Origin of the sequence: Halobacillus trueperi (assembly GCF_003386945.1) — a bacterium.
Taxonomy (GTDB): Bacteria; Bacillota; Bacilli; order Bacillales; family Halobacillaceae; genus Halobacillus; species Halobacillus aidingensis.
The window spans coordinates 1-56,420 of the sequence record NZ_QUAE01000018.1; the positions used below are offsets into that span (position 1 = coordinate 1).

Below are 56,420 nucleotides of genomic sequence, written 5' to 3' on the forward strand. Positions count from 1 at the left end.
CATTATATCTTGATAATTTATTAAAATTTTATATGATTATAAGTGGGAAACTCTTTGAAACTAAAAGCCTTTTGCAGATAGAATAGTTTTAAAAAATACCTTAAGAGGGTGAGGTAAATGAAGGATAAAATTTCAAAAAGAGAAGCCATATTCTATAGTCATAAAATGGCTCAACTCTCCAAAGCGCTTTGGAAAGCCATTGAAAAGGACTGGCAGGAATGGATCAAGCCATTCCAATTGAACATCAACGAACATCACATTTTGTGGATTGCTTACCATTTGAAAGGGGCAAGCATTTCTGAGATTTCCAAGTACGGTGTCATGCATGTTTCAACCGCCTTCAATTTCTCAAAGAAAATGGAAGAGCGCGGCCTCCTTCAGTTTTCTAAACGTGAAAACGACAAAAGAAACACCTATGTAGAATTAACAGATGCAGGGATTGAACTTCTAGAAGAAACGCTGAATGAGTATAACCCGGAAGATAACTCTGTACTTAGAGGCGCTATGCCAATGACAGAAATGTATGGTAAGCTTCCTGAGTTCTTAGATTTATCTGCTTTGATCAAGGAGATTTATGGAGACGAATATATAGAAATCCTCGAACGTTCACTAGAAAACATTGAAGAGGAGCCATTGGTCCAACAACCGACGGATATTGAGGACTATAAGAAAAAATCAAGGTCCTCATAACAAATAGGAGAATAAATAAATAGAACCCTTTCCAGTAAACATTTATTGGAAAGGGTTCTATTTATGGTGAAGACGAATAAGTTGGTTCGTCAATTTCGGGTAAAGCCCCTGCTGATCAAGTGCTTCCAACGCGTCTGCTATAGGTAGCTTGTAACAAAGCATGCCAGCAAAGTGAATCACCAAATTAGAATGATTCATCAAACCGTTAGCCACGTCCTCTTCGTAACGCTCATTCAAAATTTCTAATAACTGTAACGTTTCCTTATATTCTTTTCTTGTTAAGCTTTTTTCAATGACTAATTTCGTAAAAGGATATTTCTTCATCTCTTCGACTTCTAGTAACAAATTCAAGTGGAATGCAAAGGTTTCGCATTGATTTCCCTTCTCCAAAATACTCCCTCCACAACCTGCAGTCACCCTTGTCATACCAAGGTTTATAAGATCTTACAACAAAAGAGTATAAAGCAAATATTTTTTTTACAAAAAACCTATTGCTTTTTCTCCTCAAACATACTATTATTCGTCTTGTGCCAAACAAACGAAACATAAAACGTACTACTATCATATCGATTTTCATAATAAATTCACAGTATTTTTTGTTGTAAGGGAGGGATTCTTATGATGAACTGCTGGAAAACAGTAAACATCAATAAAGAATTCGGTCTGAACCGTGTTTACCTGATGTCTTTTCTTACAGGACTACTTTCATTCCTAATCTTATACCTGCCGTATTCAATGATTCACGGTACGCATGAGATGAATGATCACGGTTTTCTACCGTTGTTGGTTATTTTGTTTTTCTTACCGTCGATGCACCGCCTTATGCACATGCTACCTTTGATGCTCAGCTATAAGCGGTTGCGAGTGAAGTTCAAATTCAGGAAACGATTTGTTCCGACCTTCACCTATCAGTGCAAAACTCGGTTATCAAAGAAGACATCCATCATGATGGCTCTTGCACCGACTTTCTTAATTACAGTTCCTGCACTCATCATGGGATATGTCTTCCCTAACTACTTTGCATATCTCGTACTCTTTGCATCTGTGAACATCGGATTATCTTTCTCTGATTTTCTCTATTTAAATTATTTCGCAAAAGCACCGAAAAAGTGCTTGATCGAGAATGCGAAAGAAGGCTATGATATCTTGATCCATCAGCCAAAAGCATAAAAAAACAACGTTCACTCTTTTGAACGTTGTTTTTTTACGTTTTCTTACAGTATATGGCAGGATTGTGTAAGACTTGAATTCGAGATATTCTGGGGTTCGTTCGCCGTATTGGGAGTCAGGGGTGGCTGGGAAATCCATTCCCGCGGGAGTCTCGCAGCTTCCCAGCCACCCCATTCAATGGATATGAGAAACGAACCCAATACACGAATGGAGCGTCTTCCATAACCACTACATTCTAGTTGAAAAGCCCTTTATAGCAAGCGTTAGGATACAAATGGCTGCTTATTCTGGAAGTAGTTTCGAGATACTTATATGATCAAGGGGCGGAGGGGAATGGGGAGACTCCTGCGGGAAAAAAGTGCATGGTGAGACCCCACAGGACGCAGTCCGAGGAGGATCACCGCGCTCCCGCGGAAAGCGAGCTATTCCCCGCAGCTCCCATCCACTCAACAAAAGTCTCGAAACTGAGTCTTCAAGAAAAGGGAGCTTTAGTTGAAGTCGGAATTTGTCTTTTTATTTCTGAATCAGACTTTTTTGTTCTAACCGGGAAATCCGACCTGCTTTTTTCTGTTCAATCCACCCAAACTTTGATAGAGTAGTTTCATAGGGAATAAAGGAGGTACCAACATGGCATTCGGATTCAGCTTGTACGCGCTCGTCATTTTATTCGTGTTTAACTCACTCACACATTCCTTATGCACAAAGACGAAAATGTCGAACGAAAAACAAACGCGTGTTTTCCGCACGATCAACGTACTCATTACAATATTACTGATCTCTTCTTATGTGGAAGTGCTTAATACACTTTAAGAACAGGCCGTAGATGGCCTGTTTTTTCTATGTCTTGTTTGAATTGCTATATTTTCACAATACAGTATAGAACATTGACTATATAATGTGTTATATTTACTGATAGGCTGTGAGCAAATCTCTACGTCACGAAATTCACAATAAGTTTTAGGAGTGTCAGGATTATGAAAAAAATAGCCATCACGGCTGCATTGGCAGCGAGCGTATTCACCTTGTCAGCTTGTTCATCAAATGCAGATGAATCAGAAGCTGTTGTTGAAACCAATGGTGGAGAAGTAACGAAAGAAGAGTTCTATCAGGAATTGAAGTCTCAGTATGGTGAGCAAGTGCTTCAGACTCTTGTAATGAAAGAAGTTCTTGCAAATAATTATGAGGTTTCCGATGAAGAAGTAAACAAGGAACTAGAAACAATTAAAGAACAATACGGCGATAATTTCGAAAACATTCTTCAGCAAAATGGCTTTGCCGACGAAGAAGCTTTCAAAGAAACCATCCGTATGAGCCTATTGCAAGAAAAAGCCGCTTCTGAAGGAATCGAAATTTCAGAAGAAGAAATGAAAAATTACTATGACCGTATGAAAACAGAGGTTCAAGCGAGCCATATTCTAGTCTCTGATGAAGAAACAGCGAAGGAAGTTAAAGAAAAAATCGATAATGGAGAAGATTTCGGAGAGCTAGCCGCGGAATATTCTTCTGATGGTTCTGCTCAGCAAGGCGGTAAGCTTGGCTGGTTCGGACCTGGAGAAATGGTTGCTGAATTTGAAGATAAAGCCTACGAATTAGAGCCAGGTGAAGTAAGTGAACCTGTGCAATCTCAATTTGGCTACCATGTCATCAAAGTGACAGACAAGCGCGATAAAGAAGATATCAAGCCTTATGAAGAAATGAAGGAAGAAATCAAACGTACATTGACGAGTCAGAAAGTCGATCAGGCTGAGCTTCAGAAGAAGATGGATGAGCTTATGCAAAACTCTGAAATTGATGTGAAGCTTGATGAGTTTGAAGGTCTCTTCGATAAAGAAGAAGCACCAGTAGAAGAAGGTACAAATCCTGAGGGAAATAACTCAGAAGAAAATTCTTCTGAAGCAGAAAATACAGAAGAATAATAAAGATCAAAAGCCAGGTGAATGTTTCACCTGGCTTTTATTCTGACATCATGGCATCTCTTTTTCCTCGGCGCTCTTTCTCCTTTTCAATCCGCTTTAAATACACTTGACCTTCCCGTTCGATATACTCTTGTTCGAGGTTGTGTTCCGCTCTCATGGCGCGGATGGCCATATACCCGCTTATGAATATAAAGACAATGCACAAAAACACCCAAATCGGAAGACCGAATATCATAAATTCATCCTCCCCGCTCCTTTTGTCTCTAGTCTATGAGCAATCGCGAGCAAATATGATACAAGCTCCCTGTTCTTAGTAAAGAGCTACGAAAAAATCCGATGCGCACAGCCAACAAGCTGTTCACATCGGATTCTTTACTTTTTATCTTTTTGATCAATTTTCGGTACGTATTGAAAGATCTCTCCGGATTCTACCACATGAATAAACCTCATGAGCCAGCGATAGTAATTTTGAGCATATTCCAGCCGATCGATATCTTCTGTTATTTTTGCATGAAGATCTTCGTCCGTCGTCTTCTCTTGCAGCTCTAGAAGCTCCTGGATGGCTTCATCCGCTTCTTCAATATTCGTCTCTGTATGATGTCTCCAACGGCTTCCGAACAAGGAAGTGAAAGATTTATACCAATCTTCTTCTGACTTGTATAAATCTTTACGGACTCCTTTTTTAAAGGAAGGTTCGACCATCTTCATATCTGATAAAGCACGGACGCCTGTTGACATACTGGTCTTACTCATCTCCAAAGCTTCCCGCATGTCATCCAATGTCATGGGTTCCTGTGAAAAGTACAGCACCCCATACAAGCGGCCGATGGACGGGGTTACCCCATAAAGGCTCATATTCTTAGCTATGACTTGGATAAATTGTTCAATCGTTTCTTCGTATTTGTTCCAATCTTTATTGTTCATTTCTGGCAATGGAAACCCTCCATTTGCTTATTCCTCAGTAATCTTAAAACATTTTATCATTAATGTTCTTACATTGCGACCTTTTATCGATTTTAACTCAATCGCAGGACTTGAGGAGATTGAAACGCTTCTTCCAAATCTTCTCGCCATGTAAAAAGAACGACTTGGTGCTTTTTAGATAATTGCTCGAAAAGTTCCACCATCAGGCTTAATCTCCTCTGGTCAAAATGAACAAAGGCATCATCAACGAGAAACGGAAGGGACAAATCATCCGCCATCGTCTCCCCAAGGGCCAGACGGAAAGAAACATACAGTTGATCCCTTGTTCCCCGTGAGAGTTCCATTGGAAAATAAGTGAATCCCTGCTTACTAATGACCTTAATGCGATCATCATCGGGTGAAATTTTCACATCAACATAATTTCCGTTCGTCAGTTTATAAAAATAGGTCGTAGCTTTCCCTAAGATCCGTGGTAAATATTTTTCTTTATACGCATGCTTCGTCTTCTCCAAAGCCTTCCAAGCCAGTTGATAAGCCGCCCATTCTTCCGAAAGTTTTTGAAGTTCTACTTTTTCTTTGTGAAGTTTGTGGGTAATGCTAGACCGTTCATCTGAATGCTCCAGCTGTCGAATGGCGCTCTCGTTATGTGCACTGGCTTGCTGGTTCTTTTTTTGTTCCTCTTCAATCTTTTGCTTATCGCTTTTCAGGCGTTCCAGACGGGCCGAAAGTGCAGCTTCTTCAGGCACTTCTGTCCACACATGATAATTCTGCTGCTCTCTTTTTGACAGCATACGCTGCAGTTGACGTTCTAAATCCTGGAGCTGACTTTGTTGCTCCCTTTGTTTTTTCTTCTGTTTCGCCTTTGTGTAAAAGTCCTCTTCCTTCTCCACGCCGGCTTCTTGGAAAAGCTCTTGTTGTTGGACCAAATAAGTAGAAAGCTTCACATTATTTTCTTTCGCACGCTTATCCAGGGATTCCAACTGCTGTTCTGCTTGAGTGATCTTCTGCCTTCTATGATGCTGCTCTTGGACCCATTCTTTTAAATGCTGCCACTGCTGTTCCATATTCTCTTCGTAGAATTCCCACTTTTTCATCTCGTAAAACGCTTCCAGATTTTTTTTGATATGGTTTATTGTGGAGCGTTGCTTTTCTTTTTCCTGAAGCAGCCGTTTCTGTGTACGTTTCTTTTCTTTCAATTGTGTCAAAAGATGATAGAGCTTTTCCCAATGCTCCACGTGTAAGTATGCTAGGAAAGGATAGAGATTACGCTGTTCATCAAGGGTATTTTCCAATCTTCTTTTTCGTTGTTGGAGATGGTGGGTCTTCTCCTGCAGCCGAATCTCTTCCTGGTTCAACTGCTTCCATTGCTCACGCAGATGATGGTACTCATTCTTTTGTGCATCATATTTTTGCAGCTGTTTCCTCGCTTGTTCCATTTCTTCCACAGGAATGGATGTCGTCACACTTTGCTCAGATAATTCCACTATTTTTTTGTGACAGCTATAACTGTACAATGCAAGAGCAGCGGCTATGACCAAACACAAGAAGAATAGCACCATTCCTTCGAGGAACCCCCCAAAAGCCAGTGAGAGGCCGGCCAACACGCCCCCTAACAAACGTCCATTCCTTAATCTCGTTGTATCTTGGTCAGACGTTGCTGCCATTTGATAATTTCTCTGCAACTTTTCTTCATACTCTTTGGCTGTTTCCTCACTGATCCTCTCGTCCTCTATCGAATGTTTATGTTCTTCTATTTTTTGAAGCTCCCGGGCGATGTCGTCTGCTTGTTCCTTAATAAACGCTTCCTCACGTTCCACTTCTTCTTTTTCTTTTTTCAATGCTCGCCATGTTTCTTCAATATAAAATGGCAATGAATATTCCTCTATTTCATCTATATCCAAAGGAACATCAATATGACTTTTATCTTCTTCAAGCTGTTCATCAAGTCGGGTAATCTGTTGTAAAAGGCGTTCGACCTCATAGACAGCTTGTTCATACTTTGGATATCCTGTTTCTACGAGCTTTCCTGCTTCTTCCTCTTGAAGTGGGTCGTATCCATCCTTCCAACGTTGAATAGAAGACTCAACTTCCTCAATATTAGTTTTTAATAGCTTTTGTTCCGATTGAAGAGGCAAAAGGACTTCCTTCACTTGCTGGTAACGCTCCACACCCGCTTCCGGAAAAGAAAGGTTACATTGATGCTCTACTTCAGCCTTTATTAAGTGGTAATCAACGATAACAGCTCTTACTTTCAGAACTTGTTCCGTTATGTAAATTTGATTGATGGTCTCCTGCCATTCCCCTTCCAATGTGCGTAGGCGTCCGTTCAATGTTTCTTTTGTCTTTTGAAGCCGTAAATAGTCTTCTTCTTCATCATCCAATGTTTTCTTCTTCTGCTGCAACTCCTCAACCACTTGAAGCTGTTCATTAATGAGTGGTTTTTTTCCTTTCGGCTTGAAACGTTCATCCATTTGTTTTTGCAGCCATTTTTCTGTCTGATAAATTTGATCAGATCCCGTTAATCCGATATTCAATAGGGCTTCACCAAGCTCATACCCTGATAAATTCTTTAGTTCCATCAAGTCATCCGCATTAAAACTATAGGTAGATTCAAAAACTCTACGTTCCATTCCATCCAGTAAGTTCCGGAGCCAGGCTTCGTCCTTTTCCTCTCCTGTCTCTAAACGGCAAACCGCTTTTCCGTTCTCATGTTCGTGCGTTCTCTCAATCGTCACCCTTCCGGACTCTTCCGTTAAAAGGACAAGACGTCCGCCCATGCTTCCTCCGGTTTTAGGTATAAAAGACACCCTTTGCTTTGGGGGTAGTCCAAATAACATAAACAAGATAAATTCGTAGAGCGTCGATTTTCCTGCTTCATTTTCGCCTATAATGACATGAGGAGATGGAACGGTTAAATCCAAAGAATAATCCTTCCATTTGCCGAATCCGTAAATGAATAAATGGGTGATCTTCACATCGTCCCCCTCCTCTCATGGTTGATCATCCGTTCCAATAGCAGTGATTTGGCTTGTTCTATCATATCCGTCGTTTCTTCATTTTTAATCGGATGAATATACTTGGACACTTTTCGGTGAGAAAACAAAGGAGAGAGCCATTGTTCTACTTCTTCTTCATTTAAATTAGAAATGGTCCGCAATAGTTCACCTGTAAAATGAGAACCTTTCATTACATCCTCTTCATTCCAGGTTGTGCGGCCTTCAACCTTGATTTCCTCAATCCAAATCCAATCATCGGAATCAAAATCTTCATTCTCATTAATGACTTCCACCCATTCTTGAATATCCTCTGTGGATCCTGCATATCCCATCATCGTGATCGTCAACATCACAGGAGAACCGGCAGCTACTTTTTCTTTCGCCTTCTTCAAAACTTTTTCCAATTCTTCAAACGATGTGGTTTCAAGATCATCCACAGTGGTAAAGTCGTATGTAATGCTTTGCAACGGGACAAACTGAAAATTCCATTCTCCGGAGTTGTGCTCGACAAGATAACATCCTTTTTCTCCCGCTTCCTTTCGTGATCTCCCCTGGATATTCCCTGGGTACAGGATAGGTGGATCTGTTGATAGAACTGAACGTTTGTGAATGTGACCTAAAGCCCAATAGTCCATATCTTGACCTTTTAACTCTTGTAGTGAAAAAGGTGCGTAAACATCATGGTCTGTATTTGTTTCAAGACTGCCATGAAGCATTCCGATGTGATAGTCCGGCCCCTCTTCTTTAGTGAAAAACGAAGCTTTGCGATCTCGTACTTCTCTTGTCTCATAGCTGAACCCGTAAATATGCGCCACTACGTCCCCGTCCTTTTCAAAAGGGAAGAATTCAACGTTTTGACTTTGAAATATATGTACATTGGCAGGCATTTCAATGGGTAAGGTTTGCCCCTCTATATAATCGTGGTTACCATAACTGATATATACTTGAATATCCTTCTCATGAAGACGTTCAAACCCACGCCTAAGATGGACTTGAGCTTTAATACTCCGAATTTCCTCATTGTATAAGTCACCAGTAATCAAAAGGAAATCCACCTTATTGTCTATGCAGGCGTCGATTAGCCGGTCGAACGCTTCGAATGTGCTTTTTCGCAACCTATCTAACAGTTTTTCCGGGAAGTGTCCCTTTGTTTTAAAAAGGCTGTCGATATGTAAATCTGCGCTGTGTATGAATCGAATCGATGATTCCACCATGATCAGCCTCCTTTTCTATTATTTCTTTCATTTTAACAGAGCCAAAAACCGAATGCACGTTCTCATATCACAAGGGAGCAACAGCAAAGTCGCAATCTTCTCCGAACGGCCCACCCATAGCTGGGATTTTATCATTTAACCAGCCAAACAAAAAACCCCTTAACCAAGGGGTTTTTCTTTACTTCTCTTTTTTAGAGAGTTGCAAAGCCGTTTTTAAATCTTTTAAGGAAGTGGACTTCCCATACATCAGTACACCGCCACGATAGACCCGTGCTCCAATCAAAGCAAGCAAAAGAATGGAACCGATGAGGATACCAATAGATAAGGCGACTTCCCAAATCGGGATTTCCAGCATTCCTACACGTAAAAACATGATCAGTGGTGTAAAGAACGGGAAATAAGAACTGACCGTGATAAATGTAGAATCAGGAATACCAAGGCCAAACATCGCAATAAGGAAACCAGCTACAATCAGCATAATCATAGGTGCCAATAATTGCTGCGCATCCTCCAAGCGACTGACGAGCGACCCCAAAGTCGCCGCTAAGGTAGCATAGAGCAAATAGCCAAGAATGAAGAAAACGACGGCATAGACGATTGTGCCGGGATTAATGTCATTGAAACCGAAAAACTCCAGCATCGAACCATCGCCAAGGGTCTTGCTTTGTTGGATACCTAAGTATCCAGCCAAAATAAGGATTGCGAATTGAGTCAAGCCTAACAAAGCAATCCCGAAAATTTTGGCAAACATTTGGGATACTGGGGATACGCTCGAAACTAAAATTTCCATGACGCGACTTGATTTTTCTGTTGCTACTTCCGTAGAGATCATCTGCCCATACATGATGACAGAGAAATACAAGAAAAAGAGCATCACATAAACAAGTCCTCGAGTCTGGTTCAGTTCTTCTGCCGTTTTTGCACTCTCTTCAAGAGCTACTAGCTCAAAGTCCACAGGGGCATTCATTTGTTGAATGATTGCAGGGTCGACATTGGCCTGCTCGGTCACATACTGAACTTTCACTTGTTGAAGCGCCTGTCTGACAGGGTCACTTTCCCCAGTGTTAGCGATTTTATTCGCATAATAAGTCGCTTCAGGCATCCCCTCTTCGCCTTGTTCCACATCTACAACAGATTGAAAGTCTCCTTCTTCTACCGCTGCTTGAGCTTCCTCAAGACTTCCATTGTATTTCTCAAGGCTAAGGTTGTCATTCATAGACACGACCTGATTTAATGACTGAAACCAGTCCTCATTGTCTGTCACGACAGCCACTTTCTTTTCTTCATCCACATCGCTGAAAGTCTCAATTAGGGATTGCAAATTCGATAAAGCGAAAATGAGTGCAACAGTGACAATCGTGGTAATTAGGAAAGACTTGGATTTTACACGGTTTTTATAAGTCTGGGCAACCATGATAAAGAACTTATTCATAAGAAGCACCCACCTTCTCAATAAAGATATCATTCAAAGTCGGCTCTTCCAGATCAAATTTGCGTACAAACCCTTTCCCTTGCAGCTCCTCAAAAATACGCTGAGCAATTTCCTCACTCTCAATCTGAATTTCGCAGCCATCTCCCAATGGCTTATATTTCGTTACTCCAGGAATACTCTCCAAAAACGCAAGGTCAAAATCTGCAATGACTCTCACATTCTTTTTCCCGAATGACTTTTTAATCTCCTTCAACTTTCCATGCACCACAGGTGAACCGTGATGAAGAATACACAGACTTTCACACAATTCCTCTACATGCTCCATCCGGTGAGAGGAAAATACAATCGATGTTCCGGCTTCTTTCAAATCAATGACAGCTTTTTTCAGCATTTCAACGTTAACTGGATCAAGACCTGAAAAAGGCTCATCCAATATCAACAATTTCGGTTTATGTAATACAGCTGAGATGAACTGAATTTTTTGTTGATTTCCTTTCGATAATTCTTCAACTTTCTTATTTTTGTATTCGGGTACTTTAAATCTTTCAAGCCAACTTTCAATCTGTTGAACGGCTTCAGATTTCTTCATCCCTCTTAATTTGGCCAAATAAACCAACTGCTCCTGGACCTTCAGCTTGGGATAAAGTCCTCTTTCCTCCGGTAAATACCCGATTAAATGACTCTGGTCGTAGCCAATGTCCCCACCGTTCCATGATATTTCCCCTTTTGTTTGATCCAACAAACCGAGAACCATACGGAAGGTAGTGGTTTTACCCGCTCCGTTCGCACCGAGAAAACCAAAGATCTGCTTTTCTGGAATTTCTAATGACAAGTCATCAACGGCTGTAAACGATCCAAACTTTTTCGTCACTTTCTCCAATCGTAACGTCATCATTTCCCCCCCTTTTCACCTTATGTACGTAATTTCTAACCCAATGGTTTCAATAATCCTTCTCCCTTCACAAAAAATATTGCTATTAAAGAATATGGCAGGATTGTGAAAGACTCAGTTTCGAGACTTTTGTTGAGTGGATGGGGGCTGCGGGGAATGAGTCGCTTTCCGTGGGAGCGCGGTGAGCCTCCTCGGACTGCGTCCTGCGGGGTCTCACCATGCACTTTTTTCCTCTTCAGTATCCGGTTCCGGCGCCTAGCGGCTAGTGAGACTTCCCTCGCTTCTGTACGATAAGTCAACATCGAATCACTCCGTTCTTCGTGTTTCCTTTATCTCCGCCAGCTCAGTCCAGTCCATACGCCGCTGATTGAGGCGCCTGCACACTTAAGGTAGGAGTCTCCCCATTCCCCTCCGCCCCTTTACCATGTAAGTGTCTCGAAACCACTTCTCGTATAAGCAGCCATTTAGCTTGATGGAATTGTAAGAATAAACTCCCATGCTCAGGTGTTAGAATCCTGAAAGCTTGATACAGAGTGATTTATGCTTCTAACAGTGGGATCGTGGAAGGTATATACGACTTGGTAAAGGGGTTCGTTACTCACCTATATCGAATGGGGTGGTTGGGAAGCTGCGAGACTCCCGTGGGAGAAAGGAGATAGGCGAGATCCCGCAGGACGTAGTCCGAGGAAGCTCGCCACTCCCCCACAGGAAAGCGAGTAGCTTCCCAACCACCCCTGACGCTCAACCCAGCAACGAAACCCGAAAGAGTCTCGAAACTGAGTCTTCCACAAACGGGAGCTATTGTGGAAGAATGTGATGGGAATTTTTTTGATGGAAATTTGCTGGTCAAGCAGGAATATCGACGTTGTATGACAAAAGTAAATAATGAATACCTATTCATTCAAGGAGGCACAACAATGAAGACATACTACTTAACTGTATTCGAGAAAGATGGTACCAATGTCCTCGATGAAACCTTTCAAGCAGAAAATGATGACCAGGCAAAAAAATTAGGGTCAGAGAAGCTGGAAGAGAAAGGGTACAGCAATCACACCCATCGCTGCGCTGCACCTGAAGGACATTTGGTTTTGTTCCACAGATAACACCACAAACAATTTAAAACTATAAAAAGTCGCGCTCTTCGGCGCGACTTTTTATTATTTACCATGAAACTCCGGGTTTCGTTTATTCAAGAAGGCTTCAACCCCTTCTTTATGATCATCAGTTTGAAGTAACATCCATTGGGTTTCACGTTCTTTCTCCAAATAGTGGGATAACCGTTCCATCCCATGTTGATGATAAATTTCTTTTGTAGCAATCATGGATTTTAATGGACGGCCGCTCCACTCTTCCGCCAGACGCGCGGCCTTTTCTTGGACAGGTCCATTGACGACAATATCCACAAGTTTATGATCATAAGCTTCTTTTGCTCTCATTTGTTGGCCTTCCCAAGCGAAATGTTTAGCCTGGTGTGTTCCTAAACGCTCCTGCAGCCAAAAATGACCTCCACCATCTGGAGCCAATCCAATACCTATGAAGTTCATTGATAAACTGGCATCGGGTTCCGCTATGACATAATCAGCCGATAATGCGATACTTAACCCAAGACCTACGACAGGCCCATGCAAAGCGGATATAACAATTTTCTGCATAGAATAGAAGGTTGTTACAATCGTTTCGATGTTGTTCATGACTTCATCATAGGTATCTCTGTCAGACACCTCTTTCATCATACTCAAATCTCCACCTGCACAGAATCCATCTCCCTCTCCGTAAAGAAGAACGACCTGTGCCTCCGACCGCCTCGCTTCACGAGCTGCTTCAGCGAATTCTGCCAGTAGTTCCGCATTCAATGCATTGTATTTTTCTCCTCGGGCAATTTTCAAATGAACCACATTTCCCTTTTCCTCTACAATGAAATGCTTCATGATTTTCCTCCTATATATGGAAAAATTCTTCTCGGTTTAGCTTTTCGTCATAAAGCCCCCACTTTCCTGCAAGAGACGACAAAAAATCCAGTTTTGAAAAAGCCCTAGTAGACACGAAACATAGCAGGCTTATGGTCTGCTTCCTGATTCCAGACATCCTCCCCTGCAAAATAATCCACAAATTGCAGACAACAAAAAAGGAGCTGGTTCACCAGCTCCTTTTTCATTTCTTTATTATTGTTGTGGTTCTTCAGGGTTGCCGTAAAGCTCTTCAAGAGGCTTCGTAATGATACGGCTGATGTCGTTGATGACTGTATTCAAGCGTTGCTCTTCTTCCATTAGCTTGGAGATTTGAGGGTGTTGTTGTACAAGCTCAACGACTTTACGAGCCTGTTCTACTTCTTCCTCAGAAATTTCTTCTCCCTGCATCTGCTTTTGTTGAAGCGTGATTTGTGTTTGACGGAAATCGTCGAACATTTTTTTAGCAGCTTCGTCGTTCATAACTGCTTCATATGCTTCTTTCAATCCGTTGAATTCCTCACTGTTACGGATTGCTTTTTCTAGATCATACGCGTAATCATATAGATTTGCCATAAAAATAAGTACCTCCTAAGTTTTCGTTCTGACACTCCTTCCCCACTATAACAAACTCCTATACGTCTGTATAGGAATACACTATTATCCGAAAAATAGCACAATAGTGGCTTGCAGCAAGCCGATAATTCCTCCTAGTAACGCACCCAGGTAGGTAATCATTTTAAATTCCCTCCTGGAAATGCCGAGGACCATTTCTTCAAGACGGTCAACTTGGAAAGCTTCGACTTCCTCCTGAACAATTTCAGATAAACGTAACTGTGTCATCATGCTCTCCACTTTGGATGATAACAGTTCACTGATTTGATCAACGGCTGCCGGAACGAAAGTATCTAGAATCTTTTCTTCATAAGGACTTGTCCATTCCTCCACCGTTTTCGCCATCCATTGATCTACTGGCAAGGTATGGGCAATGGCTTCTCCAAGCTTTGAGCCTATGGTTTCACGCCCGAAATAGTCTTCAAACCAAGCCACTCGCTTGGTTAAAAGTTTATCCTTCTCTGCATGCAACATCGTTTCCAACCAATCCTTCATCTCTCTATCGGATACATATTTAAGAATCAGTGGGTAAATACGTTCCGTGAGCCCATCGGGACCCATAAAAGATGAAATCATATTACCGAGAAACCCTTGATTATCCAGATAGTTATCGATCAGTGCTGCCACCTTCTCTTTTCCTTCCGAACTCCGGAAATAAGCTTCTATACTTGCCTGGATATGAGCAGCGGCTTGATCCACCCCATGGTCTGCCCTTTCTCGCAACGCGGGTGTTAACAACTCCTCGATCGTTTTTTCACGATATTCGTTCATAACCGAATCATAACGATGTTCCACCCAATGGGAAACATGGTTTTGAATGGATGTGGACGTTACTTCAATATGAAATTTTTCGAGTACTTCTTTTAACGTGTCTTCTTTTTTGAGCATCGCGTGAACTTCATCTTTCGCCCACGTGGTCATCTGAGCCTTAAAAGTTGAATGGGTGAGTTTTCGTCGGATGCCTTCTGGAGTTAATAGATGGTTCACAACCATTTTCCCTAATTGCTGGGCTAATTCCTTTTGTCGTTTAGGAATCAGTCCCGGGGTGAAAGGAAGACGGTAGTTACCGATATGAATGGCTCGGTATGGACGGAATAGCATTTTTATGGCTAATGAATTCGTAAGCCCTCCGATCAGGGCCCCGATTCCGATCATCATTAAAATTAATAAAACAGGATTCATGTTCCAACCTCTTTCTACACATGGTGTACCAAGTATAATCCATATAAAAGCCAAGTGCCAACGGTAAAACACCAAACAAAAAAGGCCTTGTGTAGACATGGCCTTCAAACTGGAATTATTTTAATCTCCCATAAATGGTACCGAACCGAGTCGCATGCTCCATCTCATCAGTCATAGCTGTAAATAACGCTTGATAAGCGACGGGCGTAGGAATCATAAACAGCATCTCCCTGTACATCTCGGCCGCTTTAAATTCATCTTGTTGAGCCCTGATCACACCATTCTCGAAAGACCGGTAGCTGATCATTTCGGGTTCAAAATCATGATACTTTCCTGTCAACTGAAAGTGAAGGTGTTGAAACATTTGATAATGTTTCAATTCATCATCTTCCGCATGCTTAATATAGTCCCTGAATAAACGGTTACTTGTATCCCCTTTTAGTCGGCTGTAAAAATCATGATCCTTCCACTCTTCTTCAATTGACCTTTGCAGCCTTTGGATAAAGGACTCACGATAGCCCTGCATTTGATCTCCTCCCTTACTACAAGAATATGAAGGGGAAGGACACGTTTATGCTCCGTGTTGGTTCATTGAATTTCGGAATCCGGGCAAAATGAAAGGAGGAGGTGAACATATGGATAAGCATAAAAAACATGTAGCACCTGAAGGAAAGGATAAATTCGAGCTTGACGTCGATCGGATGATCAATGAGGGTATGGCAGGTGGCACGATTAAACCTGTCTACGGGCATGAGCAAATCGGAGAAGCTCACGAAATTCCTGAGCAAAAAGAGGAAAAATGAAAAGAAAAAGCTGTCTCCTGTTTGCCTTTCATCAGACGCAACAGGAGACAGCTTTCTTCATTACCGGCTTTTAACAATCATCTGTACAGCTTCGTTAATTAATTCTTCCGCTGATTCGCCTTCCTCATGAGCATCACGAATACAGCCTTCTAAATTTTTTGCTACGATATATCCAATCGCACGGTCCATCGCAGAACGTGCGGCTGACAACTGGGTAATGACATCTTTACAATCCTTGTCTTCATCCATCATCTTGAGGACACCACGAACTTGACCTTCAATCCTTTTTAAACGGTTTTTCGTTTCAGGACCGTAAATACTTTTATCCTTCACTTGATCCAATTCCTTCTCCTCCTCTCTTCAGGTACAAAGTTTTATACCTTCAACGCTTTGCGGATTTTGTCCATTGTATTACTATAATAGTAAATATCCAACCAAAAAGGAAGAGATTCATGTCAGTTGTAGACCAACTTAAACGATTATACCCTTCAATCACGATAAATAAACTCGGGTTTGACAATCATACGGAATACAAATGGTTCCAAACCGAAAATGCAGAAATCGTAGGAATTAAAAAAGATGAACTTGATCAGCAATCTTCAGAATTGCTGTCTATATTCCTCAAACCTTTAAGCTCAGAAGAATCCACCATGACAGAAAGGGAGAAGCATTGGTCATCATTTCTTTATAAAAATGATAATCCTCAAGATATGGTGTGGCCGGTATCCTTTCGATTTGTTCTCTTTTCCATCGAAGATGCTGAAGCAGAGAAGGATATTGTAAAGGAAGCACTTCAATCCCTATTCCCTCAAGAAATGCCTCTCTTATGGACATCGGATCGTGAGGGGTTCATCATAGAGGAAATATCATCTAAAGATCAGGAAATCATGGAATTTAAAGGCATGACAGACGTATTAAGCAGTGATTTTTATACAGATATCCATTTCTTTATTAGTGAATTCACTTCGACACAGGAGGATGCCTCAAAAATATTGAAATGGGCACAACACGGAGCAGGAATAGCCAAAGAACATAAACTAGGTTCAATTATTACCTATAAGGATATTATCCCCTATTTATATATAGAGGCACTTCCAGAAGAAGAATGGGAACATATCCGTAGATCCATCTTTAAGGACATCGAAAAGGACAAGGAATTATTGCAAACCATACGGATCTTCCTGGAATCGGGTTCTAATACATCTCTAGCTGCTAAAAAACTATATATGCATAGAAACAGTCTGCAATACCGAGTGGACAAATTTGTGGAAAAAACGGGTCTTGATATTAAACAATTTCAGGGAGCGGTCATTACTTATCTCGCATTATTACACATGGAATACTGACAATCGACAAAGTGCACAAACATCCCCTCCTGAGCTTTGTGCACTTTGTCCATTTACCGTTTTCAGAAACTTCGGTACACTGTAATCAATCAAGAAAGCGATTTCAAATTACTAGGGGGATATAAAATGGCTGAAATAAAACTGAACAATATTGATAAAGTATATGATAAAAGTGTAAAAGCGGTGGATGATTTCAACTTACACATCAAGGATAAAGAGTTTATCGTATTCGTCGGTCCATCCGGTTGCGGTAAATCTACGACACTTCGTATGATTGCAGGACTTGAAGAGATTACAAACGGCGATTTCATGATTGATGAAAAACGCATGAATGATGTAGCACCAAAAGACCGAGACATCGCGATGGTTTTCCAAAACTACGCTTTGTATCCACACATGAACGTATATGATAATATGGCGTTCGGCCTCAAACTTCGTAAAATGGATAAAAGCGAAATTGAGAAACGTGTAAATAATGCGGCGCAAATCCTTGGCCTTGAGGCTTTACTTGACCGTAAACCGAAAGCGCTGTCAGGTGGTCAAAGACAGCGTGTTGCTCTTGGTCGTGCGATTGTCCGAGATGCGAAAGTATTCTTGATGGACGAGCCACTTTCCAACCTTGATGCAAAGCTTCGTGTTCAGATGCGTGCAGAAATTCAGAAATTGCACCAACGTCTTCAAACGACGACCATCTACGTCACGCACGACCAGACAGAGGCGATGACGATGGCAACACGACTTGTTGTCATGAAAGACGGCGTTATTCAACAAGTGGGTGCACCAAAAGATGTTTATGACAAACCTGAAAATGTTTTTGTCGGCGGCTTTATCGGTTCTCCGGCGATGAACTTCCTGAATGGAAAACTTGCCGACGGCCACATCGAGCTGGGCGAGGTCAAAATCGCTGTTCCTGAAGGGAAAATGAAACCTCTTCGTGAACAAAACTATATCGGTAAAGAAGTGATTCTTGGTGTAAGACCGGAAGATATGCATGATGAGCCTGTATTTATTGATGCAAACCAGGACAAGAAGATCACTGCAGACATTGAAGTAGCAGAATTGATGGGATCTGAGTCCTACTTATATTCCAAACTGAATGATCAGGACTTTATCGCTCGTGTAGACTCTCGTTCAGATATTAATGGTGGAGATCAGATTACGTTGGCAATCGATATGAACAAAGTTCACTTCTTTGATAAAGACTCTGAATTACGTATCCGCTAATAGATGAAAAACGCAGCCTTGTAGGCTGCGTTTTTTTATGTGGCTTGAATATCATTCAAACCACAATCTTCACAAACAAATAAATGGACGCATTCCTCAGTAATGGATGAATTCAAATCACCATCAACGAGATCTGTATATTTCTGATCAAGATAAGGACTGTAATCATCCAAGAAATCCGTGACACGCCCTTGATCTCGCATTGTTCCTTCGCATTTGGGGCAGGTTCTTTCAGAGGGTGCCCACCCATTGCATACACCACATTCTTGCATCGCTCGCCACTTCTTTCAAAACGATCTAAAGACTTCAATCTTCGTGCAACGTATGAATGCTTCAAGACATCCAAAAAATAAAGAGGAAGGGCGCACCCTTCCTCCTTCGTCACAAGTATTTATTTGTATTGTTGTCCACCGAACTGTTGCTCAGCCATTTGGACAAGACGCTTAGTGATCTCACCACCTACAGAACCGTTAGCACGGGATGTAGAGTCAGCACCAAGTTGTACGCCAAATTCTTGTGCGATTTCGTATTTCATTTGGTCTAGAGCTTGTTGTACACCAGGTACAACCAACTCGTTTGAACTGTTGTTGTTAGCCATGTGTCTCACCTCCTGTCTTGTGTAATCGTAGTATGGGTCGGTCTGGTTGTTTTTATGTCAAAAAAACAGGTGGTAATTACTGGAGAAATTTATACCAGGCTAATAAACATGGCTAACAACAAAAAATCATTTCGCGTTTGGCTTCGTCATCGCTTTAGGGTCAACATATTCTTCAAATTGATCTTCGGTAAGAATACCTAGCTCAACCGCTGTTTCTTTCAATGTCTGATCTTTTTCAAAAGCTGTTTTTGCGATTTTCGCTGCATTTTCATATCCAATATGAGGGTTAAGAGCTGTCACAAGCATTAAGGAATCACGTAAGTATTTTTCAATTTGTTCATGATTCGGCTCCAATCCGCTCACACAACGTTCATCGAAAGAAACGATGCTGTCCGCAAGAAGTTGTGCAGACTGCAAGAAATTATAAGCGATTACTGGTTTGAATACGTTCAGCTCAAAGTTCCCCTGACTAGCTGCAAAACCGATCGTAGCGTCGTTCCCCATGACCTGAGCCGCAACCATCGTTACCGCTTCGCTTTGTGTGGGGTTCACTTTACCAGGCATAATGGAACTTCCCGGTTCATTTGCTGGAATCGTTATTTCTCCAATGCCACAACGCGGACCACTTGCAAGCCACCTTACATCATTGGCTATTTTCATCACATCGGCAGCTAAGGCTTTCAAAGCACCATGCGTGTGAACAAGTTCGTCATGCGAGGTAAGCGCATGGAACTTATTCGGAGCGGAAATAAAGCCTTTTCCTGTCGCCTCGTTAATTTGAGCCACAACCTGTTCAGAAAAATCTTCATGGGCATTCAATCCCGTACCTACAGCTGTTCCACCAATCGCAAGCTCTTTTACATATTCCGTGCTTTCTATCAGCATTTTTTCTGTTTTTTCAAGCATGCGATGCCAACCGCTGATTTCCTGACCGAGTGTCAATGGAGTGGCATCCTGTAAGTGAGTACGGCCAATTTTAACAATATCGTTAAACGCTTCCATTTTTTCTTGTAATGTATGTTTAAATTGGATCAAAGCTGGAAGAACGACATCCTCAATCTTTCTGACAGATGCAATATGCATGGCTGTCGGATAAGTATCATTCGAACTTTGAGATTTATTTACATCATCATTTGGGTGGAGGCGCGTTTCACTTCCTTTATCTTCAAGCCATTGCGAACCGACGTAAGCGATGACTTCATTCACGTTCATATTGGATTGCGTCCCGCTTCCCGTCTGCCAAACGACAAGAGGGAAATGCTCGTCAAGTTCTCCGGCAATAATGAGATCCGCCGCATAAGCTATAGCGTCTGCTTTTTCCTCTTCAAGCAAACCAAGTGCTGCATTTGCTTTTGCCGCGCTTTTTTTAAGGATAGCAAAGCCCTCAACAACTTCTTTCGGCATTTTTTCATCACCGATCGGGAAATTTTGTTTACTTCTCTGTGTTTGAGCTCCCCAAAACTTTTCGCTCGGTACTTTGATTTCTCCTATGGTATCTTTCTCAATGCGATAATCCATGAATATCCTCCCTTTGCTCAAATCATTGCATGCCCTTTCATTGTATCAAGAATCTTTTGAACAATCACCAGAAGCCCGCTCTTTTTGACAATTTTCTTCAAGTTACAAGTCAGATTATTTACATTTTTCAGATATTTATGTATAATGAATCCATCAAGCAAAGGTACATATCTTCCATCCTTGCTTGATCTCTCAAGTGGGTAAAAAGTGGTGAAAAAGAGCCTTTTCAGAAAGGCTCTTTTTTTTGAATCCACACATCCATTAAAGCTACCGATTGTGGAAGACACAGTTTCGAGATAACCGGGTTCGTTTGCCGAATAAAGAGTCAGGGCTGGTTGGGAAGCAGCTCGCTTTCCTGCGGGGATGACGGCAAGCCTCCTCGTGCTTCGCACTGCGGGGTCTCGCCAGCCAATCCATTCCCGCGGGAGTCTCACAGCTTCCCAACCACCCCATTTTCTATGAGAGTAAAAACGAACCCCTCTACCCAGAATGAGTGTCTCCCCATCCCTGTCGTTATAGTAATAAAGCGCTCTGTACTAAATTTTCTATGTAGAATACAAAATCTTTAGTATTAAAACGCTATATTGTAATCCTCGCTATTTGTTAGAGTGGTTTCGAGATGCATATTTGGCAAGTGGCGGAGGGGAATGGCGAGACTCCTGCGGGAAAAGAGTGCTAGGTGAGACCCCACAGGACGCAGTCCGAGGAGGCTCAACGCGCTCCCGCGGAAAGCGAGTCATTCCCCGCAGCCCCATCCACTCAACAAAAGTCTCGAAATCGAGTCTTCACGAATACTGCCATTTAGTGGAACAACACTTTATAAAGAATGGAGAATGATGATGCCTAATATATGGACACATATACTGTTTGTGGATCATTTATGCGAGGAGCTTGATAGGAAAGACCTTTTAGAAACTTCCTCGGCACCTTTACATATGGGAGCCCAGGGTCCGGACCCGTTCTTTTATCATAATTTCCTGCCTTTTCTACCGGATAAAGAGGTAGCAGAAATCGGAATGCTGATGCATACAGAAAAATGCGGGCCCTTTTTGATGGATATGATTGAACGAGGAAAGTCAGAGAAAAACTTACTTCAAGCTTTTATCCTGGGCTTTGCGAGCCATCATATCCTTGACCGCCATACCCATCCCTACGTTCACTACCATGCAGGTTATGAAGATAATAAACACCAGGAACTAGAGGTACTTATAGATACAGTCATGCTTCATCGTGAGAGGAATTTGGAGACATGGAAAAACCCTGTCCATAAGAAAATAAAAATTGGAAAACAAATCCGTCCGATTTCTTCCTTTATGCATTCACTGCTTTCCCATCACTATCCTGAAATCACGACGAAACATAAGAAGAAAGTTATTCAAGAATCTTTTTTCCATATTCAAGCGGCTCAAAGGGTGTTGTATGATCCTTGGAAATGGAAGAATCAATGGTTCGGATCACTCGTCTCTTCTTTCTCCCATCAGCCAATCACTGAAAAAAGAGATTTTTTGAATGAGAGCCGTATGGAGTGGTATCATCCGGCAACGAATGAAAAGCGCGCCGAATCTTTTTTGGATTTATATGAACAGGCTAAGAATGAAGGTACCCTTCTTTTTCAGTATATCTTCGAGTATTGGAAAACAGGTTCCCCGGACGTATTGGATCACATTCAAGAAATCGTCGGAAACATTTCGTATGATACGGGGGAACCACTTGAAAAAATGCTGAACAACCAGTATAGTCATCCGATTGTGTAAACTACGAACGAATGATGGGCTCTTCATCAGATCGGGTGTAGGCCTGCGCCTGCTCCACCCCTTTATCTACATCAAGCACGTATAAAAGAATCATGCCAACGATAAAGAAGAACACGAGGGACAGAATTCCAAAACGGCTGGACCCTGTCAATTGTCCCACGATTGCAAAGGCAAACGGTCCAAAAATAGCAGCGAATTTTGAAGAGATGCCGTAAAAACCGAAAAACTCCGCATGACGGTCCCCCGGAACCATTCGTCCAAAAATAGAGCGGCTTAAGGCCTGAGCTCCCCCTTGTACGAAACCTACACACACAGCCAGGATGTAAAAATGAAGGGCCGAGGTCATAAAATACCCAAGAGCTACTATGACCAGGTAGATAGATAATGAAATCATGAGCGCACGTTTAGGAGTTATTTTGCCTGCCAGCCAACCAAAGAAAAATGTACACGGAATACCAACGAATTGAGTGATGAGTAAAGCCGTAATCAGTGAAGTGCTATCAATACCAATATCCCTTCCATAAATAGTGGCCATTTTTATAATCGTCGATATCCCGTCGTTATAAAGCCAAAATGCTAATAAGAAGATGAGGAGCTGCTTAAACTGTCTCAGTTCTTTCCATGTCCGACCAAGACGTTGAAAGCCGATGGCTACATAAGAGCGCTCCCTTTTTTGCTGCCTCTTCTTTTCCTCTACAACGTTTTTTATAAGAGGGATGGAAAAAACAAACCACCAAATACCGACAGATACGAAAGCAAGCTTCGTACCCATCAAGGTACTCGGCAGCCCGAACCATTCATACTTCATAATCATCAGCAAGTTGATGGCCAAGAGAACCCCGCCACCGACATACCCTAATGTGAAGCCGGCTGCAGAAACCCGGTCTATATCTTCCTCTTTGGCCACTTCAGGTAAAAAGGCATCATAAAATACATTCGCACCTGAAAAGCCAATGGTCCCCACAATCAATAGTATAGAAGCAAAGATGTAATCCCCTTCTCCTACAAAGGCAAGCAAGACGCTGGCAATCATGCCCATATAGGCAAAAAACATCAAAAATCTTTTCTTCGCTGCCGAATAATCACTGATTGCACCAAGAATGGGAGCAAGGATCGCAACGATTAAGACGGCAATGGATTGGGAATATCCCCAATAGCTTGCAGCTAAAGATTCTTGAACACCTTTAGCTGCTACATCATAATAGAATACAGGTAAAACAGCAGCCATGATGGTCGTCGCAAAAGCTGAATTGGCAAAATCATAGAGCATCCAGCTCCGAACGGGTTTCTTTTTCATGGTCATATCTCCCATCTACATTCTTTTGAGACAAGCATAGCAAAGGATTTTCACATTTTTACGTAACCATAAGTAAACTTTACAAATCTTTGAGGTGATTTAATGAAACTTGCATTATTCGGTGGAACAGGAAGAGTAGGATCTGAAATAGTACGATTAGCTCTAGATGATGAGGTGGAAGTAAAAACACTCGTTCGTGATGAAAAACGGGCGATGGAAGTTATTCCTGGAGCGGAGTTCGTTATTGGCGATGCGAAAAATGAAGAAGACGTAAAAAAGACGATTGCCAACTGTGATGCGGTCATAAGTGCCTTGAACACAGATAAGACGGATACTCTATCTAAGAGTGTACCCTTGATAATAAAAGCGATGGAAGAAGAAGGAATCACGAGAATCGTCACGATCGGGACTGCAGGCATTTTGAACAGCAGAAATGAAGATGGAAAATACCGTTATCAGACTAATGAATCTAAACGAAAAAAGACGTTCGCAGCTGAAGAACATGTCAAAGTATATGAAGCTTTAAAGGAAAGTAATCTGAATTGGACCATCATCTGTCCGACTTACCTGCCTGATGGAGAAAGATATGGCAATATCCGGTCCGAGCGTGATTTGCTTCCGGAAGAAGGCAAAAAAATCACCGTGGAAGACACAGCATTCTTCGCCTATCAGGAATTACACAAGAATGCATTTTTATATCACCGCGTTGGAATCTGTTATTAATAAAGCCATTTCTCTCTTGTTGGAGAAATGGCTTTTTTTCATTCATCTGAAGGGTAAAGGCCGAAAAACTCTTCTAACGTTACGGCCTGTTCATGAACATCTGTAGAGATGTCTTTTCCTACATACCTCAAATGCCAAGGTTCATACATGTAACCGGTAATCTCTTTAGCCCCTTCCCTATAACGAATGATAAACCCGTATTCATGCGCATGATCCGCAAGCCATTCTCCCTCATTGGTTTCACCAAAGGATTGCTCCAGTTTGAATGCCACCTGAGCAGAAGTGACATCCATGGCTAATCCTGTCTGGTGCTCACTTGTACCAGGTTGTGCTGAGAATGTATCTGTTTCTTCCTTGCCATAAACTTCTACATTTCTTTCGTAAATCCTTTTTTGGCGGTCATAGGAACGATAGCCGGAAGCAGCTACTAAATCAATTCCATCTTGTTCAGCCGCGACAAAAAGCTCTTCTAAAGCACGAGCTGCTTCTTGTCGCATCTGTTTTTTCGGGTGGTCTTCTGTAAAAGAAAAAGGCACATTTGGAACCGTCAAATCTTCAGGCACATAGTCACCCGGTAATTTCCTGTTTTTGTTGACGACCACCTGCAAACTCTCGGGTTCTCCTACTTGGATCGTTCCATCTTCCAAGACTTTATCTTTTTCTGTTTTCTCAGAAGCTGTATCTTTTCCTTCTTCAGCCGTTGTTTGCGCTGTGTCTTCAGAAGAAGAGGATTGATCCTCCTCAGCAGGGGTTTGGTCCTGTTCTTTTTGGGAAGAAGCAGGAACATCTTCTTCTTTTGACTCTTGATTGTCCCCTGATGACGCGAGGGAACAAGCGGTCAAGCCGATACTTAAAGCTGTAAGAATCCATAATTTTTTCAATTGTATTACCTTCCTAGTCTATGATGGTACCCTTACTATAACATTCACAGGAAGATGTTGTATATCTGATCCCTTTCATAAAGCTGTTTTCCTAAAACTTCGTTCATTTACTTCATTCATAACCTAAAACTTCACAAAAAAAACCGCTGCATCAGCAACGGTTCTATCTTATTCCCATGTAAAGGGTTGATATTGAAAACTTAAACGTTCAAATTCATCGCGGTCATCGTTATCAATGGCCTGGTTGATTTCCTTATCCAGACGTTCTTTATTAAACTGATAACTTAGTTGATCTAAAAGCAGACGTGAGGCTAACTGTATTCCAAAGGACAACTCTCTCTTTGCCGTAATCTCTTTCCCTTTGTACTCGGGGTGGCGACGGATAACATAATCAATCTTTTGCTTTCTCATGAGACTACCCCCTTCATGCTTTTTTTCATTATGCAGGATATAATAGAATTTCGCAACAAGTTTTCTGAATATTTAGTATTATGATTCCCAAATTTAAAAAATTTAAACCTTTCAGACCTATTGCTAGAGGGATTCATCATGATTTACTGTCACAAAATAGTTACTAAATCCCTAAGAGATTTCTGCGAACATCTCTATTTTCTCGAAAAAAATAGGATTCGCTCACCCCTCCTTGTCACATTTAGAAGAAAGAAAAGCAATGATCAACATTTTTCCATAAAACTCACAAAACGCCCCTCATTCTCCAAACTTCCAAAATAAAGTAAAAAAAGAGTATGAAACTCAAAAAGTTTCATACTCTTCCCTCTATAATTAATTGATGAATTTACTTGCTACATCTATTGTACGTTTCACTTGATGACGTACGCCACCTTCGACTTCTTCTTTCATATTTCCTTCTCCATCTACACTCACACTCGTACCATAAGGGTTTCCTCCTGAAGCAAATACCGCATCATCTGTGTATCCTGGCGCTGCAATGATGGCGCCCCAGTGGAACATCGTAGTGTAAAAGTTCAACAGTGTTGCTTCTTGGCCACCGTGCACGTTTTGAGCAGATGTCATCGCACTGACAACCTTGTTCACAAGTTTCCCTTGGAACCATAGTCCGCCTGCCTGATCCATAAATTGTTTCACTTGGCCCGGAACGTTACCAAAACGGGTAGGCACACTGAAAATAACAGCGTCAGCCCAATCAAGATCGTCGATTGTTGCTTCTGGAACCACGTCTTTGGTTGCTAAGTAATGCTCTTTCCATGCAGGGTTCTGTTCGATTGCTTCCATAGGAGCTAACTCTGGGACACGTACTAATTTCACATCTGCCCCTTCTTGTTTAGCTGCATCTTCCGCCCATTGCGCCATTTGATAGTTCGTACCTGTAGAACTGTAATAAATGACCGCTAATTTTACGTTTGCCACTATAATCTCTCCTTTTACATACTATTGGAATCCAAGAATGCCTGTTTATTGTTTCCTAAGATATGATCAGGATTCACAAATAGTATATACCCGCAAGAATTAAAACTCAAACTCGAGACTCTTAAATTCGAGATACTTTATAAAACCTTTACAAATTCTATATAATAGTTCAAATAGAGCTATTTTGCGCGAAGGCAATTAACATGAACATGGAAAGCTTTTTTTCTCTAGACCCACTGAACTTCTATTTGGTAAGCTATATCAAGCCTTGAATTGACCGATCTGGAGGTAAAAATCCATGAATGAATATGCAAAATTAAAAAAAGGGGAACGAGGGGCCTGGGTTAGTATTATTGCATACCTTGTTCTTGCTACTACAAAATTAATCATTGCCTCCGCAGGAAACTCTGAAGCGCTCCGTGCGGATGGGTTAAACAATACGACCGATGTCATTGCATCTGTGGCTGTCTTGATCGGGCTTAAGATTTCAAGGAAACCACCGGATGAAGATCATCACTATGGACATTTCCGCGCTGAAACGATCGCTTCTCTCATTGCGGCCTTCATTATGATGACTGTCGGCATTGAAGTGATTATCGGTACGGTTCAGGATATTATCCAGCAAAAAGCAAGTGAACCTTCCATGCTTACGGCTTGGACAGCTTTAGCAGCTGCCTTAATCATGTATGGTGTGTATCGCTACAATTTGAATTTATCAAAAAAAGTGGATAGTAATGCCTTATATGCCGCTGCTCAAGATAATCGATCAGATGCTTTAGTAAGTGTCGGTGCAAGCATCGGTATCTTTGGTTCCCAGTTCGGGGTGTTCTGGTTGGATCCTCTTGCTGGGTTGATTGTTGGCCTCATCATTTGTAAAACGGCTTGGGACATTTTTGTCGATGCTACCCACAGCCTTACGGATGGTTATGATGAAGAAGGAATTGAACACATCCGTGAGAGCATATCCGATCACCCTGATGTTTGGGCTGTGAAAGATGTCAAGGCACGGATGCAGGGAAATAAAACGCTTGTCGAAGCCACCATTCATGTCAACCCTGACATTACCGTGCAAGAAGGTCATGACATCACCGATGAGGTGGAAGAGCGATTAGAAAAAGAGAAAAATATTGGTTATGCCCACATCCATATCGAACCATATGAAGAAGAAAAGACGTAAAAAAACCTGCCGAAAATGGCAGGTTTTTTAAGAATATCTTTATAGTTTATGCTAAACGATCGGTTAACCTTTTTAACTCACTCCAACCATAAGCCGTTTCCTCATAGGTTCCTTGACCGATTGTGACTCTTTCCGCCTCTACTGGATCTGCTCCATATTTTATGTAAAATTGGCTGGAAGGATTATTGGTCAGCACCCATACAAGAAGGGATTGGTACCCCGCTTCAAGCATCCCATTTGAGAATACCCGGAGCATTTCTTTCCCATATCCTTTTCCCTGATACTCATCCAGCAAGTATATGGCATAAATTTCTCCGTCAAATCCATAATTCTTCGTCCTCTCTTTTCCACCAGAAACAAAGCCGACAACTTCACCATGATCATTTTCAATAACATAGGCAATCTGACCATTCACAGGAGTTCTAAGCACCGTTTCCCAAAGCGCAATACGGTGCTCAACCGTCGTATTGCTTAAATCCCTTTCATCAATCAAGTCTTTATATGTTGATTTCCAACTCTTCACATGAATTTCCGCAATCGTTTCAGCATCCTCAAAGCGGGCAGCTCTTACTTCAGGCATATGGAGATCGTCCCTTCTTCCTCTAATTAATTCTTATTGTAACAAAAAGATGATGCCAAGAGTGACATCACCTTTTATTTGAGGTTTATCTACATTGGAAACTAGAAATTTGTCGTGTATCAAAGCCTGTATAAACCCACTGACGACGGCGACGCTGCCAACGGTAACCAGCTACAGAAGTGCGGCCGATGAATGTCGGATAAAACCAGAACGAGCGGCCGTTAACAAGCGTGATCCATGTGTATCGATAGAGGCAGCCATATAATGACCCTGGATCAACAGCAAATAGAGAAGCCCCTTGTGAACTAGGCGGTTGATCCGGTGGTGGTGGAAGCTGAATGCCAGGTCCACCTGGTCCACCCGGTCCACCTGGTCCACCACCAAATGGCGGCTGCCCCTGCCCTCCTCCAAAAGGCGGCCCACCTGGAGGCGGTCCAGGGGGTGGTTGACCCGGGCCGAATTGCCCTCCCTGTCCGGGCGTCGGAAATCCGAAGACCTGCCCGAAAGGAAACCCAAATTGTCGGTGCATAACGATCAATTCCTTTCTCGGAAGTATCCCTATACGATATGCACCTTCTGGGCAGGTGTGATTATAATGTCATCAAGAATACAGATAAAATGGCTCCAAGTACCACGAAGATAATGTGGATATTCAACCATGCAAGGAAAATCCCCACCAATCCTGCGATCACACCGATTTGCGGTGCGTCGGGTTTGACTGACATGATCCCTGGAAAAATCAATGCTCCGAGAGCAGCATAAGGAATGGCATTGAGCCATCGGTCCACCCATTTGGGGAAAGTGACAAAACCTACGATGAACGCGGGTAAGAACCTCGGAACAGCTGTAACGACCGCCATACCGATAATCATCCAAATCATCATTCCGCTACCTCCTCATCTTCAAGAATCCAAATCCCACTGAAGCCTGCAAGAACGGTACCTGCAACGATGGCCCAGCCTTGACTCATTCCCCAGAATTGACAAATAAAATTGATCAACATCGCGAGCACAGCAATACCTGCGATTTTGAAATCCTTTTTCACAGAAGGGATCAAGAGTCCAATGAACATCGCATATAAGGCAACGCCCATACTGTCATTTAACCTCGCTGGCATGACATCCCCTAATACACCACCTAGATAGGAGCCTCCCACCCATGATAAATAAGCGGTTAGGATTAAAGAAGCATAAAACAGGCTGCCATATTTCTCTTTTGCTTCGTCCTTATACAGAGCGGACATCGTGAATGTCTCATCCGTCAAACCTAAAGTAAGAGGGAGTTTTGCTCTTAGGGCCATCCCTTTTAAACGATTAACGAAAGATAGACTCATGACAAAATGCCTGAAATTCAGAACAAATGTAGCGATAATAATTTCAATTATTCCTGTCCCCGTCGCCACCATGCCTACCGCTAGAAATTGAGCAGCTCCAGCAAATACAAGAACGCTCATTAATGTAAGCTCGAGATTCGTCATGCCTGTCCGGCTCGCTAATACACCATAAGTTAAAGCGATTGGTAAATATCCCAGCATGATCGGAAAACCCGCGATCATTCCTCTTTTGATCATATGTAAGCGAGTAGAAGAAGCCGTTGTGGAAATGGCTTGTGACTCCATCCTTCCTCCCCCTGTCCATCCAAATTTCCACTATTATACACAACAGAAGAAACAATTTGAAGCATCGTTTTGTAAAAAAATTCGTTGACAACCCATGGAAAGTATTCTATGATGAACACACATTACTTCACTGCTTAAAAGCGTTTAAGTGAAAAAGAATAGATCGTATCATGAATTCCGAAGTAGATGGTTCGAGAGCAGCAGACAGAGACCAAGTGGTTGGTGTAAACTTGGGCATCCTCCCATCGAATTACAGAATTTCAGACCAAGTGATACACCAACAGAGTGGGTAAAGAAATTTACCAACAAGGGTGGTACCGCGGAGTGAAAGCTTCGTCCCTGTTTTTAAGGGGCGGGGCTTTTATTTTTATAAACACGCCCTAGGGAGTAAAGAATAATAAAACTTGAGGGGGAATTCATATGCTTCACCTGCAGCCAAAAAAGCTACCAGGCATCATTGAATCAACATTACTACTACTCGTAACCATTGGAATCATCAGTTATTTTATAATTGAAGTTCAAACCGTTCCACACATCCCGATTCTGATCGGAATCCTCATTATGATTGCCTATGGGTCTTTGAAAAAAATGAGCTTCAAAGATCTGCAGTACGGGATGACTCAAGGAGCACAGACAGGAATGGGAGCTGTCCTTCTATTTTTTGTCATTGGGGTCCTAATTGCGAGCTGGATGGCCAGCGGAACCATTCCTGTCTTAATGAATGCAGGCTTTCTTCTAGCTGGAGGCCCGTGGTTTTTAGCGATTGTTTTTGCAGTAACAGCCATTGTGGGTGTTGCCTTAGGCAGCTCATTCACAACAGCAGCGACGGTTGGGGTAGCGCTCATCGGGGTTGCTCAATCGATGGATATATCCTTAGCCATGACTGCAGGGGCCATCGTATCCGGGGCATTCTTTGGTGACAAAATGTCCCCCCTATCCGATACGACCAACCTGGCTTCAACGGTTGTTAAAGTCGATTTGTTTGACCACATTAAAAATATGGCATGGACAACGATTCCTGCTTTTGTGATTACCTTTATCCTGTTCATGATTCTTTCTCCAGACGGAAGACCGGATGTGGAGCAATTGAACACGTTCCAAACCGGTCTTAGGGAAACAGGCTTGATGCACTGGAGCTCCTGGATTCCATTAGCTTTACTTGTAATCATGACTGTGACCAAACGCCCGGCTTTCCTATCTCTTGCCATCAGCAGTATTGCCGCCACATTGATCGCCGGTTTACGCGGTGTCATGGAATGGGGCACCCTTTTCGGGACATGGTTTGACGGCTTCCAAGGAAATTCCGGGAATGATATCGTCAACGACCTGTTGACCCGCGGTGGAATGAACGGCATGCTCTTCACCGTATCCCTAGTTATTCTCGCCCTTGCTCTTGGAGGACTGTTCTTTGTTACTGGGATCATTCCTTCTATTTTGACCCGCGTACAGGAATCACTAAAATCAGCTCGCTCCGCTACGCTGTCTACCGCGTTTACAGCGATTGGAATCAACATTGCCATCGGGGAACAATATTTGTCCATCTTGCTCACGGGAGAAGCTTACCAGGACATTTATGAAAAAGCGGGACTTGCAAGGAAGAACTTGTCCAGAACACTTGAAGACGCCGGAACCGTTATCAATCCACTTGTCCCTTGGAGTGTTTGTGGTGTCTTCTTATCCGGTGTGCTCGGTGTACCCGTTCTCGAATACTTGCCATTCGCTTTCTTCTGCTTATTGAGTCCACTACTCACGATACTATTTGGATTGACAGGGAAAACACTCACCCCAAAGCAAGCAAAGGTTCAGCCACTCGATAAAGCCAATTAACAGATAGAACCGTCTCTTTTCATAGAAGAGGCGGTCTTTTTTTGTTCCATTCTTCACTTTAAGCCTGGCACCTGAAATTCCCCTTCCGGAGCCTGACACTATCATGTACATAACGGCTCACTTCTGAACAAACAAAAGGACGGTGAATAAATCCCCTGCTCTGACTTACACTAAATAAAAACAATGGGAGATCGAGGTGATGGACATGGACCAAATGGAACATGAGGATCAGTCGAACGAGGAATATCATATGGGGCATGCAGAAGCTGAACAAGTGTTGGATGATATCGCCTTCTACCGCACGTTAATTGTCAATGTCATTTTCATTGGTAAGGAAGGAGCCGATGACTGGGTGCTCATTGATTGCGGTATTGGACACTATAGCAAACGGATCATGGAAGCAGCAGAAAAGAGATATGGGCGGACAAAACCGAAGGCCATTATTCTAACCCATGGTCATTTCGATCATGTCGGTTCAGCGAAACAACTGGCTGAAGAATGGAAGGTTCCTATATACATTCATCCAATGGAGATGGATTATGTCACAGATAAAAGAGATTACCCTGTAGGCGATGCAACCGTGGGGGGTGGTTTATTTTCGCTTTTATCACCTTTCTTCCCCACTCACCAAGCTGATTTGAGTAAATACATCCACCCGCTTCCAACCGATGGGACCATTCCTTTTCTTGAAGACTGGCGCTTCATCCACACACCAGGTCACACACCAGGACATATCGCTTTGTTTCGAGATAAGGACAAAACTCTCATTGCCGGAGATGCATTCATTACAGTCAAACAGGAATCAAGTATGGCTGTGTTTATTCAGCACCAGCACGTACACGGACCACCGGCATACTTTACTCATAATTGGAAGGAAGCGGAAAAGTCAGTCAAAGAACTCGCATCCCTTCAACCCGCGGTAGCCATCACAGGCCACGGTCTGCCGATGGAAGGAGAACTTCTTTCCAAACAATTGAACGAACTCGCCACGAATTTCAAAGAATTGGCGGTCCCGAAACATAAAGGAAAGCTTCACTAAACAGCAAGTGAGATCCTCACTTGCTGTCTTTGTGTTTAACAATTTCATAAATTTTCCTGAGACCTTCCAATAAACGTGGACTTGGTCGACAAAAGAGGGATTCTTCCAGAACATGAATACGATCATGCTTCACAGATTTAAGTTCAGACCACCCCGGCCTCTTCTTAATAAGCTCAGGATTCATTTTTTCCTCCTTCACCCCCACCCACACCATACAGATATGATCAGGATCACGTTTTTTCACTTCCTCCCAATCCGTTTGAAAGCTAGCGACCTCTTGATCGCGGAAGAGGTTGACCCCACCAGAAAGTTCACTGATTTCATTTAACCAGTTCAACTTCCCAGGTGTGAAGACCGGTTTCGGCCACCATTCCCAGTACAAAGAAGGCTTTTTTTCCATCTGTTTGGACCGATCTTTGAATCCATCGATTTCTCTCAGAAAAGCATCTGCATGTTGCTGCCCTATCTTTTCCACACCAATCGCCTTTCCTACACGACGAATATCTTCAGAAATCTCATATAACGTGTTCGGATTCAATATGATATAGGGCAGGCCGTATTCGTCCAACCCTTCAATGTTTTTTTCCATTCCAGGGACAGACAAGGATGCTAAAACAAGGTCCGGCTTCAAGGAAGCCACCTTTTCGATATCAATAGATAAATCAGGACCAAGCTTCGGAAGATGTTCCACTTCTTCAGGATAATCAGAATAATTATCGACACCAACCAACAGATGGGTCTGCCCAAGATTAGCGACAATTTCAGTATTGCTAGGACAAATCGACACAATTCTCATTCTTCAACCCCCTTTTTCAGAATCGTCTGATGTTTCATTTTCTTCCATTATAGCTTATATTGAATGTATGGAAAAACGAAGAAAGAAAGGGATGAACCCATTGACGACGACACTCCTCGATACATCCAAAGGAATAGTAGAGTTTACATATAAAGGGTCCGGCCCTCCTGTTTTGTTATTGAAAGGTGGACACTCCACAAGAGATACAGATTTATCTCACAGCAGCCTGATTTATGAAGGGTTTTCGTTACTCACGATTTCTCGCCCCGGCTACGATTACACCGAGCTTTCCACAGGTCGCACTCCTGAGGATTTTGCTGATACAATCGTCGAAGTACTCGACCATCTCCAACTTGAAAAAGTGAATGTCATCTCAATCTCGGCAGCTGGACCTACAGGGATCGCTCTAGCCGTTCATCACCCAGACCGCGTGGCCCGTTTGCTGCTTGAAGCGGCACTCCTAACTTCATGGGAAGGTGATGTAAAAAAAAGAGCTGCGCTTCTTTTCGGACCAGCAGAGAAATTCGTTTGGAGTAGTCTCCGAACCATGCTTAAATTCTTCCCTGATTTGGTGTTGAAACAATTGCTTGCTGATTTAACAACAGAGAATGTTGAAGATTACTTGGACAACCTTACCCCTAACGACCGCCGTTTCATTGTGGATATGCTGGCGACTTCCCAATCCGGAAAAGGGTTTATCACAGATCTTGATCACGAAACCCCGGATATAAACGGCCTCCAGGTGCCTGTTCTTGGCATGTATTCACAGAAAGATCGCAGTGTACCTTACACGAACGCTCTATTGTTGAAGTCTTCCGTACCTGATTGCGAAATTTTTGAAGTCGACTCTGATAGTCATTTGATTTGGATAGGTAAAGATGCTCACACCGTTTGGAAGAAACGCCTGGAGTTTTTAACTAATACTTAAACATTCGGAGGGATCATCATGGATGATGTCAAATGCAAACAAATGTTGGATCGTTTCCTTACGTTTTATGACCAAGCCTCCCAAACACCGCTGCACAAACGCTATGAGTTATGGACTGATCAATACGCTTTTCCCTACACCCCTCCCGGTTATCAACAAGGGCAGCTAGCAAAAGAAATGATTGAATACGCATGGAATAGATACGAACAAGTCTATGACAAAATTCAATATTTCGATATTGGCCCCTTAGAAGTGAATGGTTATGTGGAATCCATTAAACAAATTCTCCACTGTACGTCGCCCGTAAGAATGACCGTCATGTTTTTTGTTGGAACTTTTGAAACAGATCCATTCATTATGGAAAAGAACCAGCATTATACCCTTTGCTTTCCTGTCGAACTAACATCCAGCCGGACACGATTGATTCAAGAATTGACACGTGTCGTCCACTGCAGCCAATCAGGACTTGCTCCAAGTCATACACGAACATTAGGGCAGTTAATTTTCCAGGAAGGGATGGCGGCCCACACAACCGAAGAAGTTCTCGAAGAGAGTGGAATGATCGACTTCCCATTATGCTGGGAGCAGGAAAAATGCAGTCGCGAACCGAACCGTGTGATGATGAACATCCAACCGCACCTCCATCGCACCGATTATGAAGCCCTTTATTCGTTTACAAAAGGCACAGGTGCTTCTGGTTTTGAAAAAGAAGCCAATTACACCGGCTATCTGATTGTCGAACATTTATTAGAACAAGGCCGCCCACTCTATGACCTTGCCCGTATTCAGAATACTGAGGTGGATGCCATTGTAGAGCGGTCCCTATTCTCCTTGATGAATCAAGCTTATCTCACTCAGCCCCAGGAATGAATATTCCCAGTAGTTAGGAAAACTTTTTCCTCACAGGGCTTTCATTCTTTTTGGCCATCTGTTATACTAAGGTTAATTATTCGTTGTTCGATCAGATTCATGCAAGAGAAGATGTTTCGTAAGATGTCGTCTTGATGGAACTTGAAAAGAGCAAGAATAGTAATACAATGTGGAATTTTTCCACGCAGGAGGTAACGTACATGGTTGAAGGTACAGTAAAATGGTTTAACGCAGAAAAAGGTTTTGGATTTATCGAGGTAGAAGGTCAAGACGACGTCTTCGTACACTTCTCTGCTATTCAAGAAGAAGGTTTCAAGTCTCTTGAAGAAGGACAAGTTGTAAGTTTCGAAATTGAAGAAGGTCAGCGTGGACCACAAGCAGCTAACGTTCAAAAATAAGGACGTATAAAAACTCCCCTTTCATAGGGGAGTTTTTTTATTACCCAAATCCACCAACCCCTCTCCCACTAAATCCCCTTTTTCTGGAAGACTCAGTTTCGAGATGTTTGTTGTGTGGATAGGGGCTGCGGGGAATGGCTCGCTTTCCGCGGGAGCGCGGTGAGCACATTCCCCGCAGCCTTGCCTAGTTGAAATAATGAATGACAACCCCCGGACATGGATACGGGGTCAGGGAAACGACGATTTGCAGTGTTTTGGATCAGTCAGTAGAAAAACACACACGTTCGTGTCTCCATTAGCTTTTCATGCGGACGTTTCCCAGACCCTGTTCCCACACCTTATTCGTGCAGGATCTATGGTTAAAACGACTCTATAACGGCTTGGGTGAGCAGGTCTTCATTACCGAACTTGGCAGGTTACTGCTAGAGCGATTTCGAGAACCTCATATGGTAAAGGGGCGGAGGGAAAACGGTGAAACTCCTACCTTAAGTGTGCAATCGCCTCGATCAGCGGCGTATGGACTGGACTGAGCTGGCGGAGATAAAGGAAACACGAAGACCAGAGTGATTCGATGTTGACTTATCGTACAGAAGCGAGGGAAGTCTCACTAGCCGCTAGGCACCGGAACCGGTTAACTAAGAGGAAGTGCGTGGTAGATGAGACCCCGCAGAGCGTTAGCTCGAGGAAGCTCATCACTCGCCCACGGAAAGCGAACCTTTTCCCGGAGCCCTAAACACTCACAAAAGTCCCGACATCGAGTCTTCCATAAACCTGCCATTTTCTTCAACAAAAAAAGGAAGGCTCAGTGGCTGAGCCTTCCTTTTTTGCTTATTCTTCGTCCTGTTCGGTAAGAATGAAGGGACCTTCTTTTGTAATGGCGACGGTGTGCTCATACTGTGCAGAAAGCGAACCGTCAACAGTACGTGCTGTCCAGTTGTTTTCATCCATCTGGCTGCCCCACGCACCAATGTTAATCATCGGTTCAATCGTTATGACCATGCCCTCTTTCAAGCGAGCTCCTTTTCCAGCGGCACCAAAATGAGGAATATAAGGATCTTCGTGAATGGAATCACCAATTCCATGTCCTGTGAAATCACGGACTACAGAATAGCCTTCCCCTTCTGCATAAGATTGAATGGCATGACCGATATCACCGATGCGGTTCCCAGGAACGGCTTGCTCAATCCCTTTATAAAGAGAAGTTTTCGTGACATCCATTAACTTTTCAGCTTTTTCACTAACCTCTCCTACGGCATGTGTCCAGGCTGAATCAGCCAAGAAGCCATTCAAGTTAACAACCATATCAATAGTAACGATGTCGCCTTCCTCCAGTTTTTCTGTACGTGGGAAACCGTGACAAATTTCATCATTGATGGAAGCACATGTAGTGAATTCATATCCCTGGTAGCCTTTCTGCTCCCCAGTGGCTCCACGCTCAGCTAAGTACTTTTCAACGAAATTTTCAATTTCCATCGTAGTTACGCCTGGCTTAATGAACGTGCGCAATTGTTTATGAACACTCGCAAGAAGCTTCCCTGCTTCATGCATCTTTTCAATTTCTCTTTGACTCTTACGTTTGATCATTTGCTCAATCCTCTCTTTTTCTATTACGTATGCATGTATCCTCTAGTATGATAACGAAAAATTGGAGGAACGACTACCCTTACGAATTCAATCTACCTTTCGAATTTCCTTTGCAGGGTTTCCAGCTACAAACACATTAGGTGGAACATCCTTCGTAACCACTGCCCCTGCGCCAACCACGACGTTCTCTCCAATGGTCACTCCCGGGTTGATGACAGCACTTCCTCCGATCCATACATCATCACCAATAGTAATCGGTCTGCCTGACTCCAATCCACTCGCCCTTGTCTCTCGATCCATTGGATGTGTGGCCGTGTACAATTGGACATTCGGACCGATCAGCACTCTTTTTCCGATACGGATCTCACAGACATCCAGAAATACACAATTGTAATTAGCAAAAAAACCGTCACCTACATGAAGATTGTAACCATAATCACAATAAAATGGAGGTTCGAGCACTATCTCCCCTTCAATCGTACCAAAAAGATCATGAATCAGCTGCTTACGATAATGGTCCTCTGTATCTTTCGTCTGGTTCAATTGATAAGTCAGTTGTTTAGCGCGGGACCGTTCCATCGTCAACTCTTCGTCCCAGGATTTATATAATTCGCCTGCCATCATCTTTTCCTTTTCAGTCATGAGATCACCTCAGTCAATAAGTACGTTCTCTCTTTACTTTACCATAGTTTTTCGCTAGTCTAGGAACAACCGAAGGAGGTCATTTATTATGCAAGTACGCGAATTGAATCAAGCGGATGCTAAAGGATATTACCATTTAAGACTGGAAGCACTACTAACTAATCCTGATGCGTTTATCACTACATATGAACAAGAAAAACAACGGCCTGACCCAATCAACACGATCGCAAAAAGGCTGGAAAGTGAAACCTCCCGGACGTTCGGGTTATTTGTTGAGGAAACGCTCGCAGGTATCGTTACCTTAGTGAAAGAAACCCACCCAAAGTTTTCCCACAAAGCTTCCGTCCTAGCCATGTACATAACTAAAAATCATAGACGAAAAGGCGGCGCCGAACTCTTAATCAAAGAGTTGATTCAATTTGCCCGTGCGATCGAGCTGGAAGTGCTTCACTTGAGCGTGGTCACAGATAATCATCCTGCCCAGGAGTTGTATAGAAAGCTCGGATTCCACACGTATGGCACAGAGGAAAAAGCCATTAAATTACCAGACCGCTATTTAGATGAAGATCATATGGTCCTCTTCTTATAACTAATTCTACAATTATAATGTCAATTTCACATAAGCTCCCTATTCTTGAAGACTCAGTTTCGAGGTAACCGGGGTTCATTTGCCATATTAGCAGTCAGGGGTGGTCGGGAATCTACTCGCTTTCCTGTGGGGGAGCTTGGATCTTCCTCGGACTACGTCCTGCGGGGTCTTGCCTATCTCCTTCTCCCACGGGAGTCTCGCAACTTCCCAACCACTCCATTCGATGTAGGTGAGAAACGAACCCCTATACCAAGATGGGACGTCTTCCACCCACCCCAAAACAGGCATAAAGTGCTCCGTTTCAGGATTTCATGATCAGAATCAACATTGGAGAGAACTTTATACTATTCACTTCGTTTAAGCACAAAAGCGGAGTTGCCGAGAAGTGGTTTCGAGAAACTGATATAGCCAAGGGGCGGAAGGGAATGGGGAGACTCCTGTGGGAAAAAAGTGCATGGTGAGACCCCAGGACGCAGCCCGAGGAGGCTCAACGCGCTCCCACGGAAAGCGACTCATTCCCCACAGCCCCCATCCACTCAACAAAAGTCTCGAAACTGAGTCTTCTACAACCCTGCCATATTCTTCAATAACCAGAGAAAAATAATAACCAACTGAGAGTTGGAAAATTGAAACATTCTCCTCGTCTCTTCCGTATAAAAAGAGGAAAGTAACATACATAAAGGGTGAAAATATGATAGAAATTAATCGTATCTCCAAAAGCTTCGCAGGAAAGCACGCGGTCAAAGACCTTGATCTTTCTGTTCCAGATGGGAAAATCTTCGGCTTTCTCGGCCCGAATGGGGCTGGAAAATCAACAACCATCAAGATGATGACAGGGATTTTACCAATTGATGAAGGTTCAATCATTATGAACGGCATCGATGTAGAAAAAGAACCGATGAAGGCAAAACATCAATTTGGGTATGTCCCGGACCGTTCAGACATTTTTCTCAGGTTAAAAGGAATCGAATATTTAAATTTCATTGCTGATGTGTTCGAAGTTCCTAAGGATATCCGAAAAGAAAAGATCGAATACTTAACAAAAAGCTTTGGCATTTATGAGGCTTTAAATGATCATATTCAGACCTACTCTCATGGAATGAGACAAAAAATTGTTGTCAGTGGTGTACTGCTTCATGACCCGGATGTATGGATTCTAGATGAACCGTTAACGGGGCTGGATCCGAAGTCTTCCTACACATTAAAGGAAATGATGCGCGACCATGCTAGAAGAGGGAAAATCGTTTTCTTTTCCACTCACGTATTAGAAGTAGTGGAACAGCTGTGTGATGAAGTCGCTATCATTAACAATGGGCATGTGCAATTCAAGGGAAATATGGTTGAGATGAGACAGCAATTTAAAGATGATGATAATTTGGAGCAATTGTTCCTGGAGCTGACGCAAAATGAGTAAAGCGTGGAAATTAATGCGAGTCATGGTCAAAATGCAGTTGTCCATGGCTAATAAAAGCAGCATGGAAAAATTCGGATATATCATGATTGGTTTAATGATGATCCCTTTCGGTCTGCTTATATTGTTTTTCATCCAAGGTATCATTGGTAACATGTATGCCGCCCTTGAACCAATAGGCAACGAAGGGGTCATTCTCGGATTATTGTTTGTTATGATGACTTTTATTTTCTGTTTCACAAGTATAGGGACCGTACTCAGTTCTTTTTACTTCGCCGAAGATGTGGAGTCCTTTATTTCTTTACCTTTTCAACCTTATCAAATCTTGTTCGGGAAGTCTGCGGTTCCATTTCTATCGTTATACGGTTTGAATACGATCTTGCTGCTCCCTTCTCTCGTATTTTATGGCATACATAGTGGGGCTGGAGTCCTTTATTACCTTTTGGCGTTTATCGTATGGGCTTTGACGCCGATCATTCCTTTCGTTTTAACTGCCATCGTATTAATGTTCATTATGCGATTTGCTAACATATCTAAAAATAAAGATCGTACGAAAGTCCTCGTCGGGCTCCTTGGTTTTGTTTTTGCTATCGGAATCAATGTACTGATAAGGTTGGATTCCGGAACAGGCAACGCAGCCGAAATGTTAACACAGCAAAACGCCCTTCTTGAACTTGTAACGAAATTCTTCCCGACTGCTTATTTCAGTAGTATCGCACTGACTGATATAGGATCCTGGACTGGCCTTTTTTACTTCCTGCTGTTTGTCGCTTTATCTCTGGGTGCAATCCTGTTATTCCTCACAATCGGGCAGAGCTTCTACTTCAAAGGAGTACTGGGGTTATCTGGAGGAAAGCGCGGTGAATTCGACGAAGAGAAAGTTCAGAAGCAAGTAAAGCAGCAGTCCATACTATTGAGCTTATGGAAAAAAGAGATGCGCATCATTTTTCGAACACCGACTTTTTTTACACAAATTGTCGTACAAAGCCTTTTCTTTCCTGTATTCTTGATTATTATCATGATGCTGGACCCCAACGGACCTCTTACGGGGTGGGGCACGCAGCTCAATGTAATTGAAGGAAAAAAAGTCATTCTTGGGATGTTCGGCCTCACAGTTGTCGCACTGGGAATCAACCCCGCCTCCTTCTCCTCTGTTTCCAGAGATGGGAAGAGCTGGTTCAATCATTTATATTTGCCGATTCCGGCCTCAAAGGTCATCCTTAGCAAGCTGCTTGTGTCCTTCTTCATGAACTTTCTATCCATACTTCTTTTAAGCTTGGCCGCTCTAATCGTCCTTAAAGTGCCTTTTATCATATGGTTCCTCTGGTTTGTGGTTTCTCTTATAACAGGCTGGATCGCTAGCATTGCAGGGCTCATCATTGACTTGTATAGTCCTAAGCTTAATTGGACGGATGAGCGTGAAGTATTTAAAGGAAGATTTATTGGAATTGTCCCCCTCGCACTGGAAGCCGCAGTCTTCGGAGTCATCATTCTGATTTTGTGGAATAGTGGCTTGGAAGGGATATGGACGGTGAGTAGTGTACTGATCCTTGTGTTGCTGATCATCACTGCCATTACACAATATTTCTTGAATCGTATGGTCCAACAAAAATACTATAAGATCCTTTGAACATTTAAAAAAGCTCTGAGTGAAAAACTCAGAGCTTTTTTATATTCCACCGTTTTTCATTTAGAGTTAGCCTCCAAAGAAAAAGTCGAGAATGTTACCTGCTTTGGAAGCATTTTGATTGTAAAACTCTGAGTATCCGCAGTTTTTGCAATATACGACGGTGAATTTGTTGTTTTGTACATCCATCATTTTTGATAGACCTGAACCTGTCATAGATACATCCTTTTTTCCTGCATCTGTACTTCCACATTTAATACAGCCTTGATTACTCATTGGATATACATCTCCCTTCTAGACTATAATTACCATCATTTCACAATCATAACTGGACATTTCGCTCTCTTCGCCACTTTATGACTTACACTACCTAATACCATTTCCTGCAGTGTATTCAAACCTCTACTTCCAATTACTACAAGATCAAAGTTATTTTTATTCGCATATTTAACTATCGTTGGACCTGGTTCACCATGTTGTATATTTATTTGATAAGAAGCATTTTTCTCCTGTAGGATTTCTTCGATTGGTTTCAATCTCTGCTGTCGGCGCTGTTCCACCATGCCTTGATCACCTTCGGATAGGACATCTGATTTCGACTGCTCACCATCGATCACATAAACGATTGTAATTTCACCGTCCCCTTGTAAGTTGGCGAGCTCCGCAGCACGTTCAGCTGTCCGGATGGAGTGTTCGGATCCATCTGCTGCTACTAATATTTTTTTATACATCTGAATTCCCCCAGTCGATAATCATTTATTTTTTCCATTTTACCATTTTCCTTCATGATAAAGGTAATAAAACTCCCATTAAATAACACCCAATAAAATTAATTTTGTATAGTTAGGGTCTATGAAGGCGAAAAAAAGAGAAAAAAGGAGAAAAACATTTATTTATGCGCTTACATGGGGTTATGTAATATCCCCTATAGGTGATATAATCTGATCGTTCTTGCCGGATTTTCGTATTGTCACGGACAATACAAAACAAAAATAATAGAAAGAGGTGCGCAATTGAACACAGAAACAATTAAACAACAATGGTTTGGAAACGTAAAAAACGATGTGCTTTCAGGCATGGTTGTCGCTATGGCGCTCATCCCTGAAGCGATCGCTTTCTCTATCATCGCTGGAGTCGACCCCATGGTAGGATTGTACGCTTCCTTCTGTATCGCTTTCGTCATTGCTTTTCTGGGTGGTCGTCCTGGTATGATTTCTGCCGCCACCGGAGCTATGGCTGTCCTTATGGTCACTTTAGTCAAGGACCATGGTTTGGAGTATTTACTAGCTGCTACGATTTTGACGGGTATCTTACAGTTCACTTTGGGTGCATTAAAAATTGGTCAGCTTATGAAGTTTATTCCTAGGTCTGTCATGATTGGATTTGTCAATGCCTTAGCCATTCTCATTTTCTCATCACAACTTGTCCATTTTGAAGGGGCAGGACTAGCTATGTATGCGATGGTGGTAGGTTCATTAGCTATTATTTATATCCTACCAAGGTTCACTAAATCCGTTCCTTCACCATTAGTGGCTATTGTCGTAATGACAATCATCGCCATCACCACAGGAGCTGGATTGAAAACAGTAGGAGATATGGGGGAACTATCCAGTACGTTACCTATTTTCCTACTACCAGATATTCCATTGACGTTTGAAACACTACAAATAATTTTCCCTATTTCACTAGCTCTTGCTTTTGTAGGGTTACTTGAATCATTATTAACTGCACAAATTGTAGATGATATGACAGATACTGTGAGTGACAAAAATAAAGAAGCCAGAGGACAAGGAATGGCCAATGTGGTTTCCGGGTTCTTTGGTGGAATGGCTGGTTGTGCCATGATCGGTCAATCCGTTATTAACGTCTCCTCGGGTGGTCGTGGACGATTATCGACACTCGTAGCAGGAATATTTATGATGTTGTTGATTATTGTATTCAACGATCTACTTGTTCAAATTCCTATGGCGGTCCTTGTCGGGGTTATGATTATGGTATCGATTGGAACGTTTGATTGGAGCTCACTGACACGCTTCAAAAAGACTCCGGTTACAGACAGTATCGTCATGCTAGTAACTGTTGGTACAGTTGTACAAACTCATGACCTGTCTAAAGGCGTCATTGCTGGGGTCATCTTAAGTGCTATCTTCTTCGTTGCTAAGATTTCAAAAGTAAAAGTTGAGGAAGTATTCGACCAGAATGCAGAAAAAATGGTTTACCATGTCAGTGGTCAAGTCTTCTTTGCTTCCACAGACAGCTTGATTAAGCATTTCGACTATGATGTTCAAGTCCCTCATGTAGTCATTGATTTTACTCATGCCCATGTTTGGGATGACTCAGCTGTTGCTGCGATTGATAAACTTATAACGAAATATGAAGACCGTGATGTAGATGTCGAGATTGTCGGATTGAATAAGGACAGCTCTCAGCTTGTTCAACGTCTTACAGTCAATGACAAACTGAATGCTTCATAAGAAAAGCGCAAGGCTATAGCCTTGCGCTTTTTTCTATCCATTCTTCCCTCAGCATGCTGTAGACACAAGAATCCTGCCATTTCCCTTTGACAAGCAAATCCTTCCGAAGCGTTCCTTCTTTAATCATCCCGACCTTTTCAAGGACCTTGATCGATCCGATATTCTCCGGATTTGATGTTGCCACCACTCGCTGAAGTTCACAATGCTCAAAACAATAGTTAATCATTAATTGAACGGCTTCTGTGGCCAGGCCTTTTCCCCAATAATCATGATGAATGATAAAACCGATTTCACCAACACCATCCCAGTCTCTGATGTTCATCTCAATATTACCAACCACTTGGTCCATTTCTTTTTCTACAATGGTAAAAACATAGCGACTTCTATGTCTTTGTTTCCGATCAATAATCACTTGACGGACGAAAAAGAGACTGTCTTCCTCTGTGTTCGGCCCCCACGGCTGGTGTTTTACCGTCTCTTCGTTCGATGAATAAGGGTGAAAAGCTGACCAGTCTTCAAGTAAGACCTCCCGAAGATAAATACGGTCATTCTCTTCAATCACATCCACTCCATCACGTCCTATACCCTTTATTTATATTAGTTTCTCTTTTAATATTTTCATCCAAGGACTAGGGTCTTCTTTCACCATATAAGCGCGCACACCCTTGTGTGTGTGCAAATATAGCATTCCATACATAGCCGAGGACTTTCGATATGAAACATCATGAATGGCATGAAGAGGAAAAGTTTCCTTTGGTGACACGACCCTCGTTTCAAACAGCTTTAGCGTGTTTTCTTTTTCTATATAATGCTGCTGATTATTTTCTATGACACGCGTTCTCTCAAAAATAGGATGAGAACATATCAACATCTATCGCCCTTTCCTTCTCCTTGACTACTCCAAGTATATCGCACTTTTCAAGACCATGTATATACAATCCACTTTACTCCGCTACATGGCAGTATTCTTGAAAACTTGATTTCGAGATGTTTATGGAGTGGATGGAGCTGCAGGGTATGACTCACTTTCCGCGGAAGCGCGGTGAGCCTCCTCGGACTCCGTCCTGCGGGGTCTCACCAAGCACTTTTTTCCCGCAGGAGTCTCCCCATTCCCCTCCGCCCCTTTACCATGTCAGGATCTCGAAACCAGTTCTCAGAAACTCTGCTTGTATGTTCAAGTGAAGTGGATAATATACAACTCTCTCCGTGTCAATCCGAGTGTAAAAACTTGATATAGATCGCTTTATGTCTGCTTCTGAGTGGGAGTGGAAGAAGCCACATCTGGGTAAGGGGTTCGTTTCTCTCCTAAATCGAATGGGGTGGTTGGGAAGCTGCGAGACTCCCGTGGGAGAAGGAGATAGGCGAGATCCCACAGGGCTTTAGCCCGAGGAAGCTCGCCACTCCCCCACAGGAAAGCGAGTAGCTTCCCAACCACCCCTGACGCTCAAACCAGGCAACGAACCCAGGAACATCTCGAAACTGAGTCTTCAAGTATAGGGAGCTTTTGTGGAAGAAGTGCATCTGGCTTTCTTTCGAGGATTTTTTGTATTAGGATGGTAAAGGTGTTTTTTTTGCACAACCTAAGTACAACTGGAGGAACCATCATGAGCAATCGAAATAAAGGAATTATACTTTTACTTATATCTGCCTTCGGCTTCTCTATGATGGCGGCACTAGTCAAGCTTTCTGGAGACGTTCCGACTGTTCAAAAGACCTTATTCCGCAACCTCGTATCAGCCATTATCGCCTTTGGTTTTGTCATATACAACAAAGAACGATTATTTGGAAAAAAGGAAAACCAGAAGCTGCTGCTCTCTCGTTCAGCACTTGGTACGATCGGGATGGTGTTGTTTTTCTATGCCATTGATAACCTCGTGCTGTCTGACGCGGATATGCTCAACAAACTCAGTCCATTTTTGTTAATTATTTTTTCAGCTATCTTTTTGAAAGAGAAAGCACGTTTGTATCAAATCATCGCTATTATCGTCGCGTTTATCGGCACACTGTTCATCATTAAACCGGCGTTTTCTGTCGAGTTCATCCCTTACCTCGCGGGAATTTTTTCAGCTGTTTTTGCAGCGGGCGCTTATACTTTACTACGTGTTTTAGGAGATAAGGAAAAATTTTATACCATCGTTTTCTACTTCTCGTTTTTCACGACGGTCACCCTGCTCCCTTTCACCATTGCTTTCTATGAACCGATGAGCTTGAAACAATGGGTATATCTACTATCCGCTGGTGCATTTGCGACGTTAGGACAGTTCGGTTTGACGATCGCCTATAAATTCGCACCGGCACGTGAGATCTCGATCTTCTTCTATTCCACTGTCGTCTACTCGGCACTCATCAGTATTATCTTATTTGATCAAGTACCCGATATCTTCAGCATTCTCGGTTACTTCACAATCTTCGGCGCTTCTCTTTACATGTTCTTGAGAAATAACAAAGAGGCAAAGAAAGTCGAGACATCTCGGTAGCTTGTCGTGAGAAGTGCTTCTTCACGCAGCGAGATCTCTCTTATCATAAAAAAAGCGACCGCAGCCGGTCGCTTTTTTTAATCCTTTTTCAGTTTCTTTAATTGAGACAAGGTTTGTTGATACTCAGACTCCAACCCGGCAACATCATCGTTCGGCCCTGGCATGCTCAGCCGACTGATAAGTTCCGTCAACCTTGTTTCTAATGCCATCTGATCGTAGGCTTCCTCGTCTGCGACGGGGGGATTCTCCACATACTCTTCCCATTGTTTCCATGTGCCATCAAATGTTTTTAACCTTGAATCTTCAATCATCCATAATTGATCCGCTGTCCTCTCGATGAATGTACGATCATGGGTAACAAAAAGAATCGTCCCTGGAAAATCACAAATCAACCGTTCTAAAGCTTGAATAGCTTCAAGGTCCAGGTGGTTCGTTGGTTCATCCAGCACGAGGAACGTAGACCCGCTGGCCATCAATTTCGCCAAAGACAGCTTCACCCGTTCTCCTCCACTTAATTGTCCTATGATTTTGTTCATATCATCAGCAAAAAACCTGAGGCGTGCAAGGATGATACGGATTGTAGTTTCAGATAGTGAACTCCCTTCACTTGCATAGTCGTACACTTTCTTTTCTAAAGGCAGCTCTTCCAGGGTCTGATGAAAATATCCCACCTTTACTCCAGGAGAAAGCCAGTCGGTGTTTTTTAAAAGGTATCGAATAAAGGTGGATTTCCCTGTGCCGTTCCCACCGATGAAGGCTGTCTTCGATCCATTTCTCAATGACAACTTAGGACTGGAAAAAAGAAACCTTGAGCCCACTTGGACCTCAGTCTCCCCCGCCTTCCCCAACACTTTTTTACTTGAAGGATTCAATTGGTTGAACTCCATTTTCACTTGATCCCATTCCATCGGTTTATCTGCCTTCTCAAGACGGTCCAACCTGCGTTCTAGTGTTTTACTGACGCGTTCCACCTTCTTTTGATGGGCAGCCGCTTTGTTTTTACCCAGCTGCCACTCAGAATTCCCCATTCTCTTTGGAGGTTTTCGCATTCCTTTCGATTGGGACTGCTTCTGGCGGATTCGTTCTTCGATTCTGTTTTTTTCTTTCACATACTGTTCGTGCTTTTCGTACATCTGCTTTTGTTCCAGGTCCTTTTGCGCTTCATAAAAATCATAATCACCATGGTATTCCGTTATCTTTCCTTGCTCGAGTTCCCATATTTTATTGCAGCAGCGATTGAGCAACTTTCGATCATGAGAAACAACGACATAAGCGCCTTCATGATGGCGCAAATTTTCTTCTAAGTCTTCGATGTGCTCCCAATCCAAGTTGTTGGTTGGTTCATCAAGGAAAAGCAATGGGTGGCGCTTTTCAAGCACTTGCCTTAAACGGGCGAGCGTTTTTTCTCCACCACTCATTGTGGAAGTTTTCCATTCTTCTTCATTCATCTGTTGCAGCCATCCATAAGAAGTGTGCCATTCCACTTGCGGCACTATGTCGAGTTTCCCTAACAAGTATTGCAACAAGAGACTTTTCCCTTCTCCGTTTCTGCCTACTAAACCGATCCGGTCCCCTTCATGAATCCTCAGTTCTTTAATATCAAGGATGTTCCGGCGCCCGATTTGATACTGTATATTGATTGCTCGCATGTTCAACATAAATAAACCTCCCTGAATCGTTCCAGAGAGGTTTGAGCCTGCCATCGCTTTTAGGTACACCACGACATATATGAAGGGTGATGTTAAAGCAATAGAATCCTTTTTAAAAAAGGACAGACCAATCCTGTATCTGGAACGAGTGTTGTTTCTTATTCTCATACTCGTTTAGCAACAGGATTAGTACTTCATTGCTTTAAACGTCAGTCCCTTCTTTTTTGGTTACGTTTATTATATGATGAAGTGGCTTGGAAATACAAGACAAAAAGAACGGAGGAATCCATATGGGTAAAGTCATTTTATTCATTGCTCAAAGTGCCGATGGTTATATCGCAAGAGAGGATGGCAGCATTGACTGGCTGCGGGATGATCCAGAAGAAGACTATGGGTATGAAGAATTTTTCCACACCGTCGATACCGTCTTTTTGGGGAGAAAAACATATGATCACATCTTTGAATTAGCTGAAGATTTCCCCTACAAAATGAAGGATGTGTATGTGGTCAGTAACTCACGCGAAGGCCATGACGAATACGCAACATACCTCCAGCCTGAACAGATCCTGCCTCTCGTGAACATGCTGAAGAATGAACAGAATAAAACCATATGGGTCGTCGGAGGAGCAAACCTGCTTCATTATTTCATCTCCGCTGGATTGATTGATGAATACCAGATTTTCATTCAACCAACATTGATCGGTAAAGGCATTCCACTTTTTCAAAAACATGACCACGAAGAAGAGCTGCAGCTTACAGAAACAAATGCCTACCCTGACGGCATGCTGGCGATTACTTACCAAAGAAAGGAGCAGAGCCATTGATTCCACAAGATTTAAAAAAGAACCTCTCTGACGCGTATGACCGGCAATCGAAACAGCGCAATCAAACCCAGACACAAGATTGGAAAATTCATGAGCGGGAAGCTTTCCTGCAAAGATTGAGGGATGAGAAAAAACATACCATGCTCGAAATCGGATCCGGGCCTGGGAAAGACAGTCTTTTCTTTTCACAAAAAGGAGTCGACGTTCACGCAACGGATTTATCTGAAGAAATGGTGCAGCGCTGTCGTGAAAAAGGATTGAAAGCAGACGTTATGAGCTTTGATGACTTACAGTTTCCAGCAGGATCTTTTGATGCCGTTTGGGCGTTGAATTGTCTGCTTCATGTTCCCAAAAAGAATCTTCCTGAAATTCTAACAGGTCTTCGTAGAGTTCTAAAAAAAGATGGGCTCTTTTATTTAGGTGTTTATGGCGGCATCAACCACGAAGGCATTTGGCAAGGAGACTTTCATGAGCCTAAACGCTTTTTCTCTTTTTATGATGACGATATTCTTGAATCCATTCTAACAAGGGATTTCAAGATCGAAGTTTTCCATAAAATCCCAATGGATGAAGATGGAGATGGACCCACTCATTTTCAGGGAGTCATTTTAAGAAAGTGAATGAGGAGTCACGATTCACTCCCCACCCCCGTCTCCACCGCCATCCGAATGATCGAACTGATGAAATCCAGGCTGCCACGTCGCCTCATCTTTTTTAGAGGAAAGGCTGCGACTGCTCGTTGATTGCCCTACAAACCTGAAGATAAGGGCTAAAAACACAAGGACAAGGATGAGTCCAATAACCGTTGGGAACATATCGTTCCTCCTTTCTCATACATACGAGTGAATTCGAAAATAGTTTCGGAATTTTCTTAAAGTGATAGACGAAAACACGCGTATTTGGTATAGTGATGTAATTTACCAATGGACGAAGGAGGAAAGCCAATGATACCTGAGAAATTGAAAAAGGGAGATGAAATTCGAGTGATCTCTCCCGCTAAAAGTTTAGCGGTCGTAGCACCTGAACAACAGGATCTTGCCATAGAGCGATTAAATCAGGCGGGATTCAACGTAAGCTTCAGTACATATGCGGCAGAAAGCAGCCATTTCATCTCGAATCCGGTCGATCACAGAGTGGCCGATATTCACGAAGCTTTTTCTGATCCGAATGTCAAAGCCATCTTGACTACTCTTGGTGGATATGACAGCAACCAGTTGTTGAGCCATCTGGATTTCGATCTCATTCAAAAGAATCCAAAGATTTTCTGTGGCTATTCGGACATTACGGCTCTCACCAACACGATATATAAAAAGACGGGGCTGGTCACATACAGCGGTCCCCACTTTTCCTCTTTTGGTATGGAGAAAGGCATCCACTATACGTTCGATCATTTTATGAAAGTATTCACTGAAACAGAACCGCAAAAAATATACCCAGCGTTTGACTGGAGTGACGATCGTTGGTACTTGAATCAACAGGAGCGACAATTCCATACCAATCCCGGCTATGAAGTACTGCATGAAGGAGTGGCTGAAGGAACCTCCATAGGTGGGAACCTATGTACATTGAACTTGCTTCAGGGAACGCCGTATATGCCTTCCCTCGAGGGTACAATCCTGTTCCTTGAAGATGATCTGTTATCAGACCCCTTTACCTTCGACCGTGATTTACAATCATTGATCCACCAACCTGGCTTCGAGGGAGTGCGGGGAATGATCATCGGCCGCTTCCAAAAAGAATCCAACATGGATGATGATATGCTTATACAGATTCTCAAGTCTAAAAAAGAACTCGGACATATCCCGATCATTTACAATGCAAGCTTCGGTCATACCACTCCGATCTTTACTTTTCCTATCGGAGGCCAAGTAAGAATTGAAGCCAAGAAACAAGCTTCAGCAATCGAACTTCTGGAATATTAAAAGGAGCCCCGTTCATCTCGGGGATCCTTCCATCATTTACCTACTAGATCATAAAGCTTATACACGTTGCCATTTTCGATTTTATCCGGTTTTTCTAAAAGGTTCATTAATACACTCGCCACCTCATCAGGCGAGCGTAATTCCCCTTCTTCTTTCAATTTCCTGAATTTCTCCACATCAGCAAACGAGTCTTCGGATGATGAACGAATTTCCCCCTGCATATCCGTGTCAATGACACCAGGACTGTAGGCAAGAATCGTGTGACCCTTCCCTTCCTGTTCAAGAGAAAGCGTTTGTGTAAAACGATTGATAGCTGCTTTGGAGCTGCTGTATGTACTCCAGCCATGAATCGTCTTCTCGGCTGCACCTGAGGTAATGTTTATGATGCCAAGAGAAATCTCTCGTTCATTCGCTTCTTTAACAAAACGGTTCACTGTAAGAATCGGTGCTGTCACATTGACCTGCATATGCTTTTGCACGGCATCCGCGTCCAATTGACCAACCGTATCAATAGGTTCGACGACTCCTGCATTATTGACGAGATAAACATAATGAGTATCCTTGTGGAAAACAAGTTCAACCATTTGATTGAGTCCTCGATTTAAATCGTCCATGTCACTCAAATCGCAACTGACATGATGAAAATCCACTCCCTTTTCATCTGCCAATGATTTCAATTCTTCATTCCCTGAGCGTGAAACGGCCACCACATTCACATTCTTCAAAATGTATTGACGTGCAATCGCTTCTCCTAAACCACGAGAAGCCCCTGTTACAACGGCGTATTGCATACGTATCATCCTTTCTTCCATTATCTTTCTTGTTTTCCCATCTGAACAATCGGCAAACGCTCCGTTCAGAAACTTTACATCGCAGAATCCAAACGATATGATAAACGGAGCACAAGTGGACACATAAAGGAGTCTACCTATGAAGTATTTATTTCTGTTTATCATCTATGTTGCAGGACTTGTCGTTTCAAGTCTTGGGCTTGCGCTGATCATAAAATCCGGTTTAGGAGTCGGTCCGGGAGACAGCATTGCTGTCGGTCTCTCCATGCATTTCCCTGTAACTGTCGGAAGCGTCATGATTGTCGCTTTTGTAATCCTATTACTTGTCAATGCCAAGTTGGAGCATAAGCGGCCCCAATTTGAATCCTTAATTCCGATTATCGTTCGTGGAAGAACGCTCGATATCTTCCTTTACGGGATGCTTGATACTATGGAGTATGAAGCATGGTGGGCTCAATGGGGCATTTTCTCACTCGGCCTCTTAGCCACAGCTATAGGGATCTCTGTTTATTTACGAACGCCATTCCCCCGCATTCCTCTGGATCACTTCATGATGATTATGAATGAAAAAACGAACCAATCGAAAAGTAGGGTGCGCATTTTCTCCGAATCTGGAATGGCTCTCATTGGTTTTTTGCTCGGAGCCCCGGTCGGTTTCGGGACATTGATTGTCGCCTTGCTATTAGGACCGCTCATTCAATGGTCGTTCCAATGGGCCAGGCCGATTGCTGCCCTATGGACACAACCAAAGAAAAAAATGACACAGAAAGCGTGATGGAAGCATCACGCTTTTTTTCATTCCTCAAAGGAGAGCTTCGTCACACCTGTCTCTTCAAGCTTTCGACCGATTTCTTCCTCAATGGTCAGTCGCTTTTCCATTTGATCTTCTGTCAGTTTCCCTTCTAGGGGGCCGTAGATTTCCGTCATCTCTTTTTCAGCGAGTTTCTCGACCAACTTGTCCCAGAAGCTGAACTCATCGTATTCTTCCACGTGCGTATCTAATAGTTTCGATTCATAATCCACATCAAGGTCATGGACACCTATTTGTTCCTGATAGGAAACCTTGTCCTCAAGATTCCCTTCCTTATATTTTGACAAGACGAGTTCTCTTACATCTTCGAACTGTTCATCCAGCTCCAACTTTGTCGAATTGACCATCCATGTCCCTAAAAACACCATTTCAACGAGTGTTTCATATTGTTCTTTTGTCATTTCAAGTTTTACATTTCCCATAAAAGACCGCTCCTTTCCTCTTTTCCTTAGCATTATAGCATATCCAAAAGCCTCTATTTATTATCCCGCTTGCTCCCTTTTCTCATCGTTTACTTTCATGATGTCCCACACCGTGGCGTACCAGGTACACGGGTTTCCTTTTCTGTACCTGGTACGCCATGGGCAGAGTAGTACGCATTTCTGTACCTGGTACGACCTGCAGGTTTATGGGTGCCAGCTATGATGCTCATTTCTTCAAAAAGGAAATAACGAAAAAGCCCGGCAGCCTAAAGCTACCGGGCTTCTATTATTCAGCTGCCGCCTGGCTTGTAAAGATTGAATCCTCCTGATTTATATGAGCATCTGCCTCATAACACTTTTGCAGCTTCCGCGTAACCGCGCCAGGCTGACCATCACCAATGGTTTGCCCGTCAACTTTCAATATCGGCATAATTTCTGAGGTACTGCTGGATAAAAACAGTTCATCCGCATAAGCAAGGTCCTCTACTTGGAAGGCTTCTTCAATAAAATCAATATTTTCCCTCTTACAAAAAGCCTCCACCCTCATTCTTACACATCCATGTAAAATGTTCTTCTTAGCCGGATGGGTGTACACTTTCCCCTGGCGCACAAAATAAACGTTGGAAGAGCTGCATTCTGTCACTTCTCCATTTTTATGGAGAATCGCCTCATAGCAGCCTTGTTCTTTGGCCGTCTGTTTAGCGAGGACATTCGGAAGCAAATTTAAACTCTTAATGTAACACCAGTCCCAGCGGACATCTTCCTGAGTAATGGCACTGACGCCCTCACGTAAGAATGATTCTGGACGAGGTAGATCTTTCACATAGGCATATAAGTTGGCTTGTGTTTGATCAGGAAAGGCGTGATCCCTCGGCGCAGAGCCTCTGGTAATTTGCAAGTATACTTTGGCATCCCCGTTGATCCCGTTTTTCTTGAGCAGTTCATCCAGCCTTTCATACATTTCTTCCTTTTTATAAGGGACATCGATTTTAACAGCTGCCGCTGACCGGTACAGCCGATCAATGTGTTCATCGATTAAGTAATAGTTTCCGTTATACACACGGATGACTTCATAAATTCCGTCACCGAATTGAAGCCCCCGTTCCTCAAATGGGTACTTCAATGTATCCTGTTTCACAAAATTATTTTCTGTCAATATATGGTCATGAATCGTCATCACTTTGCCTCCTCAAGTCATCTCTAGGTTTAACGAATAGTTTATCAGAAAAAAGGCCGGGGGTGGACCCTCAGTTGAAAAACTTTTTAAATGGTACCGTTCGACCTATTCCAATGTTTGAAGCTTGGAAGGTCGATGTGAAATGAGAGTACCCTCATCTGTACCCATACAAACCCTCTTCATCAGCCCTGGATGATCAAAATTGAAAATGTGGACAGGCAGCTTAAAGTCTCGTGCAAGAATGAGAGCGGACTGATCCATGATCTGGATGTTATGGAGAAGTATATCATCATAATTTAACGTGCCATACATTTGGGCTCCTTTATGTTTGGCAGGATCCGATGTGTACACACCGTCCACCCCTTGCTTCGCAACAAGGATCGCGTCGCAATCCAATTCAATCGCCCTTTGTACCGCAGGATAATCGGTCGTCACAAACGGCTGCCCGTTCCCTCCCGCCAAAATGACGACCATTCCTTTAGCCAGATGATGCAAAGCCTTCAAACGAATATACGGCTCCGCTACACTTGCCACTGGTATGGAAGTCATGACCCGAATTTCTTTTTTTGATTTTTTCTTCAACACACCCCTTAGCATCAGACTATTAATAATCGTGCCGATTGTACCTATATTGTCAGCCTCTACCCGCTCAATCCCCCAGTCTTCAGCGGTTCTACCTCTGAAGATATTGCCACCTCCGACGACGACCGCAACCTCCATTCCACTTTCAAGAAGCGAGAGAATTTCGTTTGCGATATGGTCCAGTCGTTGATTGTCGAAGCTGTCCTTACTGTTCCCTTTCAAGGCACCACCACTAATTTTTAGTAAGACACGAGAATATCTCATTAGGAGTCCCCTTTTCATTGACCATTGTTTATTCGAAAAAAAGAGCCTAGACCTGTGTCTAAGCTCAGCACAAAACGAATCTTTCCACTAACATTCTTCAATGCTATCTTATGCGCTGGCAAGCTTTAATCATTCCACTTCTACAGTGGTTTCCAACCAGGGATGTTCGTAGGGGACCCCTCCCTTACCATCATCGATCATAGGATAAAAAGCCAAATCAAGCTCGTCCAGCTCCTTGTCATAGCGGAAGTCATCAAATTGGATATACCGGAACGTCGTGAACGTCCCTTCCTTGGTGCCAATCGTGTGTCCATTATACGTGGTGCCGTTGGAATCGACAGCTTTAACTAAAAATTCTATATGACCTTTCTCTCTCAACCAATCCTCTTCCTTATTTTTCATCACCGCATTTCTATCTCCATACCACATTCCAAGATACAGTCCTTTTGCATCGTTCCGGCTGTAAAGCTTGGTCAAATGGACTTTCGTATCCCCAATTTCCTGAGAAGAAACCGTAATGGGTTCAGGGTGGTGTGTAGGATCTTCCACCATCGGATAGGTCTGGTTGTTTTTCAGTGCGTTGACTTCCTTGTTGTCCACATAAAAAAAGACAGCGGCAATCAATACAGCGATCAAACTGAATATTGCCATGCGCACCTTTTTCATCCCTCTCACCTCTTTTATTATAGGAAGGTAAATCTTACCGTCATTATATCAAATTCCTTTTCTCGACGTTGTCAAATGAAGGGAGAGGTTTTGTCGATTTCTTACCGATTAAGTCTATTAAGTCTCTGACATGCTCAAACGCACAAAAAAAACTGCTCTTTCCTTTAAAAGAGCAGTTTACGTTCTATAGATATTTCTTCTGTACTTTTTTACCGCCGTAGCTGAAAACAACATCCCGTCCCTCAACTTTCGTTTCTATGTGGACATTCCGTCCCCACAGCTGATAAACATAAGGCAATGTTTTTTCCAAATACCCGACATCGAGTTCAACTTCTTCATAATGGTGTTTTAAGTAAAGTTCCCCGCCCTTCACATAATCACCATCCTGGACAGTGATATATGGGAATCCTCCATTCACTCTCATGGTGACAAGCTGATCGCGGACCGCTTCATGATCTTTATCTGTTATTTTATATTTTTGCCCCTGTTTTTGGAAAAGATATAAGTCCTCTCTCCGAACTAGTTCTTTTGTTAAATAATTGCGGATAAAGCTTTGATCCGATTCGATTTCCCGAACCTCGAACATTTTTTCTCTTCCTGAGCCGGGTTCGATCCCGTGTTTGATCATTTCCTCCGTCGGGTTGTCATACCGATCTTCAATATCCTCAAAAACCTTCAATCCTAGATAATACGGGTTCAGCTGGGTCTTACTAGGCTGCACAACGCTCGCATTGAGTTTAGCGAATTCAATGGACTCATCACTCG

62 protein-coding genes (1 of these 62 running past the window's edge) are annotated in these 56,420 nt (G+C 42.7%); 25 read left to right on the forward strand and 37 right to left on the reverse strand.

Going from position 1 to position 56,420, the window contains the following annotated elements; all coding sequences use genetic code 11:
* The first annotated feature begins 117 nt into the window (after window positions 1-117).
* Complete coding sequence (locus DYE48_RS16255; RefSeq protein ID WP_115824565.1) at window positions 118-690, forward strand: HTH-type transcriptional regulator Hpr; 573 nt, start codon at window positions 118-120, stop codon at window positions 688-690.
* A gap of 57 nt (window positions 691-747) precedes the next feature.
* Here the strand turns inward: DYE48_RS16255 and DYE48_RS16260 are convergent, their stop codons facing one another.
* Window positions 748-1,080, reverse strand: a complete 333-nt coding sequence (locus DYE48_RS16260; protein ID WP_167449535.1) for a DUF1878 family protein — start codon at window positions 1,078-1,080, stop codon at window positions 748-750.
* Between the two features lie 228 nt (window positions 1,081-1,308).
* Between DYE48_RS16260 and DYE48_RS16265 the strand changes: the two genes are divergently transcribed.
* The 3 genes from DYE48_RS16265 to DYE48_RS16275 all read left to right on the forward strand — a co-directional run bounded on the left by DYE48_RS16265 (window position 1,309) and on the right by DYE48_RS16275 (window position 3,776).
* Complete coding sequence (locus DYE48_RS16265; protein WP_089654200.1) at window positions 1,309-1,860, forward strand: DUF3267 domain-containing protein; 552 nt, start codon at window positions 1,309-1,311, stop codon at window positions 1,858-1,860.
* A gap of 627 nt (window positions 1,861-2,487) precedes the next feature.
* Window positions 2,488-2,670: a hypothetical protein gene (locus DYE48_RS16270; RefSeq protein WP_035510066.1), complete on the forward strand. Its 183-nt coding sequence runs from the start codon at window positions 2,488-2,490 to the stop codon at window positions 2,668-2,670.
* A gap of 164 nt (window positions 2,671-2,834) precedes the next feature.
* Window positions 2,835-3,776, forward strand: a complete 942-nt coding sequence (locus DYE48_RS16275) for a peptidylprolyl isomerase (RefSeq protein WP_115824567.1) — start codon at window positions 2,835-2,837, stop codon at window positions 3,774-3,776.
* Between the two features lie 37 nt (window positions 3,777-3,813).
* On the opposite strand, the gene DYE48_RS16280 is transcribed toward DYE48_RS16275, so the two are convergent.
* From DYE48_RS16280 to DYE48_RS16305, 6 genes are all read right to left on the reverse strand, one after another.
* Window positions 3,814-4,011, reverse strand: a complete 198-nt coding sequence (locus DYE48_RS16280; protein WP_089653244.1) for a sporulation YhaL family protein — start codon at window positions 4,009-4,011, stop codon at window positions 3,814-3,816.
* Window positions 4,012-4,148: 137 nt separating this feature from the next.
* The gene (locus DYE48_RS16285; protein ID WP_115824616.1) at window positions 4,149-4,700 is read right to left on the reverse strand and encodes a GbsR/MarR family transcriptional regulator; all 552 of its coding nucleotides are present in this window, start codon (window positions 4,698-4,700) and stop codon (window positions 4,149-4,151) included.
* A gap of 92 nt (window positions 4,701-4,792) precedes the next feature.
* Window positions 4,793-7,675: an ATP-binding protein gene (locus tag DYE48_RS16290; protein WP_115824568.1), complete on the reverse strand. Its 2,883-nt coding sequence runs from the start codon at window positions 7,673-7,675 to the stop codon at window positions 4,793-4,795.
* Entirely contained in the window at window positions 7,672-8,910 is a 1,239-nt protein-coding gene (locus DYE48_RS16295; RefSeq protein WP_115824569.1) for a metallophosphoesterase family protein, read from the reverse strand. Before DYE48_RS16295 ends, DYE48_RS16290 begins: the two co-directional genes overlap by 4 nt.
* Before the next feature lie 178 nt (window positions 8,911-9,088).
* Window positions 9,089-10,342 (reverse strand): ABC transporter permease, encoded by a 1,254-nt coding sequence (locus DYE48_RS16300; protein WP_115824570.1) that lies wholly within the window; start codon window positions 10,340-10,342, stop codon window positions 9,089-9,091.
* On the reverse strand, window positions 10,335-11,234 hold the full coding sequence (locus tag DYE48_RS16305; protein ID WP_115824571.1) for an ABC transporter ATP-binding protein: 900 nt from the start codon (window positions 11,232-11,234) through the stop codon (window positions 10,335-10,337). The genes DYE48_RS16300 and DYE48_RS16305 overlap by 8 nt, the downstream gene beginning before the upstream one ends.
* A gap of 917 nt (window positions 11,235-12,151) precedes the next feature.
* Between DYE48_RS16305 and DYE48_RS16310 the strand changes: the two genes are divergently transcribed.
* Window positions 12,152-12,337, forward strand: a complete 186-nt coding sequence (locus DYE48_RS16310; RefSeq protein ID WP_089653268.1) for a YhzD family protein — start codon at window positions 12,152-12,154, stop codon at window positions 12,335-12,337.
* 54 nt (window positions 12,338-12,391) lie between these two features.
* Here DYE48_RS16310 and DYE48_RS16315 read toward each other — a convergent pair whose 3' ends face one another.
* From DYE48_RS16315 to DYE48_RS16330, 4 genes are all read right to left on the reverse strand, one after another.
* Complete coding sequence (locus DYE48_RS16315; protein WP_115824572.1) at window positions 12,392-13,162, reverse strand: enoyl-CoA hydratase; 771 nt, start codon at window positions 13,160-13,162, stop codon at window positions 12,392-12,394.
* A 234-nt stretch (window positions 13,163-13,396) separates the two neighbouring features.
* A complete protein-coding gene (locus DYE48_RS16320; protein ID WP_089653229.1) occupies window positions 13,397-13,756 on the reverse strand; it encodes a YlbF/YmcA family competence regulator in 360 nt (119 codons plus the stop codon).
* 84 nt (window positions 13,757-13,840) lie between these two features.
* Window positions 13,841-14,977 (reverse strand): DUF445 domain-containing protein, encoded by a 1,137-nt coding sequence (locus tag DYE48_RS16325; RefSeq protein ID WP_115824573.1) that lies wholly within the window; start codon window positions 14,975-14,977, stop codon window positions 13,841-13,843.
* Between the two features lie 115 nt (window positions 14,978-15,092).
* Window positions 15,093-15,503: a ferritin-like domain-containing protein gene (locus tag DYE48_RS16330; protein ID WP_089653226.1), complete on the reverse strand. Its 411-nt coding sequence runs from the start codon at window positions 15,501-15,503 to the stop codon at window positions 15,093-15,095.
* Window positions 15,504-15,612: 109 nt separating this feature from the next.
* Here DYE48_RS16330 and DYE48_RS21240 point away from each other — a divergent pair, with 109 nt between their 5' ends.
* Window positions 15,613-15,780 carry a hypothetical protein gene (locus DYE48_RS21240; RefSeq protein ID WP_167449536.1) on the forward strand — a complete coding sequence of 56 codons (168 nt, stop codon included), beginning with the start codon at window positions 15,613-15,615 and terminating at the stop codon, window positions 15,778-15,780.
* A gap of 60 nt (window positions 15,781-15,840) precedes the next feature.
* On the opposite strand, the gene DYE48_RS16335 is transcribed toward DYE48_RS21240, so the two are convergent.
* Window positions 15,841-16,122 (reverse strand): metal-sensitive transcriptional regulator, encoded by a 282-nt coding sequence (locus tag DYE48_RS16335; protein WP_174787809.1) that lies wholly within the window; start codon window positions 16,120-16,122, stop codon window positions 15,841-15,843.
* A gap of 110 nt (window positions 16,123-16,232) precedes the next feature.
* On the opposite strand from DYE48_RS16335, the gene DYE48_RS16340 reads away from it, so the two are divergent.
* On the forward strand, window positions 16,233-17,126 hold the full coding sequence (locus tag DYE48_RS16340; RefSeq protein ID WP_115824574.1) for a PucR family transcriptional regulator: 894 nt from the start codon (window positions 16,233-16,235) through the stop codon (window positions 17,124-17,126).
* A gap of 126 nt (window positions 17,127-17,252) precedes the next feature.
* Window positions 17,253-18,350, forward strand: coding sequence for an ABC transporter ATP-binding protein (locus DYE48_RS16345; RefSeq protein ID WP_089653223.1), 1,098 nt, complete (start codon window positions 17,253-17,255; stop codon window positions 18,348-18,350).
* A gap of 35 nt (window positions 18,351-18,385) precedes the next feature.
* Here the strand turns inward: DYE48_RS16345 and DYE48_RS21245 are convergent, their stop codons facing one another.
* The 3 genes from DYE48_RS21245 to fumC form a co-directional block, all read right to left on the reverse strand.
* Window positions 18,386-18,553 (reverse strand): hypothetical protein, encoded by a 168-nt coding sequence (locus DYE48_RS21245; protein WP_160915233.1) that lies wholly within the window; start codon window positions 18,551-18,553, stop codon window positions 18,386-18,388.
* Between the two features lie 188 nt (window positions 18,554-18,741).
* Entirely contained in the window at window positions 18,742-18,948 is a 207-nt protein-coding gene (locus DYE48_RS16355; RefSeq protein ID WP_089653219.1) for an alpha/beta-type small acid-soluble spore protein, read from the reverse strand.
* A 126-nt stretch (window positions 18,949-19,074) separates the two neighbouring features.
* Window positions 19,075-20,466 (reverse strand): class II fumarate hydratase, encoded by a 1,392-nt coding sequence (fumC, locus tag DYE48_RS16360; protein ID WP_115824575.1) that lies wholly within the window; start codon window positions 20,464-20,466, stop codon window positions 19,075-19,077.
* Between the two features lie 839 nt (window positions 20,467-21,305).
* Here fumC and DYE48_RS16375 point away from each other — a divergent pair.
* On the forward strand, window positions 21,306-22,220 hold the full coding sequence (locus DYE48_RS16375) for a zinc dependent phospholipase C family protein (protein ID WP_167449537.1): 915 nt from the start codon (window positions 21,306-21,308) through the stop codon (window positions 22,218-22,220).
* Between the two features lies 1 nt (window position 22,221).
* Here the strand turns inward: DYE48_RS16375 and DYE48_RS16380 are convergent, their stop codons facing one another.
* Window positions 22,222-23,517 (reverse strand): MFS transporter, encoded by a 1,296-nt coding sequence (locus tag DYE48_RS16380; protein WP_115824579.1) that lies wholly within the window; start codon window positions 23,515-23,517, stop codon window positions 22,222-22,224.
* 102 nt (window positions 23,518-23,619) lie between these two features.
* Here DYE48_RS16380 and DYE48_RS16385 point away from each other — a divergent pair, with 102 nt between their 5' ends.
* Window positions 23,620-24,240, forward strand: a complete 621-nt coding sequence (locus tag DYE48_RS16385) for an NAD(P)-dependent oxidoreductase (protein ID WP_115824580.1) — start codon at window positions 23,620-23,622, stop codon at window positions 24,238-24,240.
* 38 nt (window positions 24,241-24,278) lie between these two features.
* On the opposite strand, the gene DYE48_RS16390 is transcribed toward DYE48_RS16385, so the two are convergent.
* The 3 genes from DYE48_RS16390 to wrbA form a co-directional block, all read right to left on the reverse strand.
* Window positions 24,279-25,121, reverse strand: coding sequence for a M15 family metallopeptidase (locus tag DYE48_RS16390; protein WP_115824581.1), 843 nt, complete (start codon window positions 25,119-25,121; stop codon window positions 24,279-24,281).
* Window positions 25,122-25,289: 168 nt separating this feature from the next.
* Window positions 25,290-25,532 carry an IDEAL domain-containing protein gene (locus tag DYE48_RS16395; protein WP_089653208.1) on the reverse strand — a complete coding sequence of 81 codons (243 nt, stop codon included), beginning with the start codon at window positions 25,530-25,532 and terminating at the stop codon, window positions 25,290-25,292.
* A gap of 372 nt (window positions 25,533-25,904) precedes the next feature.
* Window positions 25,905-26,510 carry an NAD(P)H:quinone oxidoreductase gene (gene wrbA, locus DYE48_RS16400; RefSeq protein WP_115824582.1) on the reverse strand — a complete coding sequence of 202 codons (606 nt, stop codon included), beginning with the start codon at window positions 26,508-26,510 and terminating at the stop codon, window positions 25,905-25,907.
* 298 nt (window positions 26,511-26,808) lie between these two features.
* On the opposite strand from wrbA, the gene DYE48_RS16405 reads away from it, so the two are divergent.
* On the forward strand, window positions 26,809-27,687 hold the full coding sequence (locus tag DYE48_RS16405; RefSeq protein ID WP_115824583.1) for a cation diffusion facilitator family transporter: 879 nt from the start codon (window positions 26,809-26,811) through the stop codon (window positions 27,685-27,687).
* Between the two features lie 46 nt (window positions 27,688-27,733).
* Here DYE48_RS16405 and DYE48_RS16410 read toward each other — a convergent pair whose 3' ends face one another.
* The 4 genes from DYE48_RS16410 to DYE48_RS16420 form a co-directional block, all read right to left on the reverse strand.
* On the reverse strand, window positions 27,734-28,267 hold the full coding sequence (locus tag DYE48_RS16410) for a GNAT family N-acetyltransferase (protein WP_115824584.1): 534 nt from the start codon (window positions 28,265-28,267) through the stop codon (window positions 27,734-27,736).
* Window positions 28,268-28,352: 85 nt separating this feature from the next.
* Entirely contained in the window at window positions 28,353-28,796 is a 444-nt protein-coding gene (locus DYE48_RS21250; protein WP_167449534.1) for a hypothetical protein, read from the reverse strand.
* Window positions 28,797-28,857: 61 nt separating this feature from the next.
* Window positions 28,858-29,151 carry an AzlD domain-containing protein gene (locus DYE48_RS16415; protein ID WP_115824585.1) on the reverse strand — a complete coding sequence of 98 codons (294 nt, stop codon included), beginning with the start codon at window positions 29,149-29,151 and terminating at the stop codon, window positions 28,858-28,860.
* Window positions 29,148-29,885 carry an AzlC family ABC transporter permease gene (locus DYE48_RS16420; protein ID WP_115824586.1) on the reverse strand — a complete coding sequence of 246 codons (738 nt, stop codon included), beginning with the start codon at window positions 29,883-29,885 and terminating at the stop codon, window positions 29,148-29,150. Before DYE48_RS16420 ends, DYE48_RS16415 begins: the two co-directional genes overlap by 4 nt.
* A gap of 420 nt (window positions 29,886-30,305) precedes the next feature.
* Between DYE48_RS16420 and nhaC the strand changes: the two genes are divergently transcribed.
* Together nhaC and DYE48_RS16430 are read left to right on the forward strand one after the other, a co-directional pair.
* Entirely contained in the window at window positions 30,306-31,712 is a 1,407-nt protein-coding gene (nhaC, locus tag DYE48_RS16425) for a Na+/H+ antiporter NhaC (protein ID WP_115824587.1), read from the forward strand.
* A 205-nt stretch (window positions 31,713-31,917) separates the two neighbouring features.
* Complete coding sequence (locus DYE48_RS16430) at window positions 31,918-32,751, forward strand: MBL fold metallo-hydrolase (RefSeq protein WP_115824617.1); 834 nt, start codon at window positions 31,918-31,920, stop codon at window positions 32,749-32,751.
* A gap of 16 nt (window positions 32,752-32,767) precedes the next feature.
* Here DYE48_RS16430 and DYE48_RS16435 read toward each other — a convergent pair whose 3' ends face one another.
* Window positions 32,768-33,547: a cobalamin-binding protein gene (locus DYE48_RS16435; protein WP_115824588.1), complete on the reverse strand. Its 780-nt coding sequence runs from the start codon at window positions 33,545-33,547 to the stop codon at window positions 32,768-32,770.
* A gap of 91 nt (window positions 33,548-33,638) precedes the next feature.
* Between DYE48_RS16435 and DYE48_RS16440 the strand changes: the two genes are divergently transcribed.
* The 3 genes from DYE48_RS16440 to DYE48_RS16450 all read left to right on the forward strand — a co-directional run bounded on the left by DYE48_RS16440 (window position 33,639) and on the right by DYE48_RS16450 (window position 35,743).
* Window positions 33,639-34,475 (forward strand): alpha/beta fold hydrolase, encoded by an 837-nt coding sequence (locus DYE48_RS16440; protein ID WP_244157213.1) that lies wholly within the window; start codon window positions 33,639-33,641, stop codon window positions 34,473-34,475.
* A gap of 18 nt (window positions 34,476-34,493) precedes the next feature.
* Window positions 34,494-35,345, forward strand: a complete 852-nt coding sequence (locus DYE48_RS16445) for a hypothetical protein (protein WP_089653197.1) — start codon at window positions 34,494-34,496, stop codon at window positions 35,343-35,345.
* Window positions 35,346-35,545: 200 nt separating this feature from the next.
* Entirely contained in the window at window positions 35,546-35,743 is a 198-nt protein-coding gene (locus DYE48_RS16450; protein ID WP_089653196.1) for a cold-shock protein, read from the forward strand.
* 828 nt (window positions 35,744-36,571) lie between these two features.
* Here DYE48_RS16450 and map read toward each other — a convergent pair.
* Together map and DYE48_RS16460 are read right to left on the reverse strand one after the other, a co-directional pair.
* The gene (gene map / locus DYE48_RS16455; RefSeq protein ID WP_115824589.1) at window positions 36,572-37,327 is read right to left on the reverse strand and encodes a type I methionyl aminopeptidase; all 756 of its coding nucleotides are present in this window, start codon (window positions 37,325-37,327) and stop codon (window positions 36,572-36,574) included.
* A gap of 87 nt (window positions 37,328-37,414) precedes the next feature.
* The gene (locus tag DYE48_RS16460) at window positions 37,415-37,969 is read right to left on the reverse strand and encodes a sugar O-acetyltransferase (RefSeq protein ID WP_115824590.1); all 555 of its coding nucleotides are present in this window, start codon (window positions 37,967-37,969) and stop codon (window positions 37,415-37,417) included.
* Between the two features lie 88 nt (window positions 37,970-38,057).
* Between DYE48_RS16460 and DYE48_RS16465 the strand changes: the two genes are divergently transcribed.
* The 3 genes from DYE48_RS16465 to DYE48_RS16480 all read left to right on the forward strand — a co-directional run bounded on the left by DYE48_RS16465 (window position 38,058) and on the right by DYE48_RS16480 (window position 41,599).
* The gene (locus DYE48_RS16465; RefSeq protein WP_115824591.1) at window positions 38,058-38,558 is read left to right on the forward strand and encodes a GNAT family N-acetyltransferase; all 501 of its coding nucleotides are present in this window, start codon (window positions 38,058-38,060) and stop codon (window positions 38,556-38,558) included.
* 691 nt (window positions 38,559-39,249) lie between these two features.
* Window positions 39,250-39,972 carry an ABC transporter ATP-binding protein gene (locus DYE48_RS16475; protein WP_115824593.1) on the forward strand — a complete coding sequence of 241 codons (723 nt, stop codon included), beginning with the start codon at window positions 39,250-39,252 and terminating at the stop codon, window positions 39,970-39,972.
* Window positions 39,965-41,599 (forward strand): putative ABC transporter permease subunit, encoded by a 1,635-nt coding sequence (locus tag DYE48_RS16480; RefSeq protein WP_115824594.1) that lies wholly within the window; start codon window positions 39,965-39,967, stop codon window positions 41,597-41,599. The genes DYE48_RS16475 and DYE48_RS16480 overlap by 8 nt, the downstream gene beginning before the upstream one ends.
* A gap of 66 nt (window positions 41,600-41,665) precedes the next feature.
* On the opposite strand, the gene DYE48_RS16485 is transcribed toward DYE48_RS16480, so the two are convergent.
* Both DYE48_RS16485 and DYE48_RS16490 read right to left on the reverse strand, forming a co-directional pair.
* Complete coding sequence (locus DYE48_RS16485) at window positions 41,666-41,872, reverse strand: zinc ribbon domain-containing protein (RefSeq protein WP_115824595.1); 207 nt, start codon at window positions 41,870-41,872, stop codon at window positions 41,666-41,668.
* 35 nt (window positions 41,873-41,907) lie between these two features.
* Window positions 41,908-42,327 (reverse strand): universal stress protein, encoded by a 420-nt coding sequence (locus DYE48_RS16490; protein WP_115824596.1) that lies wholly within the window; start codon window positions 42,325-42,327, stop codon window positions 41,908-41,910.
* A gap of 282 nt (window positions 42,328-42,609) precedes the next feature.
* Here DYE48_RS16490 and DYE48_RS16495 point away from each other — a divergent pair, with 282 nt between their 5' ends.
* Entirely contained in the window at window positions 42,610-44,070 is a 1,461-nt protein-coding gene (locus DYE48_RS16495; protein WP_089653179.1) for a SulP family inorganic anion transporter, read from the forward strand.
* Window positions 44,071-44,083: 13 nt separating this feature from the next.
* Here DYE48_RS16495 and DYE48_RS16500 read toward each other — a convergent pair whose 3' ends face one another.
* The gene (locus DYE48_RS16500; RefSeq protein WP_115824597.1) at window positions 44,084-44,638 is read right to left on the reverse strand and encodes a GNAT family N-acetyltransferase; all 555 of its coding nucleotides are present in this window, start codon (window positions 44,636-44,638) and stop codon (window positions 44,084-44,086) included.
* Window positions 44,639-45,674: 1,036 nt separating this feature from the next.
* Here DYE48_RS16500 and DYE48_RS16510 point away from each other — a divergent pair.
* A complete protein-coding gene (locus DYE48_RS16510) occupies window positions 45,675-46,547 on the forward strand; it encodes a DMT family transporter (protein WP_115824599.1) in 873 nt (290 codons plus the stop codon).
* 77 nt (window positions 46,548-46,624) lie between these two features.
* Here DYE48_RS16510 and abc-f read toward each other — a convergent pair whose 3' ends face one another.
* A complete protein-coding gene (gene abc-f / locus DYE48_RS16515) occupies window positions 46,625-48,205 on the reverse strand; it encodes a ribosomal protection-like ABC-F family protein (protein ID WP_167449538.1) in 1,581 nt (526 codons plus the stop codon).
* A 281-nt stretch (window positions 48,206-48,486) separates the two neighbouring features.
* On the opposite strand from abc-f, the gene DYE48_RS16520 reads away from it, so the two are divergent.
* Both DYE48_RS16520 and DYE48_RS16525 read left to right on the forward strand, forming a co-directional pair.
* Window positions 48,487-49,020, forward strand: a complete 534-nt coding sequence (locus DYE48_RS16520; RefSeq protein ID WP_115824601.1) for a dihydrofolate reductase family protein — start codon at window positions 48,487-48,489, stop codon at window positions 49,018-49,020.
* Window positions 49,017-49,640, forward strand: coding sequence for a class I SAM-dependent methyltransferase (locus DYE48_RS16525; protein WP_244199457.1), 624 nt, complete (start codon window positions 49,017-49,019; stop codon window positions 49,638-49,640). Before DYE48_RS16520 ends, DYE48_RS16525 begins: the two co-directional genes overlap by 4 nt.
* A 15-nt stretch (window positions 49,641-49,655) precedes the next feature.
* Here the strand turns inward: DYE48_RS16525 and DYE48_RS16530 are convergent, their stop codons facing one another.
* Window positions 49,656-49,835 (reverse strand): hypothetical protein, encoded by a 180-nt coding sequence (locus DYE48_RS16530; protein WP_115824602.1) that lies wholly within the window; start codon window positions 49,833-49,835, stop codon window positions 49,656-49,658.
* Between the two features lie 129 nt (window positions 49,836-49,964).
* On the opposite strand from DYE48_RS16530, the gene DYE48_RS16535 reads away from it, so the two are divergent.
* Window positions 49,965-50,942 (forward strand): S66 family peptidase, encoded by a 978-nt coding sequence (locus tag DYE48_RS16535; RefSeq protein WP_115824603.1) that lies wholly within the window; start codon window positions 49,965-49,967, stop codon window positions 50,940-50,942.
* Between the two features lie 32 nt (window positions 50,943-50,974).
* On the opposite strand, the gene DYE48_RS16540 is transcribed toward DYE48_RS16535, so the two are convergent.
* Window positions 50,975-51,742, reverse strand: a complete 768-nt coding sequence (locus DYE48_RS16540) for a (S)-benzoin forming benzil reductase (RefSeq protein ID WP_244199458.1) — start codon at window positions 51,740-51,742, stop codon at window positions 50,975-50,977.
* A 130-nt stretch (window positions 51,743-51,872) separates the two neighbouring features.
* On the opposite strand from DYE48_RS16540, the gene DYE48_RS16545 reads away from it, so the two are divergent.
* Window positions 51,873-52,508, forward strand: coding sequence for a YczE/YyaS/YitT family protein (locus DYE48_RS16545; protein WP_115824605.1), 636 nt, complete (start codon window positions 51,873-51,875; stop codon window positions 52,506-52,508).
* A 20-nt stretch (window positions 52,509-52,528) separates the two neighbouring features.
* Here DYE48_RS16545 and DYE48_RS16550 read toward each other — a convergent pair whose 3' ends face one another.
* The 5 genes from DYE48_RS16550 to DYE48_RS16570 form a co-directional block, all read right to left on the reverse strand.
* On the reverse strand, window positions 52,529-52,966 hold the full coding sequence (locus DYE48_RS16550; RefSeq protein ID WP_089653161.1) for a hypothetical protein: 438 nt from the start codon (window positions 52,964-52,966) through the stop codon (window positions 52,529-52,531).
* Between the two features lie 286 nt (window positions 52,967-53,252).
* A complete protein-coding gene (dat, locus tag DYE48_RS16555; RefSeq protein WP_115824606.1) occupies window positions 53,253-54,143 on the reverse strand; it encodes a D-amino-acid transaminase in 891 nt (296 codons plus the stop codon).
* A 105-nt stretch (window positions 54,144-54,248) separates the two neighbouring features.
* The gene (pyrH, locus tag DYE48_RS16560; RefSeq protein ID WP_115824607.1) at window positions 54,249-54,989 is read right to left on the reverse strand and encodes a UMP kinase; all 741 of its coding nucleotides are present in this window, start codon (window positions 54,987-54,989) and stop codon (window positions 54,249-54,251) included.
* Between the two features lie 129 nt (window positions 54,990-55,118).
* A complete protein-coding gene (locus tag DYE48_RS16565) occupies window positions 55,119-55,655 on the reverse strand; it encodes a hypothetical protein (protein WP_115824608.1) in 537 nt (178 codons plus the stop codon).
* Between the two features lie 184 nt (window positions 55,656-55,839).
* Window positions 55,840-56,420, reverse strand: the end of a protein-coding gene (locus DYE48_RS16570) for a SpoVR family protein (RefSeq protein WP_115824609.1). Its footprint extends 829 nt past the window's final position; the window shows 581 of its 1,410 coding nt (coding positions 830-1,410); its start codon lies off the right edge, out of view; its stop codon occupies window positions 55,840-55,842.

Bases quoted from the DNA above. Each gene is read 5' to 3' on its own strand.
- DYE48_RS16535 (WP_115824603.1), top strand. From the start codon at position 49,965: ATGATACCTGAGAAATTGAAAAAGGGAGATGAAATTCGAGTGATCTCT.
- DYE48_RS16355 (WP_089653219.1), bottom strand. From the start codon at position 18,948: ATGGCTAACAACAACAGTTCAAACGAGTTGGTTGTACCTGGTGTACAA.
- DYE48_RS16340 (WP_115824574.1), top strand. From the start codon at position 16,233: ATGTCAGTTGTAGACCAACTTAAACGATTATACCCTTCAATCACGATA.
- DYE48_RS16435 (WP_115824588.1), bottom strand. From the start codon at position 33,547: ATGAGAATTGTGTCGATTTGTCCTAGCAATACTGAAATTGTCGCTAAT.
- DYE48_RS16415 (WP_115824585.1), bottom strand. From the start codon at position 29,151: ATGATGATTTGGATGATTATCGGTATGGCGGTCGTTACAGCTGTTCCG.
- DYE48_RS16385 (WP_115824580.1), top strand. From the start codon at position 23,620: ATGAAACTTGCATTATTCGGTGGAACAGGAAGAGTAGGATCTGAAATA.
- DYE48_RS16330 (WP_089653226.1), bottom strand. From the start codon at position 15,503: ATGCAGGGCTATCGTGAGTCCTTTATCCAAAGGCTGCAAAGGTCAATT.
- DYE48_RS16465 (WP_115824591.1), top strand. From the start codon at position 38,058: ATGCAAGTACGCGAATTGAATCAAGCGGATGCTAAAGGATATTACCAT.
- DYE48_RS21245 (WP_160915233.1), bottom strand. From the start codon at position 18,553: ATGCGAGATCAAGGGCGTGTCACGGATTTCTTGGATGATTACAGTCCT.
- DYE48_RS16480 (WP_115824594.1), top strand. From the start codon at position 39,965: ATGAGTAAAGCGTGGAAATTAATGCGAGTCATGGTCAAAATGCAGTTG.
- DYE48_RS21240 (WP_167449536.1), top strand. From the start codon at position 15,613: ATGGATAAGCATAAAAAACATGTAGCACCTGAAGGAAAGGATAAATTC.
- fumC (WP_115824575.1), bottom strand. From the start codon at position 20,466: ATGGATTATCGCATTGAGAAAGATACCATAGGAGAAATCAAAGTACCG.
- DYE48_RS16445 (WP_089653197.1), top strand. From the start codon at position 34,494: ATGGATGATGTCAAATGCAAACAAATGTTGGATCGTTTCCTTACGTTT.
- DYE48_RS16410 (WP_115824584.1), bottom strand. From the start codon at position 28,267: ATGCCTGAAGTAAGAGCTGCCCGCTTTGAGGATGCTGAAACGATTGCG.
- DYE48_RS16295 (WP_115824569.1), bottom strand. From the start codon at position 8,910: ATGGTGGAATCATCGATTCGATTCATACACAGCGCAGATTTACATATC.
- DYE48_RS16545 (WP_115824605.1), top strand. From the start codon at position 51,873: ATGAAGTATTTATTTCTGTTTATCATCTATGTTGCAGGACTTGTCGTT.
- DYE48_RS16405 (WP_115824583.1), top strand. From the start codon at position 26,809: ATGAATGAATATGCAAAATTAAAAAAAGGGGAACGAGGGGCCTGGGTT.
- DYE48_RS16280 (WP_089653244.1), bottom strand. From the start codon at position 4,011: ATGATATTCGGTCTTCCGATTTGGGTGTTTTTGTGCATTGTCTTTATA.
- DYE48_RS16395 (WP_089653208.1), bottom strand. From the start codon at position 25,532: ATGAGAAAGCAAAAGATTGATTATGTTATCCGTCGCCACCCCGAGTAC.
- DYE48_RS16300 (WP_115824570.1), bottom strand. From the start codon at position 10,342: ATGAATAAGTTCTTTATCATGGTTGCCCAGACTTATAAAAACCGTGTA.
- abc-f (WP_167449538.1), bottom strand. From the start codon at position 48,205: ATGTTGAACATGCGAGCAATCAATATACAGTATCAAATCGGGCGCCGG.
- DYE48_RS16345 (WP_089653223.1), top strand. From the start codon at position 17,253: ATGGCTGAAATAAAACTGAACAATATTGATAAAGTATATGATAAAAGT.
- DYE48_RS16565 (WP_115824608.1), bottom strand. From the start codon at position 55,655: ATGAAAAAGGTGCGCATGGCAATATTCAGTTTGATCGCTGTATTGATT.
- DYE48_RS16270 (WP_035510066.1), top strand. From the start codon at position 2,488: ATGGCATTCGGATTCAGCTTGTACGCGCTCGTCATTTTATTCGTGTTT.
- DYE48_RS16485 (WP_115824595.1), bottom strand. From the start codon at position 41,872: ATGAGTAATCAAGGCTGTATTAAATGTGGAAGTACAGATGCAGGAAAA.
- DYE48_RS16450 (WP_089653196.1), top strand. From the start codon at position 35,546: ATGGTTGAAGGTACAGTAAAATGGTTTAACGCAGAAAAAGGTTTTGGA.
- DYE48_RS16460 (WP_115824590.1), bottom strand. From the start codon at position 37,969: ATGACTGAAAAGGAAAAGATGATGGCAGGCGAATTATATAAATCCTGG.
- DYE48_RS16510 (WP_115824599.1), top strand. From the start codon at position 45,675: ATGAGCAATCGAAATAAAGGAATTATACTTTTACTTATATCTGCCTTC.
- DYE48_RS16285 (WP_115824616.1), bottom strand. From the start codon at position 4,700: ATGAACAATAAAGATTGGAACAAATACGAAGAAACGATTGAACAATTT.
- DYE48_RS16265 (WP_089654200.1), top strand. From the start codon at position 1,309: ATGATGAACTGCTGGAAAACAGTAAACATCAATAAAGAATTCGGTCTG.
- dat (WP_115824606.1), bottom strand. From the start codon at position 54,143: ATGACGATTCATGACCATATATTGACAGAAAATAATTTTGTGAAACAG.
- DYE48_RS16375 (WP_167449537.1), top strand. From the start codon at position 21,306: ATGCCTAATATATGGACACATATACTGTTTGTGGATCATTTATGCGAG.
- DYE48_RS16550 (WP_089653161.1), bottom strand. From the start codon at position 52,966: ATGGGAAATGTAAAACTTGAAATGACAAAAGAACAATATGAAACACTC.
- DYE48_RS16430 (WP_115824617.1), top strand. From the start codon at position 31,918: ATGGACCAAATGGAACATGAGGATCAGTCGAACGAGGAATATCATATG.
- DYE48_RS16475 (WP_115824593.1), top strand. From the start codon at position 39,250: ATGATAGAAATTAATCGTATCTCCAAAAGCTTCGCAGGAAAGCACGCG.
- DYE48_RS21250 (WP_167449534.1), bottom strand. From the start codon at position 28,796: ATGCACCGACAATTTGGGTTTCCTTTCGGGCAGGTCTTCGGATTTCCG.
- DYE48_RS16530 (WP_115824602.1), bottom strand. From the start codon at position 49,835: ATGTTCCCAACGGTTATTGGACTCATCCTTGTCCTTGTGTTTTTAGCC.
- DYE48_RS16275 (WP_115824567.1), top strand. From the start codon at position 2,835: ATGAAAAAAATAGCCATCACGGCTGCATTGGCAGCGAGCGTATTCACC.
- DYE48_RS16490 (WP_115824596.1), bottom strand. From the start codon at position 42,327: ATGTATAAAAAAATATTAGTAGCAGCAGATGGATCCGAACACTCCATC.
- DYE48_RS16325 (WP_115824573.1), bottom strand. From the start codon at position 14,977: ATGAATCCTGTTTTATTAATTTTAATGATGATCGGAATCGGGGCCCTG.
- DYE48_RS16420 (WP_115824586.1), bottom strand. From the start codon at position 29,885: ATGGAGTCACAAGCCATTTCCACAACGGCTTCTTCTACTCGCTTACAT.
- DYE48_RS16440 (WP_244157213.1), top strand. From the start codon at position 33,639: ATGAACCCATTGACGACGACACTCCTCGATACATCCAAAGGAATAGTA.
- DYE48_RS16310 (WP_089653268.1), top strand. From the start codon at position 12,152: ATGAAGACATACTACTTAACTGTATTCGAGAAAGATGGTACCAATGTC.
- DYE48_RS16380 (WP_115824579.1), bottom strand. From the start codon at position 23,517: ATGAAAAAGAAACCCGTTCGGAGCTGGATGCTCTATGATTTTGCCAAT.
- pyrH (WP_115824607.1), bottom strand. From the start codon at position 54,989: ATGAGATATTCTCGTGTCTTACTAAAAATTAGTGGTGGTGCCTTGAAA.
- DYE48_RS16315 (WP_115824572.1), bottom strand. From the start codon at position 13,162: ATGAAGCATTTCATTGTAGAGGAAAAGGGAAATGTGGTTCATTTGAAA.
- nhaC (WP_115824587.1), top strand. From the start codon at position 30,306: ATGCTTCACCTGCAGCCAAAAAAGCTACCAGGCATCATTGAATCAACA.
- DYE48_RS16520 (WP_115824601.1), top strand. From the start codon at position 48,487: ATGGGTAAAGTCATTTTATTCATTGCTCAAAGTGCCGATGGTTATATC.
- map (WP_115824589.1), bottom strand. From the start codon at position 37,327: ATGATCAAACGTAAGAGTCAAAGAGAAATTGAAAAGATGCATGAAGCA.
- DYE48_RS16320 (WP_089653229.1), bottom strand. From the start codon at position 13,756: ATGGCAAATCTATATGATTACGCGTATGATCTAGAAAAAGCAATCCGT.
- DYE48_RS16540 (WP_244199458.1), bottom strand. From the start codon at position 51,742: ATGATACGTATGCAATACGCCGTTGTAACAGGGGCTTCTCGTGGTTTA.
- DYE48_RS16305 (WP_115824571.1), bottom strand. From the start codon at position 11,234: ATGACGTTACGATTGGAGAAAGTGACGAAAAAGTTTGGATCGTTTACA.
- DYE48_RS16255 (WP_115824565.1), top strand. From the start codon at position 118: ATGAAGGATAAAATTTCAAAAAGAGAAGCCATATTCTATAGTCATAAA.